Consider the following 55883-nt stretch of genomic DNA (forward strand, 5'->3'; position numbering starts at 1 on the left):
TGGCAAAACAGGTTACGGGGTCTTTTACATTGTGCAATGTGACTTCGCCCAAGGATTTACAGCCCACTTCGTGACGCGCCACCTCGTCTGACACCACAATGCGGTGGCCAAGCTTTTTGCCATAGTCGCCCAGCCGTGCGGCGACATTCGCGGGCCTGCCGATGACGGTAAAATCCAGACGTTCGCGGGATCCGATATTGCCGTAAGTGACACGGCCGTAGGAAATTCCGATCGAGCAATCGCAGCGTATGGGCGGGTCTTCGTCGCGCAGTGCCTCAAGCTGTTGGACAATTTCGCGCGCGGCGTGCAAAGCGGCGGCACTTGCATCGGTGCCATCTTCGGTGTCTGGAAACACGGCCAGCACAGCGTCGCCAATGAATTTGAGCACTTCGCCGCCGTGGCTTTCAATTATGGTGGAGGCGGTCTCAAAGAATGTGTTGAGCAGGTTGATATAGGCTGCGCGGCCCAGTTCCTCTTCCATACGAGTGGAGTCGCGCAGATCGCAAAACATGATGGCGGCGTCGATGTCATCGCCATCGCCGCGCCGGATTTCTCCGCCCAGAACGCGTGCGCCTGTGCGCGGCCCAACATAGGTTTCAAGCAAAGATTGTGCGTTTTCTTTTTGCGTGAAGACCTCAAAGAAGCGGCTGATCACGCTGGAGACTTCAAAGATCAGGCCAAGATTGGCAGTGGTGAAACCTTTGGGGTGGTCGCTGGTCAGTGTTAGCACATTGATCTGGCCGTTTGAAAAAAACAGTGGCATGGCCACATAGTCTGTGGCGCCCTCGGCCCTCAGTTCGTCCATGATTGGGAATTTCATGTCCAGCCCTGGCACATCAAGCTTCTGGCGGACGCCACCAAGGCCCTGGCTGACGTGATAGAGCGGACTGTTGAGATAGCTTGGGTGGTTGTGGAGATCGTAGGACGGGGTGTAGGTGGTGATCTCGTCGGTGTCGCGTGTCCAGATATAGTGACGCCCTGCGATCATTGGATGTAAAGACCAAATCATGGCGGCCATGCGTTTGATAGCGATGCCGCTTTCCTGCATTTTGCGCCCCAGAGCCGCCATGAAATCTTCTGGTGTCTTTTCAAATGCCGCCCATCGCATCAGCCAGTCGACCAGAGGGCCGGTGATATTGCCATCGGTCACAGGCTCAAGCTGAGCACCGCCAAAATCCACCTCTACGCCTGCCTCGGGCATGAAGCCAATATGGCCGTTGATGGCGCGGCTCTCTGGCATGGCGTCATCATAAGACCAGACGCCATTTGTGATGGTGTGACCGTCCAGCAGGATATCGCGGTAGCGGGCGGTGCCTTTGAATGGGCAGAAGGTTTTCAGCGCGTTTTGCGGCGAAAGCGGCACGAGGATGTCATCGCGCGGGATGTAGACCTGTGGTGTGAGCCTGGTTTCATACATGACCTTGGCGCGGCGGCTTTCGGCGAGCACCGTTCCGTTGCGTAATATGCGGACGTCTGCATCAATAGGTTTGATCTCTATGCCGTAGCCGGCGTTGGTGCCAAATTTCGAGCCTTCCATGGGTGGTCTCTCCCTGCCGCGCGTGGTCTGGTCTAATGTGGGATCTGAGGGCGGGCCCAACAAGGTGTGTGTGCTGGTTTCACCCAATCGTGTCTGGCGCGTCGTGTGGCACGATGCAGCGCGCGCTCAGAGCACCTCGATGACCTCTTTGTCTATGGACAGCACATAGCCTTTGCGGGCGATGTTTTTCACCAGGAGCTGGCTGACCATCTGGTTGCCAAGGGAATCTCGCAGGCGTTTGATGCGGGTGGCCCCGGCGGCTTCCTCACAGTCGGCTTCGGATTTACCAGAGATCATGCTTTCCAGTTCGACGCCGGAGAGCACATCATCATCCATGCGCGCCTCGGCCAGAACGGAGAGTGTCTCCATCGCGGCATCGGTCAGTTTGAAGCCCATTTCGTTGAGGTAGACGGTTTTCTCTTCGCGGCTGACAATCAGGGAGGTTACCTGAATGCCGGCGCGTTCGATCTGTGCCATGCGGCGGTTCAGTAGCACGAGCGCCACCAGGCAGATCAGAGCGGCGAGCATCATGGCGGTGGCAAACACCAGCAACACGAGGATCACGAGCCGGTAGCTTGACAGCGTGTCGGCAAAGGCGGTGCCTGATTGGGCGAGGATTTCCAGCAACTTGATTTCGGCCTGCCCGGTCAGGGCGTCGTTTTCCATAAACAGCTGCTCGACGCGGGCGTTGAACGCATTGGCATCAGGCAGGGTCAACAGCAGGACTGCGGCCCCGATCAACAGGATCGAGACCACCGCTCCGATGCCGAAAATCACAATTCGCCCGCCGCTGCGTCGTGTATCAATAACGGAGGTAGAATTGTCCTGCACTGTCTTTTTTCCCGGAGAGTTTTGAGGTGTCAAATACGGAGAGGACGTTTAGCAGCGTCCAACCATCGCGGCCAATGCGCGCGGCGACTTCCTGCTGAGCGGAGGCTTTGTCACAGCCTTGCTGCAGCGCAACCACACCGTAGTGCAGGCGCAGGGGGCCGTCTTTCTTGGCTTTGTAATCGGCGTAGCATTCCGCAGCGAGGGCCCCGTTTGGCAAGGCCAGGGCGGCGGCGCAGAGGGCGGCGCAAATCGGGTATCTGATCCTAATTTTCATGGCGCCACACTGCGCTGGGCGGCGTTGATATTCAATAACCAATCCGCATGCGGGGGTGGATATGAGATAACAACCACCTGATATTGTGAGATTTTATTGATCTGGTCGAAACAGGCAACATCCGCCGGTCACTGAACCGGTTTCTTTTGAAAAATCGCGAAAGGATGTTGTTATGACTTCGAAATCTTTCATTGCTGCCGTGTTGAGCGCCGCTCTTGTGATCACCGGCGTGTCTGCACCCAAAGCCCATGCCCTAGATGAAGATGCGATTGGAGCGCTGCTGTTTGGCGGGCTGGCGCTGGCGGTGATCGGGGCGGCGGTTGCAGATCACAAGGATGATAAAGACGACAAACCCCGCTACACATACGAGCCGAGCAAATCGCAAAAACCAGTGAAGCCTGAGAAGGTGAAAAAACGCAAGTCCTGGTTGCCGAGCCACTGCTCCAAACGGTTCGAGACCCATCGTGGCAAAGTCATTCAGGCCTATGGTCAACGCTGTCTTTTCCGCGCGGAGTACCCGGCCTATCGGTTGCCTGAAAAATGCTATTTCGAGGCGCGGGGCAAAAAACGCAAGATTTCCGGCTATCGCACCAACTGCTTGAACCGGAATGGCTATCAGGTGGTTTGGCGGTAAACACCAGCGTTTTAGGCAACCGACACCCCCAAAGGCTGGGCAGCATGAGACGCTGCCCAGCCTTTTTTCTTGCGCATTTGCTGCGAAGATGGTTGTCACGTCGCCTATGACAACACCTGATTTTTTTCTGGAAGAAGCGGCGCTCAGCGGTGGCGCAACACGCGTTGCAGGCGTGGATGAAGTGGGCCGTGGCCCTTTGGCGGGGCCGGTCACAGCGGCGGCTGTGGTGCTTGACCCGCAAAACATTCCTGATGGGTTGAACGACTCCAAGAAGCTGACGGCGAAGCGGCGTGATGCGCTGGCCGCAGAGATCTTGAAGGTTGCGGATGTCTGTATTGCGCACGCCTCGGTGGAGGAAATCGACGAACACAACATCTTGCGTGCCAGCCATATCGCGATGGAACGCGCGGTGGCCGGATTGTCAGCTGCGCCGGACCATTTGCTGATTGACGGAAACATGATCCCGCGGGGGCTGACGCTGAAATCTGAGGCGATCGTCAAAGGGGATGCCAGATCGCTTTCCATCGCAGCGGCTTCTATTGTTGCCAAAACAGCGCGCGATCACATCATGATGGATTTGGCGCAACAGTTTCCGGGCTACGGTTGGGAGACCAATGCCGGATATCCGTCAAAAAGCCACAAAGCGGCTTTGCTGGAGCTGGGGATAACCCCACACCATAGACGTTCGTTCAAACCTATCCACAACATATTGTATCAAGTTAAAAAACTAACACCTTGATTCAAAAAACAAATTGACGCCGAATCTCGTTTGAATCAAACTTATCCACATCAACGAGCGCACTAAAAAAACCGCGCCGTAATGAGGCAGAGAATGAAAACGATGACAAAAGCGAAGGGCGCATCCGCGCTCCCGATCAATAGTATATTGTCTGGTGACTGCATCGAGGTGATGAACAGTCTGCCAGAGAACTCGGTTGACCTTATTTTTGCGGATCCGCCCTATAATTTGCAGCTGAAGGGCGATTTGCACCGTCCAGACAATTCCAAAGTCGACGCTGTGGATGATGAGTGGGATCAGTTTTCGAGCTTCGCAGCCTACGACAAGTTCACCCGCGAATGGCTGAAAGCCGCCCGTCGGTTGCTCAAGCCAAATGGTGCGATCTGGGTGATTGGCAGCTATCACAATGTGTTCCGCATGGGCGCAGAGCTGCAAAACCAGGGTTTCTGGATCCTCAACGATGTGGTGTGGCGCAAATCCAACCCAATGCCAAACTTTCGTGGCAAACGGTTCACCAACGCCCATGAAACAATGATCTGGGCTTCCAAGTCTGAAGGCGCCAAATACACCTTCAACTATGAAGCGCTGAAAGCCCTGAACGAAGGCGTACAAATGCGCTCTGACTGGGTGCTGCCAATCTGCACCGGCCATGAACGTCTGAAAGATGAAAACGGCGACAAGGCGCATCCAACCCAGAAACCGGAGAGTCTGCTGCATCGCGTGCTGATTGGCGCGACGAACCCCGGTGATGTGGTGCTGGATCCGTTCTTTGGCACGGGCACCACCGGTGCGGTGGCCAAAATGCTGGGTCGCGAGTTCATTGGGATTGAACGTGAGGCGGCCTATCGCAAAGTTGCAGAGAAACGTATCGCCAATGTGCGCAAATTTGACCGTGAAGCGTTACAGGTGTCGACCTCCAAGCGGGCGGAGCCACGGGTGCCATTTGGTCAGCTGGTTGAGCGCGGCATGCTGCGTCCGGGTGAGGAGCTGTATTCGTTGAATGGCCGCTACAAAGCGAAGGTGCGTGCAGATGGCACGCTGATTGGTGGGGACATCAAAGGGTCTATTCACCAAGTTGGCGCGCATCTTGAAGGGGCGCCAAGCTGCAACGGCTGGACTTACTGGTCTTACAAACGCGAAGGCAAGAAAGTGCCTATCGATCTGCTGCGCCAGCAAATTCGCGCAGAGATGGCCGCGCGTCCGAACTGACCTGATCTAAGAACAAGACAGAAAAGCGGTAGAACACCGCCGGTGCCTGTCGCCGTACTGACTGAACAGGCACCTAAACTTACCCGCCGGGAACGGCGGGTTTTTTTTGTCTGTGTGGGTGTTGCATGCGCTTGTTCATCCCTATTTTCAAAGTGACACGGAGGGCTCTGCGGATGAAAGAGGGCGTGCTATCCAAAACACAGGGCGTGATTGCACCAACTGCAGATCAAGAAGACCGCTATATCGAAGCGGTTTTGGAGCGCCACAAGCGTGAAGGGCTTGGGCTTGCGGTAAAGGCGCGCTGGTGGGCGATGTCTTTTGTGGGCGTATTTCTGCTGTTCGTCGCGCCTTGGCCGCAGGTGCTGTACTATGAGTTTATCCTTTTGCTTTTGTGTGCGAATGGCTGGCTGATCCAACGTATGGGGCGCGTAGGGCGGTCTCGCATGGAAGTGTTCCTAATCTTTCTGGATCTGCTGCTGATGACGGTTGGCATGGTTGCGCCCAATCCATTGGGCGAGCACGATTGGCCGGCTGCAATGCGCTATCAGTATGATAACTTTCAGTATTTCTACTTGATTTTGGCTGCTGGCACTTTGGCCTATTCTTGGCGCACTGTGATTGCGATCGGCACCTGGACTGGGGTGATGTGGCTGATTGGTGTGGGGCTATCCGTGTGGCTGGCTGAGCCCGTGCGAGGTTTGAGTCAGGCGGTGGCAGACGCGCTGCCAGCCTTTCCTGAGCTGGCACGCCAGCTTGACCCAAATGCTTTCAGGTTGGACCTGCGGATCCAGGAGGTGTTTGTCTTCATCCTCGTTGCACTGACTCTTGGGCTGACGGTGCGCCGGTTCAACGCGCTTTTGCGCTCCAACGCGGCACTAGAACGAGAGCGCACCAATCTTTCGCGGTATTTTTCCCCAAATGTGGTGGAGGAACTGAGCCAGAACGATGAGCCACTCAAGCAGATCAGATCGCATGATATTGCGGTGCTTTTTGTGGACATCGTGGGCTTTACCGAGTTTGCCGCCGCGCGCAAACCGGAAGAGGTGATTGGGACATTGCGTGAGTTTCATGGGCTGATGGAAACAGCCGTATTTGCCCATGAGGGGACGCTGGACAAATATCTGGGCGATGGGTTGATGGCGACCTTCGGCACGCCGAGCCCTTCTGATAGGGACGCTCAAAACGCACTTCGCTGCGTGCGCCAGATGATGCGTGATGTGGATGATTGGAATGAAGCCCGAATTGCCCAAGGGATTACGCCGCTGCGGGTTGGTTTTGGAGCGCATTACGGGCCCGCTGTTCTTGCCGATATTGGTGCCAATCGGCTGGAGTTTGCGGTGGTGGGCAACACGGTCAACGTGGCGTCCCGGCTTGAAAGCATGACCCGCGGATTGAATGCGCGACTTGTGATTAGCGATGGGATGCGCGCTGAGGTGCTGCGTGAAGGGGGGGATGAGTGTCTCGAGGGGCTGCAGAAGTTTACAGATCAGGATATAAGAGGGGTCTCTGAGAAGCTCACTGTCTGGGCATATGAGCGTCCGCGGGAGCATGGGTTTACGTCCACCTAGGTGCTTGGATGACACATGGGATAATGGGCGTGACACCGTTTAGCGCGGCATCGGGTTTTGTGCTTTATTGTAGGGTTTCCAGTCTGTGATTTCTGGATAATACATGGCGCGCCATTTGCGTACTTTGGGGTTCATCACACGCCGCCAAAGCGGTGGGATCATGGCAGCAATCGTCATGATTGGATAGCCAAATGGAAGCTGTGGTGCTTCCGCATCGCTGTAGTTTTGCAACAATGGAAACCGTCTGTCCGGTTTGTAGTGGTGGTCAGAATGCCGCTGTAAATTGATCAGCAGCCAGTTGGAGGCTTTGTGTGCGGCGTTCCAGCTGTGGTGCGGGTGGACGTGTTCATATTTGCCCTCGCCCAGATGTTTGCGGGTGAGCCCATAGTGTTCGACGTAGTTGACCAGTTCAAGCTGCCAAATTGCGATGTAGGCCTGCCAGAGGAACAGCGCCAGCCCAAGCCAGCCCCCCAGCAGCAGGGCGAGCAGCAGCATGGCGCCTTGCAACGCCCAATAGCGGAAGAAGGGGTTGGAGAGATCGGTCCAAGGTAGGTTTTTGCGCGCGAGCTTGGCTTTTTCTGCGCGGAATGCGGATTTCAGGCAGCCAACCAACACGCGGGGAAAGAAGCGGTGGAACCCTTCGTTGTAGCGTGCAGTGACAGGATCACGCGGCGTGCCGACATAGCGGTGATGTACGAGCAGATGCTCGCTGCGGAAGTGTGAATAGAGCACCATGGCCAGCAGGATGTCGCCGAGCCAGCGCTCTTGTTTGGGTTTCTGGTGCATCAGCTCATGGCTGTAGTTGATCCCGATCGTGCCGCTGAGGACGCCAACACCAAAGAACAGGCCGATAAGTGCGCCGGTGCTGAGGTGGTCTGCGCGGGTGGCATAGAAAATCATGCCAAAGATTGTGGCAAACTGAAGCCATGGCCAGATCATCGTGACCATGCGGTACCATTTCAGATCGCTGTCGGCGCTTTCAAGATCTGCGTTTTCCAGATTCAAGCCGGTGATCGCATCCAAGATTGCGAAGAGATACCAGGTCGTGAATGGCACTAGAGCCACCCACCAGCCGCCAAGCGATGCGGTGATCCAGACCAGAGGGATCAGCAGGAGCGAGCACCAAAACGGAAGGGCACTTGAAAAACGGGCCAGCTGAGCGGAGGTGATCATAACGCATAGACTCTTATTTTATCACAAGAATTATGTGTTGATCAGCGCGTAAATGCAATGCGTTCAAGCGCCGCGATAGAGATCAAACGCCTTGCGCATGGCGGTGGGAAGATCGCCTGGGTCAAAGTGTTCGGCGTCGATGAATTGCCCGATAGTGGGTTTGCGGTCCATTGGTACAAGCGCACTGCAGACGGTCAGGCGCAGGTGGAAATGGGTAAACGTGTGCCGGGCCTCGGCATTGATCGTTTTCCATTCTGCCTTGATCGGCGCTTCATGGGCCGGGGCTGCTGTTTGCTGCCATTCCGAACCCGGCCAGCCCAGCATGCCGCCCAGAAGGCCGCTGTCGGGGCGGCGCTCCAGCAGATACGCCCCATCGACGCGACGGGCGATATAGACCACCCCATGCCGGATGGGTTTGGGCTTTTTGGGTGTCTTTTTCGGCAATTCAGCTGCGGTGCCGGCTTTCTGCGCCTCACATGGGCTGCGCCAAGGGCAGATGCCGCAAGCTGGATTGCGCGGGCTGCAAATGGTTGCCCCCAAATCCATCACCGCCTGCGCATAATCCCCGGGTCGTTGTTGCGGCGTGAGGCTTTCGGCGAGTTCAGTCAGCGCGGGTTTGGCAGCGGGCAGAGGCGTGTGCACATCAAACAGGCGCGCCATGACGCGTTCGACATTGCCATCCACCACAACGGCGGGCCGATCAAAGGCAATGGAGGCCACTGCGCCTGCGGTGTAGGGGCCTACGCCCGGCAGCCTTAACAGGCCCTCGACAGTGTCAGGAAAAATGCCGTCTAGCTCGTCGCGGACGTAGCGCGCGCATTTCAGCAGGTTTCGGGCGCGGGCGTAATACCCGAGACCTGCCCACTCTGCCATCACATCCTCATCTGCGGCTTCGGCAAGATCGGTCACGGTTGGCCAGCGTGCGGTAAACCGCTTAAAATAGTCTTTCACAGCGGCAACTGTTGTTTGTTGCAGCATAATTTCGGACATCCATACGCGATAAGGATCAGGTTTTATGCCTGCTTTGCGTTCTGCCGGGCCGATCCGCCACGGCATCTTGCGCGCACTATGGTCATACCACGCCAAGAGGTCGGCACTTTGGGGCAGTTCACGCAAGATTTATCCTCGCTTTGGGTCGGTTTCACTGGCACAGCTGGGCCGGGCCACTAAAATAGCGCTGGACAAGAGGATGCAAGACCAACATGCGCCGTACCACGACCAAAGGGTTTAAACGTACCTCCTCGCTTTTGCGAGATCGCATCCGCAAGGCCAGCGAAAGCAAGGGGTTTGCGGAAACGCGTGTGCTGACCCACTGGGCGGAAATCGCGGGGCCGGATATTGCGCGCATCTGTCGGCCTGTGGATGTGAAATATGGCCGTAAGGGATTTGGTGCGACGCTCACGGTTCTTACTACTGGCGCAAATGCACCGATGTTGGAAATGCAGAAAGAGACATTGCGCAGCCGTGTAAACGCGGCCTATGGCTATAATGCAATTGCGCATCTGCGGATCACGCAAACGGCGCCAACCGGGTTTTCTGACGGGCAGGTGCAGTTTTCTGCACCCCCAAAGAGAGAAGCGGCGCGGCCTGATCCTGCCACCCAGCTAGAGGCCGCAGAGGTCGCAGCACCGGTGCAAAATAATGAATTGCGGCAAGCACTTGAACAGCTTGCAGGCAATGTTCTCATGAAAAATAAAAATGCTAAGAAAGGTTTCTAAATGAACCGTTTTGTTCCCATGATCGCTGCGGCGGCTATTGCTGTTGCTGGCGGGGCCTATTGGATGACTGCTGGCCAGTCCTCAAGTGTTGCGGTGTCCACGGTTTTGCCAGCCGTGTCCAATATCCAGACGGTTTCCTCTGAAAGTGCAGAGTCCTCAGATATTGTCGAGATGGTGATCGGGTCAGAAGACGCGCCGATCACGATTGTTGAATACGCATCTTTTACTTGCCCGCATTGCGCAAGTTTCCATGAAAATGTCTTTAAAGATCTGAAGGTTGATTACATCGACACCGGGAAAGTGAAGTTCATTTTCCGTGATGTCTATTTTGATCGCTACGGTCTTTGGGCGTCGATGGTGGCGCGCTGTGGTGGGCAGGAACGGTTCTTTGGCATGACCGACATCCTGATGGAGACTCAGCGCGAGTGGACCAGCTCTGGTGATCCGGTTGCGATTGCGGATGCGCTGCGCAAAACCGGCCGTCTTGCGGGACTAGAGGATGATGCGTTGCAGGCCTGCCTGCAGGACGAAGATAAGGCCAAGGCGCTGGTGGCATGGTTCCAAGAAAACGCAGCGGCGGATGATGTTCAGGCCACTCCCACCTTGCTGATTGATGGTGAAAAGCATTCCAACATGAATTACGCCGACCTGCGCGAAATTCTGGATGGCAAACTGGGCGAGTAAACCCCCGCTATTCATGACCCGTGCGATCTAGGATCGCGCGGGCAGACCGATGCGGTCCAAGATGGCTTCAATCGGACGCCAATCAGAGATCTCAAGCCGCACGGGCAAAGTAAGCACCTCTGCGCGCAGCTCTTTAGGGAGGCGCACGGCGTCTTTCTCTGTTGTGACCAACTGTGCGCCGCGCGCGCGGGCCTCTGTCATCAGGCGGATTAGTAAGGCCGGTGGTAGTGCCTGATGGTCATCAAGGGCTTCTGTGTGCACCAATGTGGCGCCGAGTGTGCGCAAGGTGTCAAAGAATTTCTCAGGATGGCCGATCCCGGCAAAGGCCAGAAACGGTGTTTCGCGCCAATCCATGCCGGTTGGCAGGGGCTCGAGCTGCGCTGTGATATGCGGCACAGATATTGCCGGGCCCCAGCGATCTGAGAACTGCGCCTGTGCGGCTGCGTTGCCTATCGACAAAAGCGCGTCTGCCCGCGCAAGGCCCGGACTGATGGGTTCGCGAAGCGGCCCCGCCGGAATGCAGCGCCCATTGCCAAATCCGCGTGCTGCATCCACCACCAGAAGGCTTGCATCTTTCTGAACGGTTGGATTTTGAAACCCATCATCGAGCAGGATCACATCTGCGCCTGCGGCCTCTGCGGCGGCGACGCCTGCGGCGCGATCTTTGGCAACCCAGGTGGGCCCGAAAGCGGCGAGCAGGAGCGGCTCATCCCCGGTTTCATCTGCGTGATGTGTGCGCTCGTCCACCTGGATCGGCCCCTTTAAGGTGCCGCCATACCCACGGGAAACCACATGTGGTGTGTTGCCGCGAGATTGCAGAAATTGCAGCAGAGCAATGGTTGTCGGAGTTTTGCCGGTGCCGCCCGCGTTCAAATTTCCAATGCAGATCACCGGCACGCTGGCTTTGTGCCCCTGCGCGTTCCGGCTGATGCGGTGGCGTGTCGTTGCGGCGTAGAAGGCACCTAGCGGCGCCAGCAGGTGGGCTTGCCATCCCGGTTTTTTGGGGGGGTTAGACCAGAAGCTAGGCTCTTTCATGTCTGCCCTTTCACGTCGAGGCCCTTTGCCCGTCCAGTAGAGAATGTGCGTGCTCAATCACCATATCGGATACTGCGGCGTTGGCAGAGACAACCTGCCAGCCTGCGTGTGCCATAGCTGCAGCATGGTCGGGAGCAGCCAAAAACATCAAGGCAGCCGTTAGACTTTCTGAATCTTTGACGATTCGTGCGGCGCCAACACTGGCAAGGCGGGTGTAACTATTGAGATATCTGCGCACAGATGGACCATAGAGAATTGCGCTGCCCAGAGCTGCGGGTTCCAACGGGTCGCGCCCGCCTGCGCCTGATTTTAGTGAGGATCCGACGAGGCTCACAGGGGCCAGCCGGTACCAAAGGCCGAGCTCTTCAGTGGTTCTGGCAAATAACACTTGGGTGTCTTCACCCGGGAAATCGCCAGCTTCCCAATCCGCTATGCGCCAGCCATCGTCGCGGATTGCGTCAAACATAGTGTTCGCATCTTCAACCTTGTCCGGCACCACCACCAACACTGTTCGAAAAGATAGCCGGAGCATTTGGCGATATGCAGACAGGACAATTTGTAACTCTTCTGGCTGAAGGCGCGCCGCGAGCCAGACCGGGCGTCCAGACAAAGACGCGCGCAACTCCTCCAAATCACTTTCTTGAACGGGCAGCGGGGGGGCTTCTTCTGATAAATCTCCAGACAGCGTTACGGTCGCGGTGTCTGGAAGCATACGTTGCAGTCTGGCTTTAGCGTCTTGAGATTGCGCAAAAATCTTGGTGAAACGCATCAGAGTTGCTCGAGTGGGCTCTGGCCCCCAGCGGAGCTTCTGATCAATTTTGGTGCGGTTGGCTTCAAGCAATGCACAAGGGACGTCGCATCGAAAGGCAGTATCAATTAAGGCTGGGCGCAGTTCTGGCCCAAGCCACAACATCAGATCTGGACGCCAATGCGATAAAAACTTGATGGTATCTGAAGGGTTCTCTGAGGGACAGCTTTGCCAAAGTGCTTCTTCGGGGAGGCCGGGTGGTTGCGCACTCTGATTTGTTGTAAGCAGAAAGTGCTGCGTTCCGCGTTGGCGCGTTAAGCGCTGGCCCAGCTTAGCAAGCGTGCGAACACGCTTTGGATCGGCGCAATGCAGCCATGTAAGCTCTCCGTCCGGGCGCGGAGTGCTGATGGATTTGAGTTTCGGTTGCTGGCGGCGCGCAAACGCCAGATATGTCGCCAGACCAAGCGAGCGCGCCATACCGGTTTTATCCGAGCTCTTCGGAGGAAGAGGCGGGGACGCCTTCGTCGCGCAGGCGGTGCAAATGGGCGATGAAATAGCGCATGTGGGCGTTGTCGACAGTACGCTGAGCCTCGGCCTTCCAAGCGTTATAGGCGCTTTCGTAGTTTGGGAAGATGCCGACGACATGGATGTCGTCCACGTCTTTGAAAGCGGTTTTTGTCGGGTCGATGAGCTCGCCGCCAAAGACGAGATGCAGTCGCTGTGCCATGGGCCACTCCTTTGTGGTGCGGATTTGCGCGCAACCTAAGCCGCTTGTGTCACAGGCTCAAGAGGGCAGACGGCGCAGAAGCTATGGATTGGGGGAAGGTTGGGCAATAAATTCTGCGATGCAGCACTATCGCACGCCGTCATGGGGTGCGAGGGCGTCGCAGATCTGTGCATGAATTTTTGGATTGGCTGCGACGATACCAGCAAGACGCGGATCCGCATTGTTAAAGATGAGCGGAGCCCCGTGCCGATCTGAGGTTGCGGCACCGGCTTCGCGCAGGATGAGATCTCCTGCGGCGATATCCCATTCCCAAGTTGGGCGCAGCGTCAGCATGGCGTCAAAGCGTCCTTGTGCCACCAATGCTGTGCGATAGGCCAGAGAAGGGCGGTAGCCGCGTTTAAAGTCTGGTGGCGTTTCTTTCCATACGGCTGCGTCCATGGCCGGGCGCGCCACCAGTACGTCGGCACCCTGCATCATAGCATTGTTGGAGACCTGCAGCGGCTCAGCGTTGAGCATGGCCCCTTGACCTTTGGCGGCAACATAAAGGCGGTTTCGGCGCGGTAGATAAATCACCGCCGCTGTCACCTCGCCAGCTTCGGCAATCGCGAGGGAGTGGGCCCATGTGTCTGAGCCTTCGATAAAGCTGCGCGTGCCGTCAATCGGATCTATGATAAACACATGGTTATTCTTCAGACGGTCGCTTCCGTCCAATGACTCTTCGCTGAGCCAGCCAAAATTAGGACGCGCGGCACGCAACTCGCGCTCCAGCATGTCATTCACAGCCAGATCGGCCTCTGTTACCGGGCCGGCGCCTTCGGGTTTGTGCCACGTCTTGGCCTGTCGTCCGTCATAGCGTTTTGCGATTTCACCGGCCTCTTGCGCGGCATCGATGAGCAGTTGGAGGTTAGCTGCCTGCAAGGGTCATCCCTTCTACCAGCAATGACGGCACCACGCGTGACAAATAGCTGCGCGCATCATTGGCGGGTACGATGGAACGCAGCATGTCATGCAGGTTGCCCGCAATGGTGCATTCATTCACCGGATAAGCGATTTCGCCGTTTTCAATCCAGAAGCCGGCCGCACCACGCGAATAGTCGCCCGTGGTCGGGTTGATGGTGGAGCCAATCAGAGAGGTCACCAAAAGACCGCATCCCATGTCACGGATCAGAGCATCGCGCGACTGGGTCCCTTGTGTCAGCGCCACATTCCAGCTGCTTGGGGAGGGGGGGCTGGACACGCCACGTGCGGCGTTGGCAGTTGAGGCCATGCCCAGTTTGCGCGCGTTGGCCAGATCCAGCGTCCAACCGGTCAGCACACCTTTGTCAACAACTGCACGTTTTGCCGTTGCCAGTCCTTCCGCATCAAACGGGCGAGAGCCGGACACGCGGGGGCGCAGGGGATCTTCGATCAACGACAGTGTTTCAGGCAAAACTTGCGCACCCTGTTTGTCGCGTAGCCAGCTTGAGCCGCGTGCCACCATGGCGCCATTGGCTGCCGCCAGCAGATGCCCGATCAGCGAAGAGGAAATGCGTTCATCAAACAGCACAGGGAACGCGCCTGTTTCTGGTCTGCGAGCATTCAGCCGTTCAATGGCGCGCATCCCTGCCTCTGTGCCAATGTCGGTGGCCGTGCGCAGATCGTCCTGAAAAATACGCGAGTCGCCATCATAATCCCGCTCCATCGCTTCGCCGGTGCCTGCAATGGCGGTGGTGTAGATCGCGCGGCTGGTGCGGTCATAGCCGCTGGAAAATCCGTTGGTGGCCGCGAGATGTACGGTTGTGCGGCTATAGGCGCCGGTTGAAGACTGCACTTGAGTGACGCCATCCACCGCCATTGCGGCAGCCTCTGCCGCGAGCGCGTCGGCCTGTAAGGCATCTGGCGCGGGTTCTGCGGTGGGGTCACATAACTGCAACGCAGCGCTATCGGGATTTTGGGCAATCTCATTGGCAGCGGCCAACCCCACATAGGCGTCTTCGGGCGCTTCTTTGGCCATCGCCACCGCACGTTCGGCCATGGTGGCGATGCTCTCGGGACGAGTGTCTGAGATGGAAACATTTGCCTGACGTTGGCCGATCAACACCCGCAGGCCGAGATCCACACCTTCTGAGCGTTCGGCTTGCTCGAGCTTGCGTTCGCGCACCTCAATGGAAACGGATGTGCCTGACACCACCAGTGCATCTGCGGCCTCAGCCCCGGCTTTGCGCGCGGCCTCCAGCATCATTCCTGCAAGCGTTTCCGGTGTCTGCGACATAGGCTGTGCCCTTCTTTGCGTTTTGTCAGGTGGTCGGCGCGCGGCGGCGGCGCGCGCGGTTGAGGATCAGTTGCGCCGCAGGATCTGGAAGGCTGCGGAGGCCAGCCATCCGGCGGCAATTGCAATGGCCAGCGACATGATCCCATAAATCAGTGGTTGATTGCGCGACAGATCGTAGAGCCAGCGTTCCAGGCCGACCTTGTTGACATTGATGACCGTTTCAAACTGCGACACCACTTTGCCGTTGCGCGTGAGGAAAATCCGAGTTGGATAATCGCCCTCGGTGAGGTTGGCGGGCATCTGAATCGAGGTGCGAAACAGAGTCTGCTCTTCGATCTGGACGGTGTTTTCGCGCAGCTGGTAAAGCCCTTCGTCGGTGCGAATGCGGATCACAGCCTCGCTGAAGCTTTGGGCGTCTTCGACTTCCATGGGGGCACCGATAGAGCGGATCGCGCGAGGGATCGACACTTTGTGGCGCTGATCTTCGACGTTTGAGATCACTTCGTTGAAGGGGGCGGAGGTGGCCACGGCGTAAAAACTTGGTGCGGCGTCGATTTCCACCGCGTCAGTGTTAACCCAAATGCCAAACTTGCGCTCTTTGCGACGCACCGTTAGCGGGCCTGACGGGCCGGAGACGGCAATCACCACGTCCAGCGGTTCTTCTGGGATTGGGGTCTCGCGTTTGACAGCGCCAAAGAGCAAGATTTCAGAACCGTCGAAATTGGTGGTGATGGCCACCTGATCCTGACTGAGCCCCAGCACCACTTCTTCGGTGTGGGCTGTGCTGGCGATCAGGGCGAAACAGAGGGTAAGCAAGCGAAGCATCAGTGCCCTCCCGCGGCGCCAAGCGAAAAGAGTTCGCTGGGCTGAAGCAACAGATCCAGTGCCAGCTTGGCGCAGACCATAATCACCAGCAGTGCCAACAGGATGCGCAGCTGTTCCGCCTTTAGATAAGTGCCAAGCCGCGTGCCGATCTGTGCGCCGATCACGCCGCCCACCAGCAGCAGAACCGCCAGCGCAATGTCCACTGTGTAGTTGGTGGTGGCGTGCAAGAGCGTGGTGAAGCCGGTGACAAAGATGATCTGAAACAGCGATGTGCCGACCACCACTTTGGTGGGCATGCCAAGCAGATAGATCATCGCGGGCACCATGATGAAGCCACCGCCCACGCCCATGATGGCGGATAGAATGCCGACCAGTACACCCACCATCAGGGGCGGGATCACCGAGATATAGAGGCCAGAGACGCGGAAGCGCATTTTGAGCGGCAGGCCATGCACCCAGTTGTGTTTTTTGCGTTTGGGTGGGCCTGCGTTTTTGCGCGATTTGCGGATTGCGTTGAGGCTTTCTACAAACATCAGAGAGCCGATCACGCCGAGAAACACGACATAGCACAGCCGCACCAGCAGATCGACCTGTCCCTGCGATTTCAGGTAGTTGAAAACCACAACCCCAAGTGCTGCACCGATCAGACCGCCACTTAGCAAGACAGTGCCCATTTTCAGATCAACGGTTTTGCGCCTGAGATGTGCCAGCACGCCGCTGAAGGAGGAGGCAACAATCTGATTGGCCTCGGTGGCGACAGCCACAGCCGGGGGGATGCCTATGAAAAACAAGAGCGGGGTCATCAGGAAGCCCCCACCAACCCCAAACATGCCCGACAGGATGCCCACCATGCCGCCTAGACCAAGCAGCAGAAAGGCGTTGACGGAGACTTCGGCGATGGGGAGGTATATTTGCATTTTTTTTTGATACCGTCAGAAGCCGTTCAAAAGCAACCTGCCAGCGTCTGCAAAACGCTGGCAGGGTCTATCTTTGATAGCAGGCCGGGCTTAACGTCCGGTTGCGGGGCTAACGCTCTTTGACATAGGGTTCGCCGCTGGCGCGGGGCGGGATTGCCTTGCCGACAAAGCCTGCGAGGATCACCACGGTCAGGATGTAGGGCAATGCGCCAAGCAGTTGTACCTGCACCTTGAGGCCAGAGACGTTTTCAATGATGTCAGGGCGCAGCTCCAGAGCCTGGAACAGACCAAAGAGCAAGCAGGCCCAGAGCGCATAGACCGGACGCCATTTTGCAAAGATCAGTGCCGCCAGAGCGATAAAGCCGCGCCCTGCGGTCATGTCTTTCACAAAGCCGGCTTGCAGAGCGGAGGACAGATACGCGCCAGCCACTCCACAGAGCACGCCGCAGATCAGCACCGCCGCGTAGCGCAGCCAGACCACGGAGACCCCGGCGGTGTCGACTGCTGCCGGGTTTTCACCAACCGCACGCAGGCGCAGGCCAAAGCGGGTGCGGAACAGAAGCCACCAGGTGAAGGGCACGGTCAGCAGTGCCAGATAGACCAGAATAGAGTGGCCGGAAATCAGCTCGGAATAAAACTGCTGCAGCGGGCCAGCCTCTGCGATCAGTTGGCTCAGCGGTCGATCAGCCGCTTCGGCGTCAGATGGGCCAATGGCAAAGGGCAGCTCAATCGGGTTAAAGCGCGCAGCGCCTTCCAGCGGCGGCGTGCGGCCTCCTTGGCGGAACCAGCTTTGCGCCGCCAGAACGGTCATGCCAGCCGCAAGGAAGTTGATCGCCACACCGGAGATCAGCTGGTTGCCACGGAAGGTGACAGAGGCCAGCCCGTGGATCATGGCCAACACGATGGATGCGCCAACGCCGGCGAGCAGGCCAAGCCAGGCATTGCCAGAGTAATAGGCGAATGCGGCGGCAAAGAAGGCTGCGGCGAGCATTTTGCCCTCAAGGCCGATGTCGACGACGCCGGAGCGTTCGGAATAAAGGCCCGCGAGACAGGCCAGCAGCAGCGGGGTTGCCAGACGCACAGATGTGTCCAGCACCTGAAGCAGTGTCAGAAAGTCCATCAGGCGTTCCTCCGGCGCAGCGCAATAAAGAGTTTCTCAAGCGGGTGACGCACCATGTTATCCAACGCGCCGGTGAAGAGGATCACCAGAGCCTGGATCACCACGATCAGCTCGCGCGGGATGCTGGTCCAGAGCGCCAGTTCTGCACCGCCCTGGTAGAGGAAGCCGAACAAGATCGCGGCGAGCAACACGCCAAAGGGGTGGTTGCGGCCCATCAACGCCACAGCGATGCCGATGAAGCCTGCGCCTTCGGTGCTGTTGAGGATCAGACGCTCGCTTTCCCCCATTGTGGTGTTCACGGACATCATCCCTGCCAGCGCACCGGAAATCAGCATGGCGATCACGGTGATGCGCACTGGGCTGATGCCGGCGTATTTGGCGGCCGTTTCCGATTGGCCAAAGGCGCGGATTTCATAGCCAAGCCGCGTGCGCCAGATCAGCGCCCAGACCACAAAACAGGCAATCAGCGCGAGGAAGAAGGTCACGTTTGCAGGAGCGCCACGGAACATGGGTGACTCTGCGGTGGAGAACATATCCTGGAAAGACGGCAGATGGGTAGCGTCCGGGAACTTGGCCGAGGCCGGGTCCATCGCGCCCACAGGCCGCAGCATTTCCACCAGCACATAGTTCAACAGCGCCGCGGCGATGAAGTTGAACATGATGGTGGTGATCACGATGTGGCTGCCGCGTTTGGCCTGCAGATAGGCCGGTATCAGTGCCCAAAGCGCGCCAAACAGCGCCGCACCCAAAGAGGCACCGAGGATCGACAAAGACCAATGGGGCCAGGGGATATAGAGGCACACCAGCGCCACGCCGAGGCCCCCCAGCATCGCCTGGCCCTCGCCGCCGATGTTGAACAGACGTGCGTGGAACGCGACCGAGACCGCAAGGCCTGTGAAGATGAAATTGGTGGCGTAGTAGAGCGTGTAGCCCCAGCCCGCCGAGCGCATCAGCGCCCCGTCGATCATCAGTTTCAACGCTTCAATTGGGTTTTCGCCAATGGCCAAAATCACCAATGCGGAGAAAAAAGCCGCCAATAGCAGCGAGATAAGGGGGATCAGGACGATGTCAGCCCATTTAGGCATCTTATCCATCGGCGTGGACCTCCTGTTCAGTGGTGTCATTGCCGCCGTTGCCTGCAACTGCGGAGGTGTCGGTGATCCCGGCCATCAGCAGGCCCAGTTCTTTTTCATTGGTTTGCGCCGGATCTCGCTCGCCCATGATGTGGCCGTCAAACATGACCGCAATCCGGTCAGAGAGGGACATGATCTCTTCCAGCTCAACAGAGACAAGCAGGATGGCTTTGCCTTGATCGCGCAGGTTCACGATCTGCTGGTGGATGAACTCAATCGCGCCGATGTCCACGCCGCGGGTCGGCTGACCGATCAGCAGAAGATCCGGGTTGCGCTCAATTTCACGCGCCAGAACGATTTTCTGCTGGTTGCCACCGGAGAAGTTTTTGGCGGCCAGTTTTGGATCCGGAGGGCGCACATCAAAGCGCTGCATCTTGGCGTCGGCGTCTTCATAGATGGCTTTGTTGTCCATCAAGAGGCCGCTCTGGATCTCTGGTTCCAGATGATAGCCAAATACGGTGTTTTCCCATGCTGAAAACTCCATGATCAGGCCTTCGCGCTGGCGATCTTCCGGCACGTGGCCGACACCTGCTGCGCGCCGTGCCTGACCGTCAGCCCCATGGCCGGTCAGCGGGATCGGGCTGCCGTTTACCAGAATGGTGCCGGTGCCATCTGCATAGCCGCCGAGCACTTCGAGGAGTTCGGACTGACCGTTGCCCGCCACACCGGCAATGCCGACGATCTCGCCTGCGCGCACCGTCAGATTGATGCCTTTGACGCGTTCAACCCCTGCTTCATCCACAACGCGCAGGCCCTGCACGTCGAGCACGGTTGCGCCGGGCTCTGGCGGTTTTTTGTCAACGCGTAGAAGCACTTTGCGGCCAACCATCAGCTCCGCGAGCTCCTCGGGTGAGGTTTCGTTGGTTTTGACGGTCGCTGTCATCTGGCCACGGCGCATGACCGAGACCGTATCGGTGTATTCCATGATTTCACGCAGCTTGTGCGTGATCAGGATGATGGTTTTGCCTTCTTCGCGCAGACGATCCAGAATGCGGAACAGCTGATCGGCCTCCGCGGGGGTCAGAACCCCGGTGGGCTCGTCCAAAATCAGGATTTCCGCTTTGCGGTAGAGCGCTTTGAGGATTTCCACGCGCTGCTGATGGCCGACGGAGAGGTTTTCGATCACCGCATCTGGATCGACGTTCAGCCCATATTCATCGGCCAGATGCTTTAGTTCGCGGCGCGCGTTGCCCAGAGAGGTGCTGAGCATCGCGCCGTCTTCGGCCCCCAGAATGATGTTTTCCAGAACCGTGAAGTTCTCCACCAGCTTGAAGTGCTGAAACACCATCCCGATGCCTGCGCTGATGGCGGCTTGGCTGTCCGGGATCGGGGTCTTTTGTCCCTTGATAAAGATCTCCCCGGCGTCGGCTTTGTAAAAGCCATAGAGGATCGACATCAGCGTGGATTTCCCCGCGCCGTTTTCGCCGATGATGCCGTGAATGGTGCCAGGCTGCACCGAGATCGAGATATCCTTGTTGGCCTGAACAGGGCCAAAGGCTTTGGATATGCCTTTTAGTTCAATGGCAGGCGCCGTCATTCAGGCTCTCCCAGTCCTGCGAAGCCGACCATGCGCGTTGCGCGCCCGTCGGCGTCAAGTTCCACGAAATATTGGCCAAGCTGCTCTTTGCCGTCGGCCATGCGAAAGGCAACGGTCACTCTGTGATGACCTTTGGTTTCGCTGGTTCTGACCTCCTGCGCAGATGCGCCGGGGGCGTATTGGGTGAACATGCCGATATAGCTGTTCAGCGCCTCCAGATCGGAAATCATCTCTGGGGCATTGGGATCGCAATAGGTAAACGTTTCAGCCATGACATCGGTAAGCGTGGCGCGGCGTTTGTCAGCATCTGTCTCTGCCCAGATGGCAAAAAAAGCCGTTATGGCGTCTGGCATGACCTTGTCCCCCTTTTACGTTTTAGGGGCCGCACCGCCATGGCACGGCCCCTTTAAAGAGCTCCGGGATGGATCCCGGGCGCCTCTTATTCCACTGGGCAGCTGTTGTCACTCATGTAATCGTGCACTGCCAGTTCGCCGGAGGCGATTTTGCCGCTTGCAGCATCTACCGCGGTGGCCATGTCTGCGGAAACCAGCTCAGCGTTGTATTCATCCATCGCATAGCCCACGCCGCCATTGGCCACGCCCATCACGTTGAAGCCTGTTTCCATCGCTTCGCCGGCTTTCATGGCCTCATAGACCGCGTTGTCGACGCGCTTGGTCATGGAGGTCAGAACTTTGCCGGGGTGCAGGTGGTTCTGGTTGCTGTCCACGCCGATGGAGAGGATGCCCTCATCCGCGGCGGTCTGCAGAACACCAACACCGGTGCCGCCTGCTGCTGCATAGACAACGTCTGCGCCCTGGCTGATCTGTGCTTTGGTCAGCTCAGAGCCTTTCACTGGGTCATTCCATGCAGCAGGTGTTGTGCCGGTCATGTTCTGGATCACGGTGGCCTCTGGGTTCACCGCTTTCACGCCCTGAACATAGCCGCAGGCAAATTTACGGATCAGCGGGATGTCCATGCCGCCGATGAAGCCAACGGTGCCGGATTTGGAGGCTTGCGCCGCCATCATGCCAACGAGGTAGGAGCCCTCGTGCTCGTTGAACACAACGGAGCGCACGTTTGGTGCATCCACAACCATGTCGATGATGGCAAATTTGGTGTCTGGATAGTCGCCTGCCACTTCGCCCAGCACGTTGCCAAAGGCAAAGCCGGCCATGATGATTGGATTGGCACCGGCTTCTGCAAAGCGGCGCAGAGCCTGCTCACGCTGTGCTTCGGATTGCAGTTCGATTTCGCGGAAGCTGCCACCGGTTTCTTCGGCCCAGCGGGTTGCGCCGCCAAAGGCTGCTTCGTTGAAGGATTTGTCGAACTTGCCGCCAAGGTCAAAAATCAGCGCCGGTTCTGCCAGGGCCGCACCTGCGGAAAGGGCCGCAGCTGCCGCAGCGCCAAGAAATTTGTGCATCAGGCTCATCTAAGTCTCCCAGTGTTGAGCGGGCCGGTCATTTCGTTGCGAGCGCCGTCCCGTCTTATGTTCAAGTCCCGCCGGACATCATGTAACTAAGGCTATTGATCACGAAGCGGTCAACTTTTTTCTGACCATTTGGCCAAGATAGCTGACATTCGAATCAACCCTACGGTCAGTTTAGCGCCTTTCTCAAAAGGCTTGCAGCGATTTGCTGCCCGTCTGTACGTGTGTAGTAGCCGGGCCGCGTGCCGTATGTTTCGTAGCCGCAGCGCTCATAGAGCGCAAGCGCAGCTGCGTTGTCTTCTGCCACTTCGAGAAAGCTTGTTTCAGCTCCGCGTGCTTTGGCCTCCGCCTCGTATTTTTCCAATAATAACAAGCCGAGACCACGCCGCCGCGCGTCAGGATGCACAGCCACTGTCAAGAGTTCGCATTCGTCTGCCACAGCACGGCCCAAAGCGAACCCAGCGTCAACCGAGACAAAAAACACCAGCCGCGACTGGAGCAGCCCGTCTATTTCTTTGGCATCCCATGCGCGGCTGTCTGAAAATGCAGCGCTGTGAATCTGCGCCATGGTCGCTGGTGTCATGGGAGATCACTGATCCAAAATGACTGGAGCAGGGTCCTTGGGCGGCGCAGCATCGGCGGGCTTGATATAGAGTGGTGCCGGGGCCGCGGGAGTGTCTTGATAGCGTTTTGCCGCCAAACGAGCGATTTGCACGACAAGGCTTTCGGGCACGGGATGTGCGAGCGCGATATCTTCCATGATATCGATCAATTCGTCCTGCGTCGCGAGATAGGGCGCTTCTCCTTTTGGAGAAAGATAGCCCTGCCCGCGCGGTCCGGGCACGACGGGCACTGCGGCATGGTCTAAGCCAGCTTCAATGGCGTCAAAACTGTTCACGCCAACAGCCGGAATACCCAGCCCGAGTGCGAGGCCGCGCGCGGCGGAGACGGATATGCGGATGCCGGTGAAATTGCCGGGGCCAACCCCCACGCCAACCGCATCCAGATCTTGCCAGCTTTTTCGGGCTTCTTTCAAAACCTCCTCCAGCATCGGCATGAGGCGTTCTGCCTGACCGCGCTTCATCTCTTCGACCTTGAAGCCAATGATGCGATCACGAGACAACAAAGCGGCCGCGACATGCGCGGCCGATGTGTCAAAGCTCAATATGAGTGGGGCCGTCATGGAAGCGGATTACACCGCGACCGGACGCACTTCGGTCACTTCGGGGATGTAGTGACGCAGAAGGTTTTCGATGCCCATTTTCAGTGTGAGCGTGGAAGATGGGCAGCCAGCACAGGCCCCCTGCATGTGCAGGTACACCACACCGCGGTCAAACCCGTGGAACGTAATGTCACCACCGTCCTGTGCCACAGCAGGGCGAACGCGGGTGTCCAAAAGCTCTTTGATCTGTCCAACAATTTCGCCGTCTTCGCCAGTGTGTTCGGCGTGACCGGACGGTGCGATTGCTTCTCCTGCCATTACAGGCTGGCCGGATTGATAGTGTTCCATAATCGCGCCGAGGATCGACGGTTTGATATGATCCCACTCAACGCCTTCTGCTTTGGTCACGGTCACAAAGTCGTTGCCAAAAAACACGCCTGCAACGCCATTGACCGCAAAGATGCGGGTTGCGAGCGGAGACGCTGATGCGCCTTCGGCGGTCGGGAAATCAGCGGTCCCCATTTCCAACACGGTTTGCCCGGGCAGAAACTTGATCGTCGCGGGGTTTGGAGTCGATTCCGTTTGAATGAACATAGTCAGTCCTTTCTTCTTGCATTCGATATGCGCTTGCCACGGCTATTAGTCAAGGTTTAGATTCATTCTAAATAAAGCTGAGATACCCGAATTGCGTGCGACATTGGTCTTAGGCCAGCTGAAAACAGGGGTTTGATTGCGATCAGGGCGCGCCCGGTTAGACCGTTGGTTGCCGCCCGGAGGGGCTGGCGGGTGATCTTTGAATGAGACCCAATCTTAGGTCGAAGGGGTGAAACACCCTTTCCCGCAAGGGCTGAACTTCTTGCGATAGTCTGAAATTGAAAGGACAATCGCGCCCAATTGTGTTACGTGTGTTCGACAATTTGACCTGTATGATTGACTTTATCGTTTCGCAAATTGGCTGAGATCGCAGAGTGCATTCTGTATGACCTATGCGCTGGTGTGCGACGCCACGTCCCGTGAGCCATTTTGAAACGATCTGTATTTTGAGTGTGTTGGGAGTGCCAGTTGGAAGGCCTCGTTAGTTCTTGTTCACAGTGCGGTACAGAGAATCCGGTTGGTGCCAATTTCTGCCAACAGTGCGGTGGCTCTTTGAAGGATGCGTGTCAGAATTGCGGGCATGTTAATGGGCTGGATGCAAAGTTTTGTACACAGTGCGGAACGGCCTTGGCTGGCGCTGGTGTCGAAACGCCGGGTGGTGCCGGAGCCACGCAAGCATCACAGAGCGGCACCGTTTCGCCAGCACAGGGGGATGTTGCAGAACGTCGTCTGTTGACAGTTCTGTTCAGCGATCTTGTGGGGTCAACAGCGCTTTCTGCGCAGCTTGATCCAGAAGACTACCGAGATCTGATCACGGGATATCGGGAGCTTGTGGAGGCTGTTGTCTACAAGTTTGGCGGCAAGGTCGCCAATTTTGCAGGTGATGGGGTCGTCGCGATTTTTGGCTATCCTGTGTCCAAAGAAGGCAGCCACTACGCAGCCGCAATCTGCGCGCTTGAAATTGCGGAGCGGGCCAAAGAAATTTCCAGTGCTCTGGCAGAGACATCTGTGCAAACGCAGGTGCGCCTTGGATTGCATTCCGGGCCTGTGGTGGTGGGTGCAGCCAACAGTGCGTCGCTTGATGAAAAAATGTGGTTGTTTGGCGATACGCCAAATGTGGCTGCGCGTGTGCAATCTGTTGCAGAGGTCGGCCATGTTGTGGTGACGGAGGCCACGCGCCGCCTGATCGGGCGCAGATTGGAGTATACGTCGCTTGGCGCGCCACCGCTCGCGGGCGTGGAGGGCCCCTTAGAGCTGTTCTCAGTGTCCGACGGTCGTGGGGTCTTTCAAACGCCGCATAAAGAGTTTCTTCAAAATGATACGCCGATTATTGGGCGCACAGCGGAGATTGCGTTGGTACAGTCACGCTGGGACGATGCGCTGGAAGGCGATGGGCAGGTGCTGTTGCTGACCGGGGACGCGGGCGTTGGCAAATCAAAAATAGCGTTTGCGTTGGGGCGCGACGTGTCTGGGGCGGATTTTTGTCAGCTGACTTTTTTCGGCTCGCCTATGCATCAAAGCAGTGCGTTTTTTCCGGTGAAGACAGCGCTGGCCAATGCCATGCAGCTTTCGCCATCAGCGAAACCCGTTGAGAACAAAGTGCAAGCGATCGCTTTTATGCAAAAACTGGGTGTGGATGTGACCATCACCGGGGGGCCGGTGCTGCGTCTGATGGGGTTTGATGAGGCGACAGGCAACACGGCGCCGATGGCCCCTGAGCGGGAGAAGGCGGCGCTGATCAGCGCGCTTTTGCAGATATGTGGCGCGCTGGAGGCCGGGCATCCGCTGCTGTTGTTGTTGGATGACGTGCATTGGATGGACGCCTCTACATTGGAGTTTGTCGACACCTGGATTGCCCGTTTGGCGGATCGGCGCTGTTTGGTGCTGATGACCGCCCGCAGTGAATTTGAATCGCCCTGGCGTCATCATCCGCATGTGACGACGCTTGAGCTTAATCGGCTTGGGCGGGCGGACACCTTCAAGCTGGTGGAAAGCATTGCAGGGCTGCGGCCTCCGAAGAACATCCTCAACCAACTGGCGGAGCGCACGGATGGCGTGCCGCTGTTTGTGGAAGAGCTGACCAAGATGGCGATGGAGGCTGGTCTGTTCGATGACCGCTCTCACAGCACTGCTGAGTTGTCGCTAGCGATCCCGGAGTCTTTGCAGGATTCGTTGATGTCGCGTCTGGACCGGCTGTCAGCGAGCCGGGAGGTGGTGCAGGTCGCTGCGGCCATTGGCCGGATCTTTGCTCATGATGTTTTGCGCGAGGTGCTGGGCTGGGAAAATCTGGAGACGCGGCAGGCGTTGGAGCAATTACTGGAAGCCGAGCTGATTGTCCCGGCTGGCGTGCCCGGCGATCTGCCGTCTTACAAATTTCGCCACGCGCTGGTGCAGGATGCGGCCTACCAATCCATGCTGCGCTCGACAGCGGCCAAGTGGCATGGGCGGATTGCGCGTGTGCTCGACAAGCCGGGTGAAGATAGCCCGACTGTTGAGCCAGAGATCCTTGGTTATCACTATCAAAAGTCGGGACATTTCGCCAAGGCAGAGCGCTTTATGCTGCTTGCGGCGCGGCGGGCCACTTTGCAGTCGGCAAATGTAGAGGCGATTTCGCACCTTCAGAATGCGCTGGAATGTCTTGCGGCGCAGCCTGCGTCGCAAGAGCGCGATCACCGAGAAATAGATCTGCAGATCCTTTTGGCGGTGCCGCTGGCCTTTGTGCGTGGCTATGCGCATGAAACCGTCACGCAGGCCTATGCTCGCGCGCAGGAGCTTTGCCGGCAATACGGCGAAATCGAACGACTGTTCAAAGTGATCTACGGCCAATTCCGTTCGATGATGCTCGGCGGAGAATATGCTGCATCACAAAAGAATGCGGATTTGCTGGTGTCTCTGGCCAAAGATCTGGCAAGCCCCATGACGCTGGCCGCAAGCGAGCGTTCGATGGGGGCGCTGCAAACCTATTTGGGCCATCCACAGGAGGCGATGGGCTTTCTGCAGGCAGGCATCTCTGTTGATCTGACCCTTGAGGACCGCAAGCGGGGGTTGAACTTTGATGTGGTGGATCTTTCGGTTGCTTTGAACGGGTATCTCGGCTTGTCGCGCTGGCTTGCCGGTGATGTGGTTGGGGCCGAAGAGGCGAGTGCGCAATGTTTGTTGCATGCGGAAGAAACCGCGCATCCCTTCAGTGTCTCGTTTGCCAATGCCTTTGCCGGGTGGCTTGGCCAATTCCGCGGAGATGAGCGCCGGGTGGCGGAGACATCCGCGCGCCTGATCACCCTGTCAGAGGAGTATTCGTTTCAGTTTTGGCGGGGCTGGGCTCGGGTCATGAATGGATGGGCGCAGCGTCATGATTCTCAGGTCAATGCGCTGGATGAAATACAGCTGGGTCTGAACGAGTGGCGTGAAACCGGGTGTCGTCTTGGACTGAGCTATTTCCTGTACCTTTATGCTGACGTTGCCCTGATGCGCGGGGAGTTTGAGCTTGCCGAGAAATTGCTCGGGGAGGCGGGCGATTTTGTGACCATCAGCGGAGAAAAGTTCTGGGCGGTTGGTCTGGCGGGGCTGGAAGGCAGGGTGGCTTTCGCGCGGGGAGATCGTGAGATCGCGGTGGCCCATCTTGAGCGCGCGATCGCGCTGGCCTTCGAATTGGGGCATTACGGTGCCTTGCCCGCAGCGGTCGCGGATCTGGCCGCCATTCCATCGGCAGCTGGAAAGCTACGTGATGCGGCCGCCCACATGAAATCAAAACTTGGCAAAGCAAAGGGCAAAGACCCTGCTTTAACACAAGCTTGGAAGACGCTGGCCAAGCTGGCCACTTAACGGACGGAGAAACACGCAAGCCAATCGTCAGTTGCCCAAACGGGCAGCACAATGGGAGGGACTTATGACCGACGAAAGCCAGACTCAAACCCCGTGTATGCAGATCAACGTGGCGGGCGTGATGCCCAAACTGCCCAAAGAATTTGACACGTTCCCCTTTTATTATGCGTCTCTGCAGTGTCAGTGGATGTACTGGTACACGGATCCAGAAGTTGCCGCAGCCTTTGTCGAAGGTACAGGCCTTTGCGTGGCCAAGTTTCCTGATGAAAATGGCAACGACCGGGCCGTTATTCTGCTGAACTTTCAACGCTACACCGCCCATTATGACAATGCGCTGGGCTTTGTGAATGAGGTGGAATTCAACCTTCTGGCCTATCCCCGAAACCGTGTTCCCGGGGTGCCGCAGGTTTCATTGACAGAATATCTGCATGGTCGTGATCAGACCAAAACCATTGGCCATCTGCGCGTGCATGTTGCGGCGGATAATGCCATGGCGGTGAAAGCCGGGCGGGAGGCTTTTGGAGAGCCGAAGTTTCTTGGCCACTTCAATTACAAAGTGCCTTCACTCAATGCGAAGATGGTGGGGGATCCGCCACGTCAAAGCAAAAAATGGTGGATACAGCTGGTCAACCCGGATGACCCGGAGACCATTGTTTATGATCTGACCGCAGATTTTGGCCTGCTGACGGGCGATCAGTGGGCGATCACCAATTGCACGCCGATTCCGGAGTTTGCCACCGGGCTTGGGCGCACAGTCTGGACCCGTTGGACCATTTCCGGCCTGTTTGAGACGGCGATGTTGACCGATGAGGCAGGCAAACAGATTGCGGCGACGTTTCAGTTAAAACTTGGCGAGAATGATTTCCCGATGACGCGAGACATGCGCACACTGTTCACCGACATGACACCGGTTGCCATTCAAGTGTTTGAGAGCCCGCCTGCCTGTTTTGAGCCGCGCGGTTTCTATGTCGATGCCATCGACGGAGATCGCCATGACACAGCATGATCCTGATTTTGAGGCCTTTTTGACCATCAGTGCGGTGTTGACCGGATACTCGGTTGCTGAATTGCAGGGCACGGGGTGTGCGCCTGAATATTGGACGCAATTCCAGCAGGTTTTGTCAGAGGAGGTTTGCGTAGGTTTCCTTTCCGGGGCGGCGCAGTTGACATGCCAAGACCGTGACGAGGTTGTGCGCGATTTTTTTCTGTCTGACCCCTGTCACGGCCCTGTCGCCCGTGCCCTGATCCAGCTTTGGTATCTCGGCCAATGGTCGCCTTTGCCACAGGACTGGACCGACATGTATGGGGCGTCGCGGTTTGACACCGCCCGTATCCTGTCGAGCCGCGCCTATAAAGAAGGGCTGGTTTGGGACGCAATTGGTGCGCATCCGATGGGGGCGAAACAGCAAGGTTTCGGTGCCTGGGCGCTAGAGCCTCCTGCCGGGAGGGCGGGGACATGAGCAAGGATGTGTTTGAAGAAGACCGCTTTTACGACGTGATCATCGTTGGAGCAGGGATCGCAGGGGGCATTGTCGCCAAAGAGCTCGCTGCTGCCGGTCAGACTGTTCTCATTCTGGAAGCGGGCGCAGATCATGGTGAGACCTGGCAGACCTATCGCAGCTATCTGGACCAATACTATCTGTCGATGGCCAAGACGCCGAACTCGCCCTATCCCAATCTGCCCACTTTGCCGTCGCCCTCCGTGCTCGACATCACGGCAGTGCGCAGCACCCAGCCCGACACCAATGGCTATTTTGTGCAGAAAGGCCCGCTGCCGTTCAGCAGCAACTATCTGCGGGCCTATGGGGGCACCATGTTACATTGGCTGGGCACCAGTCTGCGGATGATGCCTGCTGACTTTGAGATGCAAACCCGCTTTGGCAAAGGGGTGGATTGGCCGATTTCATACCAAGATCTGCGCCCGTACTACGAACGTGCGGAGTGGGAGATTGGTGTCTCTGCCGACGTCAAAGAGCAAACCCCTGAGGCGCTGGGCATTCATCTGACGCAGCCGGAGGATCACAAGGCCTATTTTGCAGACGGCTATGACTATCCGATGCACCCGATCCCGTCGTCCTATGTGGATGGGTTCTTTGCCAAGGCGGATGATATGCCGATAAACATTGGCAATGATGATGGGCCAGTGCATCTGAAGGTATCTAACACGCCGCAGGGGCGCAATTCGACACCACGCAGACCCAAGGAAAAAGGCGGAACCTTTCCGGTTGGCGATGAGGTGCGCGATCCTTTTGTGCCGCGTGGCGCAACAGGGGCTTTTGCCTTCATGGGCCAGCGCTGTGAGGGCAACTCGAGCTGCATTCCGATCTGTCCGATTCAGGCGAAATACAATGCCATGAAAACCTTGGGAGACGCGATCTATCTGGGGCAGGATCGGCTGCGCAAAGTCACGCAGGCGGTTGCATCCAGAGTGGAGGTTGGCGAAGACGGGAAAATCACCGGGATCGTTTACAAGAAGTACCCGTTCCCCGGTGTGGCGCAGTTTGATCTGCGTCGGGTCCGCGCCCGCCAATATGTGCTGGCCGGCGGCGCGGTTGAGAATGTCACGTTGGCGCTTGCGTCTAATCTCTGCCGCAGCAGCGGCGAGTTGGGGCGCAACCTGATGGACCATCCTTACATGATGTGCTGGGGGGCGGCGCCTGAGCCTGTGGGGCCGTTTCGTGGCCCCGGTTCAACCTCGTCTTATGCGAATTTCCGGGATGGCGATTTCCGTGGGCGCAAAGGTGCGTTTCGGCTCGAGATTGGCAATTGGGGGTGGAACTTTGCGGCGGGCTCGCCCAATTCGGATGTGGCGCGGCTGGTGGAGCAGGACAACCTTTATGGCACGGCGTTGCGCGACAAGTTGCATCATGATGTGCAGCGGCAGGTCCGCCTTGGTGTTTTGGTTGAGCAGCTCCCTCGGGCCTCAAACCGCGTGACAATTGACCCGGCCTATCGGACGCCGATGGGAGATTTCCGACCGGTGATTGCCTACGATCTGGATGACTACTCCCGCGCCGGTCTCGCCACAGCGCGCGATGTCTGCAAGCAGATCTTCCAGCGCCTTGGGGTGAAGGACCACACCGCTTACGATCCCAATTCTGCGGGCTATTTCACCTACAACGGTAAGGGGTATACGTTCTGGGGAGCGGGCCATCTGGTGGGCACGCACCGAATGGGCACGTCACGAGACACCTCTGTCACCAACAGTGTGTCGCAGACGTGGGATCATGAAAACCTCTGGATGGTTGGCTGCGGTTCTATGCCCACAATTGCCACCTCCAATCCGACCCTGACGTTGGCGGCTTTGGCGTTTCGCGCGGCGGATGCCATCAAACTGGCTCTGAAAGAGGAGGCCGTGGCATGACACAGGATCTTGCTGACGCCCGCGCCGAACTCTGTGCCTTGTTGCAAAAGGCGCTGATGCTGGAGCTGTCCACCATCCCACCCTATGCCACAGCGCTTTATTCGATCCTGCAGGAGGGGCAATACAACCGCTCTGATCCAGAGCTGGTGAACGCGGAGCCGATTGAGGTCATCCGGCAGGTGATGGTTGAGGAAATGCTGCATATGGTGCTGGTGGCCAATGTGCTGAACAGCATTGGTGGCACGCCGCAGATGACCAACCCGAGCCTGCTGCCGACTTACCCCTATGATCTGTTGGGGGGGCGTGGGCCGACTGTTTATCTGCGACGGTTTACCCCCGAGCAGGTGAAGCGGTTTCGCCAGATTGAGACCGCGCCGGAGAGCCCTGATCCCGGTCGGCGGGGCGACTATCACACCATTGGAGGGTTTTACATTTTCATCAAAACCCGGCTCAAAGATATCTGCGACAGCTTCGGGGTTGAGGAGATCTTTATTGGAGAGGAAGACCGCCAGATCACCAATGATGATTATTACGGTGCCGGGGGGCAGGTGATTGAAGTCGCGGGCTCCGCGCAGGAGCGTTATGACGCGGCCATAGAGGCGATTGATGAGATCATGGAGGAAGGCGAGGGCGCGTGCCTTGGCCATCGCGCTGGTGACAAAGACCCGATCCCCGGCCCAGAAGGCCATGAGGACGTGGCCCACTTCTTTAAGTTCAATGAGATCTTGCACAGTCGGTATTACCACCCGGATGATCCGGTCGAAGGCCCGCCCACAGGCAAGGATCTGATCGTTGACTGGCGTGCGGTGGCGCCCATGCGCGACAATCCCGCGCGCGATCACATCGTGGGGCATCCTGACATTGAGGCCATGTCGCAAGCGTTCAATGTGACGTGGTCCAAGCTGCTATTGGGACTGGAGCGCGCCTTTAACGGTGAGCGTGCGGCGCTGCGTCAATTGGTGCCGGTGATGTATGAGCTCAAGTCAAATGCGATCAGATTGATGCGCACCCCATTGCCGGATGGCTCTGGTGAAACGGCAGGACCGACCTGGACGTTCCTCTCTGAGGGCTGCGAGATGTGACGCAGCCCGCGGACAAACAAAAAGCCCCCCGGCCTGACACCGGGGGGCTTTTCTAGTTTTCAAAGAAAGCAGTCTTTACAGACCGGTGGACACGTCGATTGTGTTGCCTTCTTCCAGGGTCACGTAAGCCTTTTTCACGTCTTTACGCTTGCCGAGCTGGCCGCGGAAACGCTTGACTTTACCCTTTGTGATGGTGGTGTTGACCGCTTTGACCTTCACACCAAAGAGCGCCTCAACGGCTTCTTTGATCTGTGGCTTGTTGCTGTCGATCGCCACTTCGAAAACCACTGCGCCGTTTTCGGACGCCATGGTGGATTTCTCGGTGATGACCGGCTTGCGGATCACATCGTAGTGTTCTGCCTTCGCGCTCATTTCAGACGAGCCTCCAGTGCTTCGATCCCCGCTTTGGTGATCACCAGAGTGTCACGCTTGAGGATGTCATAAACGTTCGCGCCCATGGTTGGCAGGATATCCAGACCTTCGATGTTGCGCGATGCTTTCAGGAAGCCTTCGTTCACGGATGCGCCGTCGATGACCAGAGCACGTTTCCAGCCCAGGTTTTTCACCTGCTTGGCCAGAGCGGCAGTCTTGCCTTCAGACGCTGCGTCTTCGATCACAACCAGCTCGCCTGCTTTCGCTTTGGCGGACAGAGCGTGCTTCAGGCCGAGCTTGCGGAATTTCTTCGGCAGGTCGTGGCCGTGGGAACGCGGGGTCGGGCCCTTGTAGATACCACCTTTACGGAAGATTGGTGCGTTACGGTCACCGTGACGTGCGCCACCGGTGCCTTTTTGGCGATAGATCTTCTTGGTCGAGTAGGAGGTCTCGGAACGGGTCTTCACCTTGTGAGTGCCGGCCTGTGCGTTGTTGCGCTGCCAACGAACCACGCGGTGCAGGATGTCTGCACGTGGCTCCAGACCAAACAGGTCTTCGGACAGTTCAATATCGCCAGCTTTGCCGCCATCGAGTTTGATCACGTCAAGTTTCATGCTTCACCACCTTCCGCAGGCGCTTCTGCTGCTTCGGTTGCTGCTGCCTTGATCGCCGCCGGGAATGGCAGACCTTCAGGCGCTTTCTTCTTCACGGCGTCCTTAACGGAAACCCAGCCACCTTTGGAGCCAGGCACAGCGCCTTTGATGAAGAGCAGACCACGCTCGGCGTCGGTTTTCACGACTTCGAGGTTTTGGGTGGTTACGCGAACCGCACCCATGTGACCGGCCATCTTCTTGCCCTTGAACACGCGGCCCGGGTCTTGACACTGACCGGTGGAACCGTGCGAACGGTGGCTGATCGAAACACCGTGTGTTGCGCGCAGACCGCCGAAGTTGTGGCGTTTCATGGCACCGGCAAAACCTTTACCGATCGAAGTGCCCGCAACGTCCACTTTCTGACCTTCAACGAAGTGCTCTGCGGAGATTTCCGCGCCCACTTCAATCAGGCCGTCTGCTGGAACGCGGAACTCAACCAGTTTGCGCTTTGGTTCCACTTTCGCTGCTGCGAAGTGGCCACGCATGGCCTGAGAGGTGCGTTTTGCCTTGGCAGAGCCAGCGCCGAGCTGAACGGCGGTGTAGCCGTCTTTCTCTTCGGTGCGCTGTGCAACAACCTGAAGGCCGTCGAGCGAAAGAACGGTCACAGGAATCTGCTTCCCGTCTTCCATGAACAAGCGGGTCATGCCCACTTTCTTTGCGATAATACCGGAACGCATCAGATATTCTCCTTAAACAGAGATCTGTACGTCCACGCCGGCCGCCAGATCGAGCTTCATCAGCGCGTCTACGGTCTGCGGGGTCGGATCTACGATGTCGAGCAGACGCTTGTGCGTACGGATCTCGAACTGATCGCGGGATTTTTTGTCTACGTGTGGACCACGCAGAACGGTGAACTTCTCAATCTTGTTGGGAAGCGGGATCGGGCCACGAACCTGCGCGCCGGTGCGCTTTGCAGTGTTCACGATTTCCTGTGTGCTGGCATCCAGGACACGGTAATCAAAAGCCTTCAGCCGAATGCGAATGTTTTGACTTTGCATTTCGTCAGCCTTTTTTAGGCGTTGGAGTTGAGAGGAGGACCTGCGACCACCGCAAACCCTCTTCGAACTCGAAAAGCGGGAATCATCCCGCCTTCCTGTTCCCATAGGGAACCAGCGCCCTTTACAGGCGATTTGCCAAGCGGGCAAGGGGTATTTACGTGAGGGCGCAATTGTAAGACTGACACGAAGCCTGGTTGTGTATTTTACGTAATCGCTTCAAGCTGCTCTTTGGTCAGGTCGCCGGGCACTACGGTGATCGGAATCGGCAGGCTGCCGGAATTGCGCGACATCTGCGACACCAACGGGCCCGGACCTTTGCGGTCATTCCCGGCTCCAAGCACCAAAACGCCGATTTCAGAATCTTCGCGGATTTCAGAGAGGATCTCTGTCACCGCTTCGCCTTCGCGGATCTTCAGCTCAGGATCGACATTCTGGCGGTCACGCATCCATTTGGCAAAGACCTCATAGTGGACTTCAATGCGTTCGCGCGCCTCTTCGCGCATCAGATCACTTACGCCAATCCAATGGTTGAACTCTTCTGGAGGAATGACGGAGAGGATTTTGACGCCGCCACCTGTGCTTGCGGCACGCATGGCTGCGAACCGCATAGCATTGAGACATTCCCGACTGTCATCCAGAACGACGAGGAATTTGCGCATCACTTTTCTCCCTTTCGGAGATCATGCCGTTTCGCCAGGGACGGTGCAATATCTGTTTGGATCGACAGCATTTGCCGCGTCTGCGCCGGTCAGCCCGCAGAGGCGGCCCAATCCCAATACAGCTCGCGCACGCGGCGGGTGATGGGGCCGATCTGATACTGACGGTCATCAAAAGCGCTGACCGGGGTGACTTTGTTCATATTGCCGGACATGAAGACTTCATCTGCCTCTTCAAAATCCTGATAGCCGAGCACGGTTTCATGCACGGTCACACCATCCGCGCGCAGGTTTTCGATGTGGCGCGCGCGGGTGATACCCGCCAGGAAGGTGCCGTTTGGTACCGGCGTGAAGACTTCGCCGTCGCGGGCCATGAAGATATTGGCGGTGGCGGTTTCTGCGACATTGCCCATCGCGTCACAGGTCAGCGTGTTTGAGAAGCCCTTGCTGCGCGCCTCGCGCAGCATACGGGCGTTGTTGGGGTAGAGGCAGCCCGCTTTTGCGTTAACCACCGCGCTTTCAAGCACCGGGCGGCGGAAGCGGGTTTTGGTCAGGGTTGCGGCCGCCTCTGGTGGGGCCATGGGGATCTCTTCGAGACACAGCGCAAAGCCGGTTGTGTCTGCGCTGGGAACGATGGCTGTCGCATCCCCATCAACTCCCCAATACATCGGGCGTACATAGACCGCCGCATCGGCCGAATAGGCTTTCAGCCCTTCTTTTGCGATTTCAACCATATCTTCGGTGCTGACGGTTGGGGTCAGCAGCAGAGCCTCCGCAGAGCGGTTGGTGCGGGCGCAGTGTTTGTCGAGATCCGGTGTAAGGCCGTTTGCCAGGCGCGCGCCATCAAACACGGTTGTGCCCAGCCAGGCTCCATGGTCGGCCGCGCGCATTATGGGGGCATCGCCGTCGTGCCAGCTGCCGTTAATATAGGTGCGGATGTTTTTGCCGGTTGCCATGGACAAACCCCTCTCAGTGTTGTGCGGACCCTAGGGCGCACTTGCCCTAACGTCCAGACCAACAATGGCAAAAAAGCTGACCTTTTTGCGCGCATAGGCGTTGGCGGTGAGCTGGGGCGGCAATAGAAAAGCCCCGCCAGATCCGGCGGGGCTGAGTGTTGGGTATTGTGCAGCGTGGCGCGCTTATTTCAGGCGCTGGCCGTTGGCCAGAACATGGCCTTTGTCGTTGACTTCAATTTTGGAGGTCAATGTGTCTTCACCATCGCCCGGTTTGGTGAAGGTGCCCATCATGAAGCGTGCGGCAAGCGCCTGGTCTTCGGGCAGCAGGCCCATGCTGACCAGTGTGTCCATCAGACCGTTCACACCTTTAATGGTCAGGTTCACGGCGCCTTCGGGGCGTGGCAGCCCGTCGAAGCTCTCCAGGTCGCTGTTGTCAAAGGCAAAGTCACCAGCGCCTTCAACGCTCGCGCCTGCAACGTTCAAACGGAGCTCGTTCAGTATCAGGCTGTTCAGCTCGCCCGGCATTTCGGTCATGGTATCGTCCAGTGTGAACAGGTCGGTCAGGATCGTGCCTTTGCCAGCGATGTCCACAATCAGGGTTGCCGGATCGCGTGGCAGGGCCTGTGTTGGGTCAAACAGGCTCCAAAGCAGTTCAGAGATCGCAAGATCTTTGAGGGCCAGTTTCAGGCCGAAGTCTTGTTCTTCTTCGGAGGCAGACAGGGGGACGTTAAAGCCATAGGCGAATTCACCGAAAGTCACATCGACCGGAATGGGCAGTTCGCCACCCGCGCCGGTGAAATGTGTGTCGGTGGCATTGCCTTCATAAGAAATCAGTGCGCTGCTCATATCCAGCGTGAAGGCGCCTGCGCCACTCTTGAGGGAGAACTGACCTGGCGCGCGGCCGTCATTGTAGCTGACGTCTGCTGTCATGCCGTCATAGGTGTAGCCGCCGGCAATGCTGAAGGCGTCGGTGAACAACGCGGCGGGATCGCTGCCAAATGGCACATCCGGCAAAATGCTTTCTGCGTCTGCTTTCATGCCACTCAGCGTCACTTTGGCGTCAACAGATTCCTCATCTTCTGGCGCGCGGCCGGTCAGATTGAAGGTCAGCGTTTCGATCTCGGTGGTGCCGCGGTTGGTTGTGTCCTCGCCAAGAATGATTTCGGACATGCCGCTGAAGCCTGACAGCACCAAGCCCATGTCAACGCCTTCGACCGCTTCGTTTTCCACCAGAAGCTCAGTGACGGCAATGGTCGCCTCTGTTGCGCCATAGGTGTAGGTCATCGCCTTTGGGTCACCGGAGACGATGGTGTTCAGGTCGCCATTGAGGGTGAGCGTGACGGCAAACGCTTCGTCGCCTTCATTTGAAGTAATCGCGATCTGTTTGTTATCTGGCAGAACAACAGACACGGTGCCGTCGCCATTTTCCACCAGATCCATTGCGCCAAAGTCGACGGCCAAGTCGGCTTCCTCTTCGGGGAACGACATTGCCACTTTGATGTCTGATATCGACAGAGTGTTGCCGTTTTTGGCTTCGGTGGCTTCAACTTTGTAGCCAGAGGTGGCCATATAGTCCTGCCAGTGGGTCCAAACGTCACGTGCTGTTACGTCTGCCAGTGCGGACTGTGCAATAAAGATCGTTGCCACGGCAGTGGTTGAAAAGACCCCGGAGGCTGAAATATGCATGACTTAGTCTACCTTATAAAAGCATTTGGCCTAAACTCTGATGAAGCTTGAGAAGGGTCAAGAGCGAAGCGACATCAAAACCATTTTCTGGAGCGCTAATAGGCTGGACGGATCCATGCGCGCGCATTACGCCATGGCTAAAGCAACACGATAGGGGGTGTTATATGAATGATTTTACTGGAAAAACCGTGGCTATCACCGGGGCGAGTCGTGGGATTGGGGAGTCTGCTGCGCGGCTTTTCGCCGAGGCTGGGGCAAATGTCGTGCTTCTGGCGCGGAGCGCATCGGACATAGAGGCCATTGCTGGCGAAATCGGTGAGCGTGCGCGCGCAATAAAATGTGACGTGGCGGACTATGCTCAGGTCGAAGGGGCATTGCAAAGTGCAGTCGACACGTTTGGTGGGCTCGATGTGTTGATAAACAATGCTGGGGTTGTGGAGCCGATTGCGCATCTCGCCAGCTCTGACCCAGCGGAATGGGGTCATGTCATCGATATCAATCTCAAAGGCGTTTATCATGGGGTGCGTGCTGCGCTGCCGATTATGGAAGCGGCTGGCGGTGGCTCCATCCTGACGATTTCTTCGGGGGCAGCCCATGGTCCGGTCGAGGCCTGGAGCCATTATTGTGCGTCCAAGGCGGCCGTGCACATGCTGACGCGCTGTGTGGACAAAGAAGCCCGCGACAAGGGTATTCGTGCGATTGGTCTGAGCCCAGGCACTGTTGCCACGCAGATGCAGCGGGAGATCAAAGCGAGCGGCATTAACCCGGTCAGCAAACTGGAGTGGTCCGATCACATACCCCCTGAATGGCCTGCTCGCTGTTTGATGTGGATGTGCGGAAGCGAAGCGGATGAATGGTTGGGAGATGAAATTTCCCTGCGCGCGGAAGATATTCGTCGCAAAGTTGGGCTGATATGATTTCTCTGGTCAAAGAAGACACCGGGCTTTGGATCGCGACGATCAATCGCCCGGACAAGGCCAATTCACTCACCGAAGCAATGCTGGACGAGCTGGCCGGCATTGCCGAGGCGGCGCAGGGTGCGCGCGCATTTATCCTAACAGGGGCTGGGCGGGTCTTTTCGGCAGGCGCTGACCTTGATGAGGCGCGTGCGGGGCTTGCCACAAGCGCGGTCTGGGAGCGTTTGTCACATGCGATTGCCGCTTTGCCGGGGCTTACCATTGCTGCGTTGAATGGCACGTTGGCAGGTGGGGCCAATGGCATGGCGCTTGCCTGTGACCTACGTGTTGCCGTGCCAACAGCCAAGTTCTTTTACCCTGTTATGAAGTTGGGGTTTCTACCGCAGCCTTCCGATCCGGCACGGCTTGCGGCGCTGGTCGGCCCTGCGCGCGCCAAGCTGATTCTGATGGGGGGTGCGAAGCTTTCTGCGCAGGAAGCCTATCACTTTGGGTTGGTGGATCAACTGGTGGAAGATGGTGATGTGCTGGCAGCGGCGCGTGTTCTGGCGGCGGACACGCTCGCTGCGGATCCTGATGTTGCGGCGGGTATCAAGGCAATGTGTGTCTCTGCCTAGACTGTTTCGCCACGTGCCAGTGCCAGTGTCAGGACTTGTGGCGCGGCGCGTCAGTAGTGGCTGGTATAGCCGCCGTCGACCGCCAGCACCTGTCCTGTGACATAGCTTGCGGCTGGGGATGCGAAAAAGAGAATGGCGGGGGCCAGTTCTGCCGGATTCCCCCAGCGGCCCAGAGACGTTGCGCTTTCAAGTCTGGCGGCAATGTCGGGGTCCTGCGCGGCAGCGGCGTTGGGGGCTGTTTTGAAGAACCCCGGCGCGATGGCGTTTACATTGATGTTGGCGTGTCCCAGCTCAGCGGCGAGCGCCTTTGTCATGCCGTTGAGCCCCGCTTTGGCGGAGGTGTAGGCCGCATCCCCGGATTGCGCGATCACCCCCGCAATCGAGGAGATGTTGACGATCCGCCCGTAGCCGCTTGTTTGCATCTGTGCCGCGGCGCGTTGCGCCAGACGAAAGGGCGCGACGAGATCAACGCCAAACAAGCGGACCAAATCGGCGTGGGTGAAATCTTGTAAGGTGCGGCGATCCCGCATGCCGACATTGTTGATGAGAATGGACAGGCTGCCAGCCGCTTGCAGCGTGGCAAAGGCCGCATCTGTCGCGGTTTCATCCGTCACGTCAAAGGCGAGCGGGCTGGCTTTCAGCCCGCGATTTGTAAAGTCATCAGCGATGATCTGGCAACGATCCTGCGCGCGGCCATTGATCCAGACATGGGCGCCGGCTTCGGCGAGCAGTGCGGCTGCGGCGCGCCCCATGCCATCTGTGCTGCCGGTGATGAGCGCGTTTTGGCCGGATAGATCAAAGCAGGGCAGTGCAGGGGGCATTGTCTAATCCTTTTGCGGCGCCGATTGGCTGAGCCATCGCCCATAGGCGTGTGCGCTGTCAAGTTGCGCCGCTGCGGCACGGGGCGCTCAGACGCATAGACAAGGCGGGCATGGCTAGGCTACTGATGCTGCATTGCAAAAAGCGAGAAGAGGCAGATATGTCCCGGATCAGCCACATTCAGATTGACGACCACAACCTGCCGCCGCCCACGCCGGAGATCGATCAGGAGCGCAAGGTCGCGATTTTCGATCTTCTTGAGGACAACAGTTTTGATTTGCCCAAACGGGATGATCGGGCTGTACCGGATGGGCCGTTTTCGGTTGATCTAGCCATTCGCGATAAGCGGTTGGTGTTTGATGTGGCCACAGAGGCAGGTGACAAGGCGGCGGAGTTTCACCTGAGCCTGAGCCCGTTTCGACAGGTGGTGAAAGATTATTGGGCGATCTGCGAGAGCTACTTTGATGCGGTCAAAAATCTGCCGCCGAGCCAGATCGAGACAATAGATATGGCGCGGCGCGGTATTCACAATGAGGGCGCGCGTGTTTTGCAGGAGCGTTTGGAGGGCAAGGCTGAGGTGGATACGGATACTGCGCGCCGGCTGTTCACCTTGATCTGCGTGCTGCATTTCGGAGGCTGATATCGATGGCCACGTCAGACGATAAATGCCCGTTGCCGCAGTCTGTTCTGTTTTGTTGTGACCAGAATGCAGTGCGTTCTCCGATGGCCGAAGGCATTATGAAGAAATTCTACGGCCTTGATGTTTATGTGCAATCCGCAGGCATTCGCAGCGATCTTGATATCGATGGTTTTGCCATTGCTGTGTGTGATGAGATTGGCGTGGAGCTTGCCCGCCACAGAACGCGCAGCTTTGAAGAAATGGAGAAGCTGGGTGATGATCTGTCAAGCTTTGACATGGTGGTGGCGCTGACGCCCGCGAGTCGCTCAGAGGCGGAGAAGTTGACGCGGTTTGATCATCTGGAGCTTGAGTTCTGGCCGGTGACCGATCCGACTGGCGTCGCTGCTGGAGACGGGCGTGACGCCAAGCTCGCGGCCTACCGCATCGCGCGCGATGAGATCGTGGCCTATCTGCAAACGCGTTGGGGTGCGTCGCCTTTGTAGCGACTGCAAAAGTTTGGCGGCGATAACGGTTTGTTTGCCAAGTTTCTCGATGGTGGTGCCGTACTTTCAGCGAGGAACAGTTTATGCCGCATGTGTCAAAGCGACGTTCGAAGGAGGAAGCGTCGGAGTTGCGCCAGATTCAGAGCCTGTATGACAGGGGGGAATTTAGAAATGCGTTGTTTCGATCGCAAAAAGTTCTGAAATCACTCCCTGATCACGTTGGGCTGAACGCTTTGTCTGGTTTTGCAGCGGAAAAGATCGGAGATGTTGAGCTGGCGGATCAATTACTGTCAAGGGCTGCTGATTTGGCGCGGGCCTCTGGTGGGTTTGCATTGGATTTGCCGCAGGGTTTGAAGAAAGCTGGTCGCTGGCAGCTCGCGATTCCGCTCTTCGTTTTGGCTTTAGAAAAGAACCAAAATCAGGCCGATGCACTTAATGGGCTTGGGCGTTGCCTTCTAGAGCTTGGTGATTTGGGGAATGCGCTCGTTGTTTTGGCAGATGCGCTAAAGTTCAGTCCTGATAATGCTGCTTATGCAGCAGATCTTGGGGAAGCATTTGATAAGTCTGGTCAGCAATCACAAGCATTGAACTGTTATCAAATTGCGCGACGTCTTGATCCTGACGAGATTGCCTACCTGCATAATGTTGTGAGGTTGAGTTACGCAGTTGGCGAGTTTGATCAAAGTTTAGAAGTCTTGGGCGAAGGGCTGACGCGGTGGCCTCAAGATCCCGCTATTTTGAACAATCACGCCAGCGTGTTGATTGCACTGGGGCGGACTGAAGAGGCGATCGAACAGTGGCGATTGGCTATGGATGTCGATCCTTCTTACAGTATCGCTTATAGTAACCTTGCTTGTCGTTCGTTGAGTTCAAGGATCAAGGATCTTGAGGAGCGGATCGACCGCCAGCTGAGTCGTAAGCCGCGTGCCGAAGATGAGAGGCGCTTCAGAATTGCTAAGGTTGATCTTTATGAAGATCGCGGTGCGTTTGATCAGGCGTATAGTAATTTGCTGGCTGCCAATGCGCTCCGACTTAAAGATTCGGCATGGCGTATAGAAAATGAAGAGTGTCGAGTTGCGCAGCTTAAAGCTCAGTTTAGTTCCCAGCCGGAGCTGTCTGTCAGCAGCGATGAACATGAAATCACGCCAATTTTCATTATCGGCATGCCGAGATCAGGCACTTCATTGGTGGAAGCCATTGTCGGGCGTCATAGCGAGGTGACACCGCTTGGAGAGTTGGACCACATTGCTTGCTTGGTAAACCAGCTAGGTCTCTTGGGAGACACGTTTTCTGCAGATCAGGCTGCTCAGTTTAAGCGCTGTTATCTGTCGCGTATTTCAGGCAGGGGGCAGACCCGTTTTGTGACGGACAAGATGCCCCAGAACTTCTTTGCGCTTGGTCACATAATCACATCTATGCCTGAGGCAAAGGTAATTCACGTTCGTCGAGACCCAAAGGCCTGTTGCTGGTCGAACTTTCGGCATTCTTTTAGCAGTGATGGGCTTGAATATTCTTACGACATCGAGGGGCTGATACGGTTTTTTGAGCTTTACCAGGATCTTATGGATTTCTGGCGCGCGCGCTATCCGGGACGTATCATTGAGCTTGATTATGAAGGGCTGGTTTCGAGCCCGGAGACTGAAATCCGGGCTTTGATAGAAGTGCTTGGTTTGGAGTGGCAGGAGGCGTGTTTATCGCCGCAAGAAAGCAGCGAGGTTATTAGAACCGCTTCCCAGGCGCAGGTGCGCAAGAAGATCTACAAAGGCAGTTCGCAAGGTTGGCGCAAGTATGAAGCGCAGGCGGGGGAATGGCTCAGTCGTCTGCCTGAGCATCGGCCTTTGTCGGGCTGAGGAGCGCTTTATAGTGTCACTTTTGCTCTATTATCTGGAGTTTGCCCTTGAAACGCAGCACATTTGGGATCATTTAGGGGCAGCCCGCACCAGGCGGGTGTAATGTGAAGGAGAAACCATGGCCAAGGAAGAACTGCTCGAATTTCCCGGTGTCGTGAAGGAACTCCTGCCCAATGCGACGTTTCGGGTCGAGCTGGAAAACGGCCATGAGATCATCGCACATACGGCAGGCAAGATGCGCAAAAACCGCATCCGCGTTCTGGCTGGCGACAAAGTTCAAGTCGAGATGACACCTTATGATCTGACCAAGGGTCGGATCAACTATCGCTTCAAGTAAGCCTTTGCGCGGACAGTCAAAACGAGGTCCTGGATGAAACTGATCTTGGGCTCTGGCAGTCCGCGCCGCAGCGAATTGCTGGCACAAATTGGGGTCGTGGCTGATGAAATTCGCCCCCCTGATATCGACGAGACCCCCCACAAAAATGAACTCCCGCGGCCTTATTGCGCGCGGATTGCCGCGCAAAAGGCCGCGGCGGTGCAGGCGGCAGCTGAGGATATTGTGCTGTGCGCTGATACCACTGTGGCGTTGGGGCGGCGTATTATGGGCAAACCTGCTGATGCAGGTGAAGCGGCGGCGTTTCTTATGGCGCTCTCCGGGCGTCGCCATCGGGTGATCACTGCGGTTGCGGTGCGCCGAGGGGCGCAGCTTTGGACACGCGAGGTGGAAAGCGCTGTCAAAATGAAGCGACTGTCCAATGAAGAGCTCAATGCCTATCTTGCCACCGGCGATTGGGACGGCAAAGCAGGGGGCTATGCCATTCAGGGCCCGGCCGGTGCGTTCATTCCGTGGATTTCCGGGTCTTTTACCGGCATTGTGGGGCTGCCCGTGTCAGAAACCGTCGGGCTTTTGCAGGCCGCGGGTTATCCGCTTTTTCAAAACACATAAAAGGATGCGCACATGAAGGGGCGTCAGATTATTCTCGACCACATCAATGGGCGCGAGGCCGCTGCCCTTATGGTGGATGGCATGCTGGACGATGTGCTGATTGACGCAGATGCACCGCGGATCGGCACAATTTACCGCGCCATTGCCGACCGTCCTGTGAAAGGGCAGGGCGGGATGTTTTTGAAAACGCCCGATGGGACAGCGTTTTTGCGGCAGGTGAAGGGGCTTGCGCCGGGTGACACCTTGCTGGTGCAGGTCACAGGGATGGCGGAGCCCGGCAAAGCCATTCCGGTCACTCAGAAAATCCTGTTCAAGAGCCGCTACGTGATTGTCACCCCTGGCGCGCCGGGTGTGAATGTGAGTCGGTCGATCCGTGATGATGATGCGCGCGATGCGCTGTTGGCGATTGCCCATGCTGAAGCGGGCGGTTTGCCGGAAGAGGCGCGAATTGGCCTGATTCTTCGTTCTGCTTGTGAAGGCGCTGCAGAAGACGAGATTGCCGAGGATATCCGCACAATGTTGGATCTCTGTGAAGCGACTCTGGCGGATGCGGAAGGTGCTGCGGAATTGCTGAGTGTGGGCGACGGGCCGCATGTCGCGGCTTGGCGTGACTGGTCGGAGCAAGCAGAAGTTGTGACCCAGGAGGGCAGCTTTGACAGCCATGGCGTGCTGGATGCGTTGGAGATGGCGGAAGGTGCTGAGGTCGCGCTGGGAGGCGGTGCTTACATGTATGTGGAGCCGACTCGTGCTTTGGTGGCGGTAGATGTGAACACTGGCGGCGACACTTCACCTGCTGCAGGGACAAAAGCCAACTTTGCCGTTGCCAAAGCACTGCCGCGGGCGTTGCGTGTGCGCGGACTTGGTGGGCAGATTGTGCTGGATTTGGCGCCTATGCCGAAGAAAGATCGCCGCGGTTTTGAGAGCGCTCTGCGCGCAGCCTTTAAACGTGACGTGATTGAGACCACAATGGTTGGCTGGACTCCGCTTGGACACTACGAGTTGCAGCGAAAAAACGCCCGCGCACCGCTTTCGGAGCTGCTAGAATGAGCTGCCCGATCTGCAAGAAAACGGCGGTAGCTGAGTATCGCCCATTTTGCTCCAAACGTTGCGCAGATGTCGACCTAAGCAAGTGGTTTTCTGGCGACTATGCCGTGCCTTCTCAAGACCCTGAGGAGGTTGTCGAAGCTATAGAGGCGTTGGAAAAACGATCCTCGAAATTACATTGATTTTTTTCACATTTCCCTCTGGACAGCCCCGCGTTGCTGACATAGAAGGCCCACACCCAAGGCGAACAGCCTTCCCATGCCCGGGTAGCTCAGGGGTAGAGCAGTGGATTGAAAATCCTCGTGTCGGTGGTTCGATTCCGCCCCCGGGCACCATTATCAAGCAAGTTAACAGAATATCCCAAAGGCAACCGAATGTTCGCGCAGCCGCATTTTGTAACTGTGCGCAATGTGATCGTTTTGTGTGTTGAAGACTGCGGTCGACCCCTTCACGTTCCCGCGGCGTAAACCCCCAAATCAGGAAACATGTGAAGTCGTGATGTCGCCAACAACCTTTCCTCTCAAGTTTAGGAACATACCACCGGGTTTCACGTCCGATAGTCTGGTCAGTGTACCGTACACACTTGCAAAATACAGCGCAGCAAATGGGCGAAAGTCTCAACCTGTGCTGGCCGGAAGGAACGTTTTTGCTCCATCAATCAATCTGAACGAGTACAACTGCACCGCCGTGGTCGATTGGCTCGAAGTTGCGATGGAAACGCCTGCGAACCACCAAGCTGTCAATATCTATAGGTACTTGAACAATGAGCTGAGAGACCTTGGGTCGCCTTCCACGGTGCATGTATCGGGTCCTGAACGAGAAGCTGGATACAAAGGCCGTCTATTTCTGGTTCGGATTCAGCAGCCGCGCTTGCGCTCAGCCCTTATGTTGTTTGACAGGGCAGCAAAGTACTACAACGTCGACGTACCGCACGTAGGATTTCTGAAAGTCAGAGGAATCGAGGTATCCATTGATTTCAAAGCAAGGGCTAATCAGGACCTGTCTTCTGACGAGCGCAATCTCAAGCGGTGGCAGATCCAAGACCTACTCTGGAGACACTTGCGCGTTGAGCCCCGCTTCACCCAACGAGAGAACTGTTCACCCAGGTTTGTTCAGATTAGACAGTCGCCGAGCGGACTGAAACGAGCTGGTGCATCGTTTGTCGTTAGGCAGACGTCCCCCAAACCAGGGTCAGCGATTTCATTGGCCGGTCTCGATGCACATAGTTCTTCGTCTTTGATGCTTGCAGCGTATCATCAACCTCATCTCGACATGACCTACTATGTTGGCTCCAACCAGGAAAGCGTTTTGCTGAGGATTATGGACAAATGCTCAGACAGAAGGGATCCAAGCAGGGGTACGAGGGTTGCGTTGCCGGAAGAAGATTGGCGCGCAAGGATTGAGGTCAGTCTTCTAGCGGAGGACAAAACAACGGGTGTTCCGGCCGCACTTGGCGTAGATACGCTCAGAGATCTGATCGGATTCAGGTTCCGAGACATTCGAAAGCCGATGTTTGAGTTCTTTGTCCCTACATTTGATGGAGATGGAACTGCTGCGATTCCAGGATTGGGAACCAAAGTATCGGAGTATGAAGCGTTCCGACGCGGGGGTGTCTACGGCCTCGATCGCTTGCTCAGATCGCTGCACGTTACTGCGACACAAACGGATCTTCTCGCTGATGGACATTTGCACGCTCACCCGTTGGGCAAGAAGGGTAAACTTGTCTCCTACGTTGACTTGAACAGCAAACTGGATCGGGCCTTGAAGGCACTTGAGAAGCGCTGGGCTTTATAGCGGAAGGTGAGCGCCGCGGGGGCTGAGGTCACACTGGTTTTCGCAACATTTACTGACGGAATATCCTTATAGAGGGATCGTCTCAAATCCGGTGGAGTGCAGGTATCCAGCTATACCAGCCTGGCCGATGCGCATAAGGATAGCTATCACAATAGATTGCGTTGCTGCTCAACCCTAATAACTTCAGTATATACATAGATCTCACTACAAATCAGAACACAGAGATAGACGGAAAAGAGATTGCAGAAAAACCCACTCACCTGACCACTCTTGCAAGCTTACTCCGTCAGTACACTGCTGGTGATTGATAAACGAAGTGAAAGCGGGCCGGTTAGATGGGATCATTGGAGGCCGCACATCTCTTATTCTCAAGCTCTTGCTTTCCGTCAGTCTGCATGTGCTTTCTTTGAAACTTGGTCGGTCAATTGAGAGATTTCCATCGGCAGAACGCGGAGCCTTCGGGATTTGAGAAGTTGGAGAATCCATACGCTCTGCATCGGTTGGAAAAGATCAGTTGAGTTTACTCTCGGAGCAATCTCTTGCCACTGCCAACAAGTTTTCCAGATATCTCCACAGCGGACCAATGGCGTCGACAATGCCGCTTGCCTCGGTCGTTCGGAGAAGGCTAAGCAGCCTCATTTCAGTGTCGCTCAGTGGTAATCCGAGAACATCCACCAGAACCTCATGAGTTCCGGGGTGGTATTCCTCGATCGCAGTCATGAGGAAAGTCTGCGCGTTGATCTGCAGGGTTTCTGACAGAGCCGGGATACGACCTAAAGGGACTCTTGTGATCCCCTGTTTCATCATGCTGATGACATTGGCGTTATTCATACCGATCCGGTCAGAGGTTTCCTTTTGTGTCATGTCCGACGCGTCAATGGCTTGGGTAAGCATCGTAGCGGTTGGGCTGGCGGTCATTTTCTATCACCTCGTGATGTTGTTTCGATGAGATGTGATAGAGCGTTCAAACAAGTCCTTGTCTGAGGCATGTGATTGAAAAGACCTTGCTTGGTGAGTGTCTCCGTAGGCGCGTTTTGCGCACGCTCAGGGCTCTCTGGTGTGATCCGCTACTTCGGGCGCGGGTTTGTCTTTGCGACGTTTTCTGGCTCTCCTCTGCGTGCGTATGGGCGCTCCTTCGCGCCATGCTGCGGTCATTGCATTGACCTCGTCAGAAACCCACAAGCGCGCCTGTCTGCGGCTCAATTTGTAACGCTTCAGCAGTGCTTCGTAGACCGTCAGCGTGTGGCGGATGTGATTGGTGACGACGATCCCTGTTGCTTTCGGAAGAGGAGCGTTCTCCCATTCCATGGCAGTGAGTTTCTGGACGAGAAACGGGATTTGATCTTCTGGGCGGGAGGGATACTCGACCGCTAAGTATGCGCGGGCGGTTTCTTCGTCGTAGGACTGTTTGGTCATTTCCGATTGTCTTGTGCAAATTGTCCAGCTCCGGCCGATATGGCGCCTTAGGTGAACCGGCGTGGCGTTTCGAGATGATGCACAGACATAGTCGGGCACGCTCAGTCCTGTTGTGAGAAAGCGCCTCTATAAGGATTGGAGACCGGCCAGGCGAATAGGGCAGGGAATGCCTCATATATACAGATATGGCTGGCTAGGACTTCATGTCAGAGGGCAATTGAAACGGAAGTGATCCGACGTGCGGAGCTGGAAGAGAAGCGTTTTATAGGCATTGGAAATGCCTTAACTCACTGCCGCATGCGACGCGTGAAGTACAGGAGACATGATCTGCTCTCAGGAGGCTTTGCGCAACTTTCATCATTGGAAATGCTTGCGAAGCAGACAGCCATCATTTGTCCAAATTCCGTTATCGAGCTTGCCATTGCAATAGTTGTTGAAGTTTCTCTCGGGTTTCTGCACATAAGGCGAGAGATGGTGCTTGCACGATGCAAATTGAGCGAGCTTAAAAGGGAACCCGGTGCGGTGTGTTTACACCAATTCCGGGACTGCCCCCGCAACTGTAGGCGGTAGTGAACTGTAAAGAGCCACTGGATGGATTCATCTGGGAAGGCGCAGTCTCACACAGATCCGCGAGTCAGGAGACCTGCCATCAACGGCGCCAAAAGGCGTTTTATGATGCAACGAATGCCGGGCGGGGTGCCCCGGAAGGAGAGACATGATGGTGACTGAGGCGCAGGCCTTTGACATGCCCCTTGTTCTATTGCCCCGTGCGGCCGCGCGGAGGCTACGATGGGCGAAACGACACATGTTGTAGGCAGCGAAATCCACCAGACTGATGCGGTTCTTTTTGTCGTATCGGCTTATACTCTGAGCAAAGGCGCGCTCAAGCGCTTGCAAGCTGCCACGGCTGCGTCGACGCATTTGCCAACGCGCCTTATCCGGCTTGAGGAAACAGGGCCGAGTCTGATTGCTGCATTGGACGAACTTCGCGAAGACGGGTATCGCAATATTCGCGTGCAACCTTTTGGAACGCCTTTCCCAGAGAGTTTGCTTGCCTGGATTCCGGGTGTTTTGGCAGACTGGCAAACACGTGGGCAAAACGCAGACACCACGCTCACCGTAGGGCCAGATCCGTCGCGAGATGCGCTCGCCATCACTCAACAGGCCGTATCCCTTTTAAGTGATACGATGCCACCAAAACCCGTTTCCGGTATCAAGCCCAGTCTTGGGAAGTCTGGTTGGAACCTGCCGCCAGATTTCGAGTTTCATCTCTTGGTGTGTACTGGTCCGCGTTGTGCCATTCATGGCGCTGCCTCTTTTGTGCATTTACTTAAAGAGGAGCTGGCTGCGGCAGGGATTTCTGATCGCTGCCTAACCACCCGCACGGGCTGTATCTACCCATGCAACAAAGGGCCTGTGCTGGCGCTTTATCCCCAAGGACACTGGTACCGCTTGCCTGACTTAATCGCGACACGCCGATTTGTGCGTGAAGTGCTGGTCGAGGGCGCCTCCGCCGAAGATCTCAGGTTCCATACTGCGCGGGCTGCTCGTGCGGAAATTCATACCCCCCAAAAGGAGATAGTGACATGACATTTAAATCCCTAATGCTGTCCAGCGTAATAGCGTTGGCCGGGCTGCCGGCTTTCGCGGATGATACAATCATCAATATGGCCACAAGCTTTCAGATCCGCTCCATGGACCCGGTGAAACAAGGGTTTTGGATGCAAGAGTTTGGTCAAGGCGAACTTCTGATGAAGTTTCAGCCCGATGGCTCGATCACCCCATGGCTGGCGGAAAGCCTGACCCGCGAAGACGAAACTACTTGGGTCATCACCATTCGTGACGGCGTGACCTTCCAAAATGGCAAATCCATGGATGTGCCTGCGGTACTTGCAGCCATTTCTTATTTCCGGGAGCGCAGTTCCGGAACTCAGGCGGTATTGCCAGCAGAAGCGACATTTGAGCAAACAGGCGAGCGTGAGATCACGGTTAGAACCGGTGTGCCGATTCCTGAGCTGCCGAATATTCTGGCCCATGAAAGCCGCTTAATGATTATTGATGTGGAGCCGGTACTCGCTGCGGGTGAGGATTTTGAGCAGCTCGAAGGCGCAGGTATTCATACTGGTCCATTCAAACTCGTCAGCCTAGACGATCAGAAAATGATTGCAGAGCGGTACGACAACTATTGGCGCGGTCAGCCAGCAATGGAAGGCGTGGAATTGCGTTTCGTCTCTGACGCCAACGCTCGCATTTTGGCGGTTCAAAATGGCGAGGTGGACATTGCACTTTATCCGCCCATTGCTGCGGCGCCGGTCTTTAAGGCGACGCCTAATCTGAACCTAGCACTGGGCCCTCTTTCAACGGGTGGCTTTGTCGGATTTATGGATGTGACCAATGGCTCGTTTGAGGAAAAGGCCGTCCGACGCGCAGTGATGCTGGCGATGAACTATGACGAGATTGCAAATGCGGTCTTTCATGGGGCCAAGGCGCCTGCCACGGGGCTTTACAACCCCAATTTCCCTTATGCCTTAAAGAACTATCGCCATGATCTGGACGAAGCCAACGCCCTGCTGGACACCGCAGGCTGGGTGCGTGATGGCGATACGCGTACGCGGGATGGTGAAACTCTTTCCGTGACCATTCTCATCTACCCTCAGCAGCCGGACTTGGTGCCTCTGTCAGGCGCGATGCAAGCGTATCTGACCCAGGCTGGTATCGCCTCTGAAGTTGTTTCTGTGGACAGCGTGCGTGAAGCAGCCATGAACGATCTGGTAGAGTGGGATCTCGCACTTTCAGCCACCGGCACGGCCACCGTTGGTTCCGTGAGCGGTTTCCTGAACCGCTATGTTGCCTGCGACGGAGATCGTAACTATGGCGGCTACTGCAACTCGGATGTGCAGGGCCTGATAGAAGAACTTGATGTGACCGTTGACGAAGAGACGCGCAACAAAATGCTGCGCGATATCCAAACCATCGTCGCAGAGGATGATCCCTATATCTTCAATCTGACCATTTTGAAGGAGCGTGCGCTGGTAAGTGATGCATGGTCCAACTATGTGCCAGCGGTTGCTTGGAACCATATCAAATGGGATACGGCCCCCAACAAGTGAGATCCAGGGCCGACATAAGGGCACGCGGTGGGCTTCTGACTGCCGCGTTTTCCCGCCTTTTTCAGGCGGTCCTAACGGCGCTAGCGGCGAGTGTGATTGTCTGGTCGCTGCTGCCGTTGGCTCCGGGCGATGTCGCCACGCGCGTGCTTCTGGCGCGTGGTGTGAATGACCCGACAGCGGCCGAAATCGCTGCAGCGCATGACGCTCTGGGTTTGAATAACCCCTTGCCAGTGCAGTTCTTTCAATGGCTGGGTCATGTGTTGCAGGGAGACTTCGGGCAGAGTTTTACCAGTCAGGCCTCGGTTACTCAGGAAATACTGGAACGTCTGCCCGCGACTTTGATGCTTCTGGGATTGGCTCTGGTATTCTCAGTTGTCTTTTCAGTGATATTGGCCTTGCTCGCTGCTGCCTATCAAGATCGTTGGCCTGATCAGTTGATCCGGGCCTACACACAAATTGGTGCGGCCTTCCCGACCTTTGTTTTTGCCCTGCTGGCGCTCACATTTGTCGTTGTCGGCTTCCAGATGGGGCAGGTGCTCTCTGATGTGACCTGGCGAGCCGCGCTGATCCCGGCTTTCATCATCGGATTGGATCGTGCCGCGAGCTGGACGCAATTGTTGCGAGCTGGTCTGTTGCAGGCCATGAACAGTGGCTACGCTGAAGTCGCGCGGACCCGCGGTGCCTCTGAGCGTCGCATACTGCTACGTTATGCATTGCCCAATGCGATCTTACCATTTCTTACCGCTATCGGTGTCAGCGTTGGTGCGCTCATTGGCGGGGCCCCCTTGATTGAGGCGATTTTCACTTGGCCCGGACTAGGGGCCTACTTGCTCGAAGCGCTGTCAGCCCGCAACTATCCTGTGATTCAGGCTTATGTGCTGATTGCGGCACTTTCCTATGTGACCGCAGCATTCTTGGTAGATCTGGCCGCTCTTTTGCTGGACCCGAGACTACGAGAGGTAGGCAAGTGAGCTTTTCGTTTGATCTCACCCGACCGCCGTCGATTTCGCAACGAATGTCGCGCCATCTATTGGGGCAGCTTTGGCGACATAAAAGCGGGCGTGTCGGGTTGATATTGGGTTTGTTTCTTTTCGTTTTTGCAATGATCGGATTTGTTTGGACGCCCCACGATCCCAATGTGCCACACTACATTAGCGCGCTCAAAGCCCCAAGTTTTGCACATCCCTTCGGGACCGATGCAACGGGGCGCGACATGCTGAGCCGAAGTCTTGATGGCGCGCATAGATCGCTTGGGGCGGCGTTACTCGTGCTGAGTGCGGTATTTCTAATAGGGTTGCTGATTGGCACTGCGGCGGGTGTAATCGGCGGGGTGGTGGACATGCTGCTGATGCGGGTCGTCGATATTGCCATGACGTTGCCAGGGCTTGTTCTGGCCTTTGCGGTTCTTGGGATATTGGGGCCGGGTTTTGTCAATCTGCTGATAGCGCTGATTATCGCGGATTGGGCTTGGTATGCGCGTTTGGCGAGATCGCTCGCGTTGGGGGCGCGATCCAAGCCCCATGTGACCGCTGCCAAGCTGGCAGGAATTTCACAGTGGCGCATTGTCTTGGGGCATATTTTCCCTGGGGTTGCTTTGCAGCTTGGCGTTGTGGCCAGCCTCGCACTGGGGGGTATGATTGGAGCCATTTCAGGCTTTTCGTTCTTGGGATTGGGAGTGCAGCCCCCTCACGCTGAATGGGGCGCGCTTTTGGCGGACTCCCGCCTCTATTTCGCATTGGCACCTTGGTTGCTGATTGTGCCTGCTGGTTTTATCTTTCTGTCGGTGCTTTCGGCGAACCTGGTTGGAAATGCCCTGCGCGATGTGGCTGGGCAGGAGACCATCGCATGACCGCAGCTCTGATTTGTGAAGATCTCTCTGTTCGCTATCCTGGTGGCAACACCCCCGTGCGGAATGTCTCGTTCTGTGTTTCGGCAGGTGAGTGTTTCGCTTTGGTTGGCGGTTCGGGAGCGGGCAAGTCCAGTATTGCCCGAGCGCTGCTTGGTTTGCATGGGGCGGGGGCGAAGATCACAGGCGCGCTGAGCTTGAATGGCCAGGATATGTCTCGGGCATCTGCAGACGCGTGGAGACGTCTACGCGGCAGAGGGGTGGGCTTTGTTGCGCAAAATCCTTGGAGCAGCTGTGATCCTCTGCGTCCGGTTGGGGATCATGTTGCGGAGGCTTGGCGATGTCATGGGCTGCCCGTAACTTGGCAAGCGATCGCCAAGGCGCTGACGGCATTGGATATCCCTAACGTAGGATCTCGGCAGCGCCAATACCCTCACACCTGGAGTGGAGGCATGCTTCAACGTGCTTCGATAGCAGCTGCAAGCGCTTTAACACCCCCAATCGTGATAGCAGATGAACCCACCAGCGCTCTTGATGCTGATCGTGCCCAAAAGGTGCTTGATGCCCTACGTGCTTTGGGCTGCGCAGTTCTTCTGATCAGCCATGATATGGATTTGGTGATGCGCAACGCTGATAGAATTGGCGTATTATACCAAGGGCTTCTTGTGGAAACAGATACGCCTGAAGTGTTGCTCAAAGCGCCGGCGCATCAGGAAACCCGACGCCTCCTTGGTGCGCTAGAACCGTTGCCGCCGCGCCAAGCCCCCGCCAATCCTACACCTCTTATCAGGTTAAGAGATGTCAGCGTTGCGTATAAGCGTGGGCAGGTGCAAGCCCTCAAACCTGTCGACCTTGAGGTCGGAGAAGCGGAGATTGTTGGTATTCAAGGAGCATCGGGCTCCGGTAAATCTACGCTGCTGCGTCTGGTGATGGGATTGGAGGCACCAAGTAGAGGAAGCCTCTGGCGGTCTGAAGCCCTAACGCCACGGGGCGCTCTATTGCCGATATTTCAAGATCCCATTGGCAGTCTCGTCCCCCATTGGCCCGTCTGGCGATCGGTTGCGGAGCCACTATTGGCAAAGAACCAGTCCCGCCGTCCGGTTAAGGAGCGCCAAGAACGCGCGCTTGAAGCCCTGAATACGGTGGGGTTGGGAAGCATTAGTCCGGATGCGCGCCCGTCGGAGTTGTCTGTGGGGCAGTGTCAAAGGGTTGCGATCGCCCGAGCAACGATCACTCAACCGGCTCTCATTGTCGCGGACGAGCCCACGAGCGCACTTGATAGCGTTTCGATCCAACAGGTCAGTAAATTGCTGCGCCAAGCCGCGGAGAAAGGGACCGCCGTGCTGTTGGTCAGTCACGACAAAGGGTTTTTGAACCGGATGGCTGATAGGACAATATCCCTCGGAGGGTAGCGCTATGCTTTCTGTGGCTGTGAGTTTCTAGATCAGAAGCGAGGCCCAGTTTTCAATGGGAGAGGGATGGGTGACGTGAATGTTGTCTGAGAGCTTGGTAGATACTGCTGCCGTCGCCTTGTTTGTGAATATTTGCGAATTGGGCCGAATTTCTAAGGGGAAAGCACGGGGTTCTCAGGGAGTTTTGTAGGCGTTTTCAGATCTGGCGACGTTCACCTTTGCTCGAAATCTTTCGATTGAAGGGTTTCCCCTCAAAAAGCCCAGCATAAGCTTTGGTGCCATTGCGGCAAAAGCTTTAACCAACCTTCCAAACCGACAACTCAACTCTTACACTCAGTCTCTTTTCCGCATAGAAGCCTTTGCTCTTGCTGCAAGTGTTTCCTCATCTCCATCGACTTCTTCCAGGCGCTTCAGCAGGCGTCTGACGCCTGCGGGTCCCCATAGATTACCGCGACTGGTGCGCAGCCCTTCGTTATTGGCAGCATCCGCTATGGCTTGGAGTGGCGCGCTTCCAAGTGTTTGTTTGAGGCGGTCGCGTACTTCGGCAAGTTCATAAGCTTTGCGGTCCGCTGGGTCGGATTTCACCTTCCTGGAAGCACGGACTGCGTCTTGCGTATTCAGGTGACGCTCTGCCTTCGGTATCGCTTTTCGGGGAATAGGTGTCCGGACATACCTGACCGGTCTCTCAGCCAGACACAGTTGCCTCAGCAGGGTTTCAGGGAGCTCACCCAGAAGTTTGCCTGTCTTGAGATCCCTGATGTTTTCCTTGAACAACAACAACTCTTCAAGAAGTGTCACGGTGTTATCGCCAGAATAGTGGGCAAATAGTCGGCGGAAATCGTCGATGAGAACTGCGCTACTTTGTTCTCTCACACTCTCTAAAAGTTCTTGCAGTGTTGGCAGATCGGTCAGCGATTTGTAGCTGCGAGAATGGTCGTAGAATACGCGCAGCTTTTCGGCAGCTCCCAACTCATTTGCCACGCCTTGAAGATTGGCGAGTTGTTGCTTGGCTGATGGGTGCTGTTGGATAGATCCATTTGGTTTTGGACCGTGGGTGAGTAGGGCATACGCTGGTATCAACGGGTTCTCTTTATGTTGTGGCTACATAAACGGGTGGATTGGAGGTGTATCTGGCAGGCTGTTCTGCTTCAATCTAAGAAAAGTGATGTATTTCGGCAACAATTACGGAAAATATTCGGAAATCGCCCGAAGGCTTCGAGGCCGATTACTAGCACAGATCGGTCAACAACTATCCAAGGGAAAGATCCGCATGTCCAAATCATCAAAAACCGTATCTGACGCGTGCCAAAGCTGGCTGAAAACCTGCCAGCGCAATGAGCTTGAGCGCTCTACAATGAAAGCCTATCGCAGCCATGTGCGCATCCATATTGAACCGAAGATCGGTGATCTTCTGCTCGCGGAGCTGTCGCGTGGCGATATCCGGGATTTCATGGATGATCTACTTGATGGTGATGTGTCGCGTGCACAGGTGAAGAAGATCATGGTGAGCCTCAGAGCCATTTTGACCGAAGCGGTTGAACGCGAATGGGCCAGCCACAACG

58 protein-coding genes, 1 tRNA gene and 1 riboswitch (2 of these 60 cut by a window edge) are annotated in these 55883 nt (G+C 56.7%); of the genes, 28 read left to right on the forward strand and 31 right to left on the reverse strand.

Annotated elements, in window-relative coordinates:
- The 3 genes from J7413_RS11045 to J7413_RS11055 form a co-directional block, all read right to left on the reverse strand.
- Window positions 1-1537, reverse strand: the 5' portion of a protein-coding gene (locus J7413_RS11045) for a DUF427 domain-containing protein (protein ID WP_209098139.1). The gene continues 17 nt to the left of window position 1, outside the view; 1537 of the gene's 1554 nt are visible here — the first part of the coding sequence; the start codon lies at window positions 1535-1537; its stop codon lies off the left edge, out of view.
- A 126-nt stretch (window positions 1538-1663) separates the two neighbouring features.
- Window positions 1664-2368, reverse strand: a complete 705-nt coding sequence (locus tag J7413_RS11050) for a hypothetical protein (protein WP_209098140.1) — start codon at window positions 2366-2368, stop codon at window positions 1664-1666.
- Window positions 2340-2642, reverse strand: coding sequence for a hypothetical protein (locus J7413_RS11055; RefSeq protein WP_209098141.1), 303 nt, complete (start codon window positions 2640-2642; stop codon window positions 2340-2342). Before J7413_RS11055 ends, J7413_RS11050 begins: the two co-directional genes overlap by 29 nt.
- Window positions 2643-2814: 172 nt before the next feature.
- Between J7413_RS11055 and J7413_RS11060 the strand changes: the two genes are divergently transcribed.
- The 4 genes from J7413_RS11060 to J7413_RS11075 all read left to right on the forward strand — a co-directional run bounded on the left by J7413_RS11060 (window position 2815) and on the right by J7413_RS11075 (window position 6792).
- Window positions 2815-3276, forward strand: a complete 462-nt coding sequence (locus J7413_RS11060) for a hypothetical protein (RefSeq protein WP_209098142.1) — start codon at window positions 2815-2817, stop codon at window positions 3274-3276.
- A 106-nt stretch (window positions 3277-3382) separates the two neighbouring features.
- Window positions 3383-4015 (forward strand): ribonuclease HII, encoded by a 633-nt coding sequence (locus J7413_RS11065; RefSeq protein ID WP_209098143.1) that lies wholly within the window; start codon window positions 3383-3385, stop codon window positions 4013-4015.
- Between the two features lie 93 nt (window positions 4016-4108).
- The gene (locus tag J7413_RS11070) at window positions 4109-5224 is read left to right on the forward strand and encodes a site-specific DNA-methyltransferase (RefSeq protein WP_209098144.1); all 1116 of its coding nucleotides are present in this window, start codon (window positions 4109-4111) and stop codon (window positions 5222-5224) included.
- 173 nt (window positions 5225-5397) lie between these two features.
- Window positions 5398-6792: an adenylate/guanylate cyclase domain-containing protein gene (locus tag J7413_RS11075; protein WP_209098145.1), complete on the forward strand. Its 1395-nt coding sequence runs from the start codon at window positions 5398-5400 to the stop codon at window positions 6790-6792.
- A gap of 39 nt (window positions 6793-6831) precedes the next feature.
- On the opposite strand, the gene J7413_RS11080 is transcribed toward J7413_RS11075, so the two are convergent.
- Complete coding sequence (locus J7413_RS11080) at window positions 6832-7965, reverse strand: alkane 1-monooxygenase (RefSeq protein ID WP_209098146.1); 1134 nt, start codon at window positions 7963-7965, stop codon at window positions 6832-6834.
- A gap of 63 nt (window positions 7966-8028) precedes the next feature.
- Entirely contained in the window at window positions 8029-9081 is a 1053-nt protein-coding gene (gene mutY / locus J7413_RS11085) for an A/G-specific adenine glycosylase (protein ID WP_209098147.1), read from the reverse strand.
- Window positions 9082-9167: 86 nt separating this feature from the next.
- Here mutY and J7413_RS11090 point away from each other — a divergent pair, with 86 nt between their 5' ends.
- Together J7413_RS11090 and J7413_RS11095 are read left to right on the forward strand one after the other, a co-directional pair.
- Entirely contained in the window at window positions 9168-9683 is a 516-nt protein-coding gene (locus tag J7413_RS11090) for a DciA family protein (RefSeq protein ID WP_209098148.1), read from the forward strand.
- A complete protein-coding gene (locus J7413_RS11095) occupies window positions 9684-10367 on the forward strand; it encodes a DsbA family protein (protein ID WP_209098149.1) in 684 nt (227 codons plus the stop codon). It abuts the gene before it with no gap.
- A gap of 27 nt (window positions 10368-10394) precedes the next feature.
- On the opposite strand, the gene lpxK is transcribed toward J7413_RS11095, so the two are convergent.
- From lpxK to J7413_RS11170, 15 genes are all read right to left on the reverse strand, one after another.
- Entirely contained in the window at window positions 10395-11402 is a 1008-nt protein-coding gene (gene lpxK, locus J7413_RS11100; RefSeq protein ID WP_209098150.1) for a tetraacyldisaccharide 4'-kinase, read from the reverse strand.
- Between the two features lie 10 nt (window positions 11403-11412).
- Entirely contained in the window at window positions 11413-12627 is a 1215-nt protein-coding gene (locus tag J7413_RS11105) for a glycosyltransferase N-terminal domain-containing protein (RefSeq protein ID WP_209098151.1), read from the reverse strand.
- Between the two features lie 7 nt (window positions 12628-12634).
- On the reverse strand, window positions 12635-12877 hold the full coding sequence (locus J7413_RS11110) for a DUF4170 domain-containing protein (protein WP_209098152.1): 243 nt from the start codon (window positions 12875-12877) through the stop codon (window positions 12635-12637).
- A gap of 126 nt (window positions 12878-13003) precedes the next feature.
- Window positions 13004-13795, reverse strand: a complete 792-nt coding sequence (locus J7413_RS11115) for a 3'(2'),5'-bisphosphate nucleotidase CysQ (protein WP_209098153.1) — start codon at window positions 13793-13795, stop codon at window positions 13004-13006.
- The gene (locus J7413_RS11120; protein WP_209098154.1) at window positions 13782-15128 is read right to left on the reverse strand and encodes a TldD/PmbA family protein; all 1347 of its coding nucleotides are present in this window, start codon (window positions 15126-15128) and stop codon (window positions 13782-13784) included. The genes J7413_RS11115 and J7413_RS11120 overlap by 14 nt, the downstream gene beginning before the upstream one ends.
- A 66-nt stretch (window positions 15129-15194) precedes the next feature.
- Entirely contained in the window at window positions 15195-15953 is a 759-nt protein-coding gene (locus tag J7413_RS11125; RefSeq protein WP_209098155.1) for a TIGR02186 family protein, read from the reverse strand.
- Entirely contained in the window at window positions 15953-16870 is a 918-nt protein-coding gene (locus J7413_RS11130; protein WP_209098156.1) for a sulfite exporter TauE/SafE family protein, read from the reverse strand. The genes J7413_RS11125 and J7413_RS11130 overlap by 1 nt, the downstream gene beginning before the upstream one ends.
- Window positions 16871-16979: 109 nt before the next feature.
- Window positions 16980-17990, reverse strand: a complete 1011-nt coding sequence (locus J7413_RS11135; RefSeq protein WP_209098157.1) for an ABC transporter permease — start codon at window positions 17988-17990, stop codon at window positions 16980-16982.
- The gene (locus J7413_RS11140; RefSeq protein WP_209098158.1) at window positions 17990-19084 is read right to left on the reverse strand and encodes an ABC transporter permease; all 1095 of its coding nucleotides are present in this window, start codon (window positions 19082-19084) and stop codon (window positions 17990-17992) included. The genes J7413_RS11135 and J7413_RS11140 overlap by 1 nt, the downstream gene beginning before the upstream one ends.
- Complete coding sequence (locus J7413_RS11145; RefSeq protein WP_209098159.1) at window positions 19077-20660, reverse strand: ABC transporter ATP-binding protein; 1584 nt, start codon at window positions 20658-20660, stop codon at window positions 19077-19079. Before J7413_RS11145 ends, J7413_RS11140 begins: the two co-directional genes overlap by 8 nt.
- Entirely contained in the window at window positions 20657-21013 is a 357-nt protein-coding gene (locus J7413_RS11150; protein WP_209098160.1) for a molecular chaperone GroEL, read from the reverse strand. The genes J7413_RS11145 and J7413_RS11150 overlap by 4 nt, the downstream gene beginning before the upstream one ends.
- A gap of 86 nt (window positions 21014-21099) precedes the next feature.
- A complete protein-coding gene (locus tag J7413_RS11155; RefSeq protein WP_209098161.1) occupies window positions 21100-22089 on the reverse strand; it encodes a BMP family ABC transporter substrate-binding protein in 990 nt (329 codons plus the stop codon).
- A gap of 166 nt (window positions 22090-22255) precedes the next feature.
- On the reverse strand, window positions 22256-22669 hold the full coding sequence (locus J7413_RS11160; protein ID WP_247743469.1) for a GNAT family N-acetyltransferase: 414 nt from the start codon (window positions 22667-22669) through the stop codon (window positions 22256-22258).
- A gap of 6 nt (window positions 22670-22675) precedes the next feature.
- Window positions 22676-23269, reverse strand: a complete 594-nt coding sequence (gene tsaB / locus J7413_RS11165) for a tRNA (adenosine(37)-N6)-threonylcarbamoyltransferase complex dimerization subunit type 1 TsaB (RefSeq protein ID WP_209098163.1) — start codon at window positions 23267-23269, stop codon at window positions 22676-22678.
- 9 nt (window positions 23270-23278) lie between these two features.
- Entirely contained in the window at window positions 23279-23842 is a 564-nt protein-coding gene (locus tag J7413_RS11170; RefSeq protein ID WP_209098164.1) for a NifU family protein, read from the reverse strand.
- Window positions 23843-24469: 627 nt separating this feature from the next.
- On the opposite strand from J7413_RS11170, the gene J7413_RS11175 reads away from it, so the two are divergent.
- The 5 genes from J7413_RS11175 (at window position 24470) to J7413_RS11195 (ending at window position 32110) form a co-directional block, all read left to right on the forward strand.
- Window positions 24470-27664, forward strand: coding sequence for an adenylate/guanylate cyclase domain-containing protein (locus J7413_RS11175; RefSeq protein ID WP_247743470.1), 3195 nt, complete (start codon window positions 24470-24472; stop codon window positions 27662-27664).
- Window positions 27665-27728: 64 nt separating this feature from the next.
- Complete coding sequence (locus J7413_RS11180) at window positions 27729-28670, forward strand: hypothetical protein (protein ID WP_209098166.1); 942 nt, start codon at window positions 27729-27731, stop codon at window positions 28668-28670.
- On the forward strand, window positions 28657-29124 hold the full coding sequence (locus J7413_RS11185) for a hypothetical protein (protein ID WP_209098167.1): 468 nt from the start codon (window positions 28657-28659) through the stop codon (window positions 29122-29124). The genes J7413_RS11180 and J7413_RS11185 overlap by 14 nt, the downstream gene beginning before the upstream one ends.
- A complete protein-coding gene (locus tag J7413_RS11190) occupies window positions 29121-31028 on the forward strand; it encodes a GMC family oxidoreductase (RefSeq protein WP_209098169.1) in 1908 nt (635 codons plus the stop codon). The genes J7413_RS11185 and J7413_RS11190 overlap by 4 nt, the downstream gene beginning before the upstream one ends.
- Window positions 31025-32110: a ferritin-like protein gene (locus J7413_RS11195; RefSeq protein ID WP_209098171.1), complete on the forward strand. Its 1086-nt coding sequence runs from the start codon at window positions 31025-31027 to the stop codon at window positions 32108-32110. The genes J7413_RS11190 and J7413_RS11195 overlap by 4 nt, the downstream gene beginning before the upstream one ends.
- Before the next feature lie 75 nt (window positions 32111-32185).
- On the opposite strand, the gene J7413_RS11200 is transcribed toward J7413_RS11195, so the two are convergent.
- The 7 genes from J7413_RS11200 to J7413_RS11230 form a co-directional block, all read right to left on the reverse strand.
- A complete protein-coding gene (locus tag J7413_RS11200) occupies window positions 32186-32482 on the reverse strand; it encodes a 50S ribosomal protein L23 (protein ID WP_058238271.1) in 297 nt (98 codons plus the stop codon).
- Entirely contained in the window at window positions 32479-33096 is a 618-nt protein-coding gene (gene rplD / locus J7413_RS11205) for a 50S ribosomal protein L4 (protein WP_209098173.1), read from the reverse strand. The genes J7413_RS11200 and rplD overlap by 4 nt, the downstream gene beginning before the upstream one ends.
- On the reverse strand, window positions 33093-33812 hold the full coding sequence (rplC, locus tag J7413_RS11210; protein WP_209098175.1) for a 50S ribosomal protein L3: 720 nt from the start codon (window positions 33810-33812) through the stop codon (window positions 33093-33095). The genes rplD and rplC overlap by 4 nt, the downstream gene beginning before the upstream one ends.
- Window positions 33813-33824: 12 nt before the next feature.
- Complete coding sequence (gene rpsJ / locus J7413_RS11215; RefSeq protein ID WP_044028221.1) at window positions 33825-34133, reverse strand: 30S ribosomal protein S10; 309 nt, start codon at window positions 34131-34133, stop codon at window positions 33825-33827.
- Between the two features lie 203 nt (window positions 34134-34336).
- The gene (locus tag J7413_RS11220; RefSeq protein WP_209098177.1) at window positions 34337-34792 is read right to left on the reverse strand and encodes a universal stress protein; all 456 of its coding nucleotides are present in this window, start codon (window positions 34790-34792) and stop codon (window positions 34337-34339) included.
- Between the two features lie 89 nt (window positions 34793-34881).
- Complete coding sequence (locus J7413_RS11225; protein WP_209098179.1) at window positions 34882-35745, reverse strand: branched-chain amino acid aminotransferase; 864 nt, start codon at window positions 35743-35745, stop codon at window positions 34882-34884.
- A 183-nt stretch (window positions 35746-35928) separates the two neighbouring features.
- Entirely contained in the window at window positions 35929-37431 is a 1503-nt protein-coding gene (locus J7413_RS11230; RefSeq protein WP_209098180.1) for a DUF2125 domain-containing protein, read from the reverse strand.
- 164 nt (window positions 37432-37595) lie between these two features.
- On the opposite strand from J7413_RS11230, the gene J7413_RS11235 reads away from it, so the two are divergent.
- On the forward strand, window positions 37596-38348 hold the full coding sequence (locus J7413_RS11235; protein WP_209098181.1) for an SDR family oxidoreductase: 753 nt from the start codon (window positions 37596-37598) through the stop codon (window positions 38346-38348).
- Window positions 38345-38962: an enoyl-CoA hydratase/isomerase family protein gene (locus J7413_RS11240; RefSeq protein WP_209098182.1), complete on the forward strand. Its 618-nt coding sequence runs from the start codon at window positions 38345-38347 to the stop codon at window positions 38960-38962. Before J7413_RS11235 ends, J7413_RS11240 begins: the two co-directional genes overlap by 4 nt.
- A gap of 50 nt (window positions 38963-39012) precedes the next feature.
- On the opposite strand, the gene J7413_RS11245 is transcribed toward J7413_RS11240, so the two are convergent.
- Entirely contained in the window at window positions 39013-39783 is a 771-nt protein-coding gene (locus J7413_RS11245) for an SDR family oxidoreductase (RefSeq protein ID WP_209098183.1), read from the reverse strand.
- Window positions 39784-39941: 158 nt separating this feature from the next.
- On the opposite strand from J7413_RS11245, the gene J7413_RS11250 reads away from it, so the two are divergent.
- From J7413_RS11250 to J7413_RS11290, 9 genes are all read left to right on the forward strand, one after another.
- The gene (locus tag J7413_RS11250; protein ID WP_209098184.1) at window positions 39942-40421 is read left to right on the forward strand and encodes a UPF0262 family protein; all 480 of its coding nucleotides are present in this window, start codon (window positions 39942-39944) and stop codon (window positions 40419-40421) included.
- A 5-nt stretch (window positions 40422-40426) separates the two neighbouring features.
- Window positions 40427-40903, forward strand: coding sequence for a low molecular weight phosphatase family protein (locus tag J7413_RS11255; protein ID WP_209098185.1), 477 nt, complete (start codon window positions 40427-40429; stop codon window positions 40901-40903).
- A gap of 83 nt (window positions 40904-40986) precedes the next feature.
- On the forward strand, window positions 40987-42753 hold the full coding sequence (locus J7413_RS11260; RefSeq protein WP_209098187.1) for a tetratricopeptide repeat-containing sulfotransferase family protein: 1767 nt from the start codon (window positions 40987-40989) through the stop codon (window positions 42751-42753).
- A 118-nt stretch (window positions 42754-42871) separates the two neighbouring features.
- Window positions 42872-43090: a translation initiation factor IF-1 gene (gene infA, locus J7413_RS11265; RefSeq protein WP_007205486.1), complete on the forward strand. Its 219-nt coding sequence runs from the start codon at window positions 42872-42874 to the stop codon at window positions 43088-43090.
- A 33-nt stretch (window positions 43091-43123) separates the two neighbouring features.
- Window positions 43124-43699 carry a nucleoside triphosphate pyrophosphatase gene (locus tag J7413_RS11270; RefSeq protein WP_209098189.1) on the forward strand — a complete coding sequence of 192 codons (576 nt, stop codon included), beginning with the start codon at window positions 43124-43126 and terminating at the stop codon, window positions 43697-43699.
- Window positions 43700-43711: 12 nt separating this feature from the next.
- A complete protein-coding gene (locus J7413_RS11275; RefSeq protein WP_209098191.1) occupies window positions 43712-44746 on the forward strand; it encodes a ribonuclease E/G in 1035 nt (344 codons plus the stop codon).
- Complete coding sequence (gene yacG / locus J7413_RS11280; protein WP_209098193.1) at window positions 44743-44925, forward strand: DNA gyrase inhibitor YacG; 183 nt, start codon at window positions 44743-44745, stop codon at window positions 44923-44925. Before J7413_RS11275 ends, yacG begins: the two co-directional genes overlap by 4 nt.
- A gap of 78 nt (window positions 44926-45003) precedes the next feature.
- Window positions 45004-45078 (forward strand) — tRNA-Phe (locus J7413_RS11285).
- A 163-nt stretch (window positions 45079-45241) separates the two neighbouring features.
- Complete coding sequence (locus J7413_RS11290; protein ID WP_209098195.1) at window positions 45242-46537, forward strand: hypothetical protein; 1296 nt, start codon at window positions 45242-45244, stop codon at window positions 46535-46537.
- 510 nt (window positions 46538-47047) lie between these two features.
- Here the strand turns inward: J7413_RS11290 and J7413_RS11295 are convergent.
- Together J7413_RS11295 and J7413_RS11300 are read right to left on the reverse strand one after the other, a co-directional pair.
- Complete coding sequence (locus J7413_RS11295) at window positions 47048-47455, reverse strand: hypothetical protein (protein WP_209098197.1); 408 nt, start codon at window positions 47453-47455, stop codon at window positions 47048-47050.
- A 126-nt stretch (window positions 47456-47581) separates the two neighbouring features.
- Complete coding sequence (locus J7413_RS11300; protein WP_209098199.1) at window positions 47582-47953, reverse strand: DUF2293 domain-containing protein; 372 nt, start codon at window positions 47951-47953, stop codon at window positions 47582-47584.
- Window positions 47954-48408: 455 nt separating this feature from the next.
- Window positions 48409-48619: riboswitch (cobalamin riboswitch) on the forward strand.
- 123 nt (window positions 48620-48742) lie between these two features.
- Between J7413_RS11300 and J7413_RS11305 the strand changes: the two genes are divergently transcribed.
- The 5 genes from J7413_RS11305 to J7413_RS11325 all read left to right on the forward strand — a co-directional run bounded on the left by J7413_RS11305 (window position 48743) and on the right by J7413_RS11325 (window position 54321).
- Window positions 48743-49543, forward strand: a complete 801-nt coding sequence (locus J7413_RS11305; RefSeq protein WP_209098201.1) for a (2Fe-2S) ferredoxin domain-containing protein — start codon at window positions 48743-48745, stop codon at window positions 49541-49543.
- A complete protein-coding gene (locus J7413_RS11310) occupies window positions 49540-51063 on the forward strand; it encodes an ABC transporter substrate-binding protein (protein WP_209098203.1) in 1524 nt (507 codons plus the stop codon). Before J7413_RS11305 ends, J7413_RS11310 begins: the two co-directional genes overlap by 4 nt.
- Entirely contained in the window at window positions 51060-52034 is a 975-nt protein-coding gene (locus J7413_RS11315) for an ABC transporter permease (protein ID WP_348538743.1), read from the forward strand. Before J7413_RS11310 ends, J7413_RS11315 begins: the two co-directional genes overlap by 4 nt.
- 242 nt (window positions 52035-52276) lie before the next feature.
- Window positions 52277-52912, forward strand: coding sequence for an ABC transporter permease (locus J7413_RS11320; RefSeq protein ID WP_247743471.1), 636 nt, complete (start codon window positions 52277-52279; stop codon window positions 52910-52912).
- The gene (locus tag J7413_RS11325; RefSeq protein WP_209098207.1) at window positions 52909-54321 is read left to right on the forward strand and encodes an ABC transporter ATP-binding protein; all 1413 of its coding nucleotides are present in this window, start codon (window positions 52909-52911) and stop codon (window positions 54319-54321) included. Before J7413_RS11320 ends, J7413_RS11325 begins: the two co-directional genes overlap by 4 nt.
- A gap of 333 nt (window positions 54322-54654) precedes the next feature.
- Here J7413_RS11325 and J7413_RS11330 read toward each other — a convergent pair whose 3' ends face one another.
- Window positions 54655-55401, reverse strand: a complete 747-nt coding sequence (locus J7413_RS11330; protein WP_209098208.1) for a hypothetical protein — start codon at window positions 55399-55401, stop codon at window positions 54655-54657.
- A gap of 190 nt (window positions 55402-55591) precedes the next feature.
- Between J7413_RS11330 and J7413_RS11335 the strand changes: the two genes are divergently transcribed.
- Window positions 55592-55883, forward strand: partial view of a site-specific integrase gene (locus tag J7413_RS11335; protein ID WP_209098209.1) — the start only. 656 nt of this gene lie beyond the right edge of the window; only the first 292 of its 948 coding nucleotides appear in the window; the start codon lies at window positions 55592-55594; its stop codon lies beyond the right edge, outside the window.

The organism is Shimia sp. R10_1 (assembly GCF_017744095.1).
Lineage (GTDB): Bacteria > Pseudomonadota > Alphaproteobacteria > Rhodobacterales > Rhodobacteraceae > Shimia.

Bases quoted from the DNA above. Each gene is read 5' to 3' on its own strand.
- J7413_RS11055 (WP_209098141.1), bottom strand. From the start codon at position 2,642: ATGAAAATTAGGATCAGATACCCGATTTGCGCCGCCCTCTGCGCCGCC.
- J7413_RS11060 (WP_209098142.1), top strand. From the start codon at position 2,815: ATGACTTCGAAATCTTTCATTGCTGCCGTGTTGAGCGCCGCTCTTGTG.
- J7413_RS11065 (WP_209098143.1), top strand. From the start codon at position 3,383: ATGACAACACCTGATTTTTTTCTGGAAGAAGCGGCGCTCAGCGGTGGC.
- J7413_RS11070 (WP_209098144.1), top strand. From the start codon at position 4,109: ATGAAAACGATGACAAAAGCGAAGGGCGCATCCGCGCTCCCGATCAAT.
- J7413_RS11075 (WP_209098145.1), top strand. From the start codon at position 5,398: ATGAAAGAGGGCGTGCTATCCAAAACACAGGGCGTGATTGCACCAACT.
- J7413_RS11080 (WP_209098146.1), bottom strand. From the start codon at position 7,965: ATGATCACCTCCGCTCAGCTGGCCCGTTTTTCAAGTGCCCTTCCGTTT.
- J7413_RS11090 (WP_209098148.1), top strand. From the start codon at position 9,168: ATGCGCCGTACCACGACCAAAGGGTTTAAACGTACCTCCTCGCTTTTG.
- J7413_RS11095 (WP_209098149.1), top strand. From the start codon at position 9,684: ATGAACCGTTTTGTTCCCATGATCGCTGCGGCGGCTATTGCTGTTGCT.
- lpxK (WP_209098150.1), bottom strand. From the start codon at position 11,402: ATGAAAGAGCCTAGCTTCTGGTCTAACCCCCCCAAAAAACCGGGATGG.
- J7413_RS11105 (WP_209098151.1), bottom strand. From the start codon at position 12,627: ATGGCGCGCTCGCTTGGTCTGGCGACATATCTGGCGTTTGCGCGCCGC.
- J7413_RS11110 (WP_209098152.1), bottom strand. From the start codon at position 12,877: ATGGCACAGCGACTGCATCTCGTCTTTGGCGGCGAGCTCATCGACCCG.
- J7413_RS11120 (WP_209098154.1), bottom strand. From the start codon at position 15,128: ATGTCGCAGACACCGGAAACGCTTGCAGGAATGATGCTGGAGGCCGCG.
- J7413_RS11125 (WP_209098155.1), bottom strand. From the start codon at position 15,953: ATGCTTCGCTTGCTTACCCTCTGTTTCGCCCTGATCGCCAGCACAGCC.
- J7413_RS11130 (WP_209098156.1), bottom strand. From the start codon at position 16,870: ATGCAAATATACCTCCCCATCGCCGAAGTCTCCGTCAACGCCTTTCTG.
- J7413_RS11135 (WP_209098157.1), bottom strand. From the start codon at position 17,990: ATGGACTTTCTGACACTGCTTCAGGTGCTGGACACATCTGTGCGTCTG.
- J7413_RS11140 (WP_209098158.1), bottom strand. From the start codon at position 19,084: ATGGATAAGATGCCTAAATGGGCTGACATCGTCCTGATCCCCCTTATC.
- J7413_RS11145 (WP_209098159.1), bottom strand. From the start codon at position 20,660: ATGACGGCGCCTGCCATTGAACTAAAAGGCATATCCAAAGCCTTTGGC.
- J7413_RS11150 (WP_209098160.1), bottom strand. From the start codon at position 21,013: ATGCCAGACGCCATAACGGCTTTTTTTGCCATCTGGGCAGAGACAGAT.
- J7413_RS11155 (WP_209098161.1), bottom strand. From the start codon at position 22,089: ATGAGCCTGATGCACAAATTTCTTGGCGCTGCGGCAGCTGCGGCCCTT.
- J7413_RS11160 (WP_247743469.1), bottom strand. From the start codon at position 22,669: ATGACACCAGCGACCATGGCGCAGATTCACAGCGCTGCATTTTCAGAC.
- tsaB (WP_209098163.1), bottom strand. From the start codon at position 23,269: ATGACGGCCCCACTCATATTGAGCTTTGACACATCGGCCGCGCATGTC.
- J7413_RS11170 (WP_209098164.1), bottom strand. From the start codon at position 23,842: ATGTTCATTCAAACGGAATCGACTCCAAACCCCGCGACGATCAAGTTT.
- J7413_RS11180 (WP_209098166.1), top strand. From the start codon at position 27,729: ATGACCGACGAAAGCCAGACTCAAACCCCGTGTATGCAGATCAACGTG.
- J7413_RS11185 (WP_209098167.1), top strand. From the start codon at position 28,657: ATGACACAGCATGATCCTGATTTTGAGGCCTTTTTGACCATCAGTGCG.
- J7413_RS11190 (WP_209098169.1), top strand. From the start codon at position 29,121: ATGAGCAAGGATGTGTTTGAAGAAGACCGCTTTTACGACGTGATCATC.
- J7413_RS11195 (WP_209098171.1), top strand. From the start codon at position 31,025: ATGACACAGGATCTTGCTGACGCCCGCGCCGAACTCTGTGCCTTGTTG.
- J7413_RS11200 (WP_058238271.1), bottom strand. From the start codon at position 32,482: ATGAGCGCGAAGGCAGAACACTACGATGTGATCCGCAAGCCGGTCATC.
- rplD (WP_209098173.1), bottom strand. From the start codon at position 33,096: ATGAAACTTGACGTGATCAAACTCGATGGCGGCAAAGCTGGCGATATT.
- rplC (WP_209098175.1), bottom strand. From the start codon at position 33,812: ATGCGTTCCGGTATTATCGCAAAGAAAGTGGGCATGACCCGCTTGTTC.
- rpsJ (WP_044028221.1), bottom strand. From the start codon at position 34,133: ATGCAAAGTCAAAACATTCGCATTCGGCTGAAGGCTTTTGATTACCGT.
- J7413_RS11220 (WP_209098177.1), bottom strand. From the start codon at position 34,792: ATGCGCAAATTCCTCGTCGTTCTGGATGACAGTCGGGAATGTCTCAAT.
- J7413_RS11225 (WP_209098179.1), bottom strand. From the start codon at position 35,745: ATGGCAACCGGCAAAAACATCCGCACCTATATTAACGGCAGCTGGCAC.
- J7413_RS11230 (WP_209098180.1), bottom strand. From the start codon at position 37,431: ATGCATATTTCAGCCTCCGGGGTCTTTTCAACCACTGCCGTGGCAACG.
- J7413_RS11235 (WP_209098181.1), top strand. From the start codon at position 37,596: ATGAATGATTTTACTGGAAAAACCGTGGCTATCACCGGGGCGAGTCGT.
- J7413_RS11240 (WP_209098182.1), top strand. From the start codon at position 38,345: ATGATTTCTCTGGTCAAAGAAGACACCGGGCTTTGGATCGCGACGATC.
- J7413_RS11245 (WP_209098183.1), bottom strand. From the start codon at position 39,783: ATGCCCCCTGCACTGCCCTGCTTTGATCTATCCGGCCAAAACGCGCTC.
- J7413_RS11250 (WP_209098184.1), top strand. From the start codon at position 39,942: ATGTCCCGGATCAGCCACATTCAGATTGACGACCACAACCTGCCGCCG.
- J7413_RS11255 (WP_209098185.1), top strand. From the start codon at position 40,427: ATGGCCACGTCAGACGATAAATGCCCGTTGCCGCAGTCTGTTCTGTTT.
- J7413_RS11260 (WP_209098187.1), top strand. From the start codon at position 40,987: ATGCCGCATGTGTCAAAGCGACGTTCGAAGGAGGAAGCGTCGGAGTTG.
- infA (WP_007205486.1), top strand. From the start codon at position 42,872: ATGGCCAAGGAAGAACTGCTCGAATTTCCCGGTGTCGTGAAGGAACTC.
- J7413_RS11270 (WP_209098189.1), top strand. From the start codon at position 43,124: ATGAAACTGATCTTGGGCTCTGGCAGTCCGCGCCGCAGCGAATTGCTG.
- J7413_RS11275 (WP_209098191.1), top strand. From the start codon at position 43,712: ATGAAGGGGCGTCAGATTATTCTCGACCACATCAATGGGCGCGAGGCC.
- yacG (WP_209098193.1), top strand. From the start codon at position 44,743: ATGAGCTGCCCGATCTGCAAGAAAACGGCGGTAGCTGAGTATCGCCCA.
- J7413_RS11290 (WP_209098195.1), top strand. From the start codon at position 45,242: ATGTCGCCAACAACCTTTCCTCTCAAGTTTAGGAACATACCACCGGGT.
- J7413_RS11295 (WP_209098197.1), bottom strand. From the start codon at position 47,455: ATGACCGCCAGCCCAACCGCTACGATGCTTACCCAAGCCATTGACGCG.
- J7413_RS11300 (WP_209098199.1), bottom strand. From the start codon at position 47,953: ATGACCAAACAGTCCTACGACGAAGAAACCGCCCGCGCATACTTAGCG.
- J7413_RS11305 (WP_209098201.1), top strand. From the start codon at position 48,743: ATGGGCGAAACGACACATGTTGTAGGCAGCGAAATCCACCAGACTGAT.
- J7413_RS11310 (WP_209098203.1), top strand. From the start codon at position 49,540: ATGACATTTAAATCCCTAATGCTGTCCAGCGTAATAGCGTTGGCCGGG.
- J7413_RS11320 (WP_247743471.1), top strand. From the start codon at position 52,277: ATGCTGAGCCGAAGTCTTGATGGCGCGCATAGATCGCTTGGGGCGGCG.
- J7413_RS11325 (WP_209098207.1), top strand. From the start codon at position 52,909: ATGACCGCAGCTCTGATTTGTGAAGATCTCTCTGTTCGCTATCCTGGT.